General features: G+C 68.4%; 48 protein-coding genes, 3 tRNA genes and 1 pseudogene (1 of these 52 cut by a window edge). 27 read left to right on the forward strand and 25 right to left on the reverse strand.

Going from position 1 to position 56,743, the window contains the following annotated elements; translation table 11 throughout:
* On the forward strand, window positions 1-229 hold a 229-nt coding region (locus A9G05_RS03250), incomplete at its 5' end, for an OprD family outer membrane porin (protein WP_139131065.1).
* Window positions 230-370: 141 nt separating this feature from the next.
* Here the strand turns inward: A9G05_RS03250 and A9G05_RS03255 are convergent.
* From A9G05_RS03255 to hpaR, 3 genes are all read right to left on the reverse strand, one after another.
* Complete coding sequence (locus tag A9G05_RS03255) at window positions 371-1,006, reverse strand: response regulator transcription factor (protein WP_069559611.1); 636 nt, start codon at window positions 1,004-1,006, stop codon at window positions 371-373.
* On the reverse strand, window positions 1,003-2,256 hold the full coding sequence (locus A9G05_RS03260) for a sensor histidine kinase (protein WP_069559612.1): 1,254 nt from the start codon (window positions 2,254-2,256) through the stop codon (window positions 1,003-1,005). Before A9G05_RS03260 ends, A9G05_RS03255 begins: the two co-directional genes overlap by 4 nt.
* A 220-nt stretch (window positions 2,257-2,476) precedes the next feature.
* Window positions 2,477-2,899 carry a homoprotocatechuate degradation operon regulator HpaR gene (gene hpaR, locus A9G05_RS03265; protein WP_069559613.1) on the reverse strand — a complete coding sequence of 141 codons (423 nt, stop codon included), beginning with the start codon at window positions 2,897-2,899 and terminating at the stop codon, window positions 2,477-2,479.
* 273 nt (window positions 2,900-3,172) lie between these two features.
* Here hpaR and A9G05_RS03270 point away from each other — a divergent pair, with 273 nt between their 5' ends.
* The 11 genes from A9G05_RS03270 to A9G05_RS03320 all read left to right on the forward strand — a co-directional run bounded on the left by A9G05_RS03270 (window position 3,173) and on the right by A9G05_RS03320 (window position 13,115).
* Window positions 3,173-3,667, forward strand: a complete 495-nt coding sequence (locus A9G05_RS03270; RefSeq protein ID WP_069559614.1) for a heme-binding protein — start codon at window positions 3,173-3,175, stop codon at window positions 3,665-3,667.
* A 62-nt stretch (window positions 3,668-3,729) separates the two neighbouring features.
* Complete coding sequence (locus tag A9G05_RS03275; protein WP_069559615.1) at window positions 3,730-5,028, forward strand: FAD-binding oxidoreductase; 1,299 nt, start codon at window positions 3,730-3,732, stop codon at window positions 5,026-5,028.
* Between the two features lie 122 nt (window positions 5,029-5,150).
* The gene (locus A9G05_RS03280) at window positions 5,151-5,516 is read left to right on the forward strand and encodes a cupin domain-containing protein (protein WP_069559616.1); all 366 of its coding nucleotides are present in this window, start codon (window positions 5,151-5,153) and stop codon (window positions 5,514-5,516) included.
* Between the two features lie 74 nt (window positions 5,517-5,590).
* Window positions 5,591-6,301 (forward strand): helix-turn-helix transcriptional regulator, encoded by a 711-nt coding sequence (locus A9G05_RS03285; RefSeq protein ID WP_069559617.1) that lies wholly within the window; start codon window positions 5,591-5,593, stop codon window positions 6,299-6,301.
* A 57-nt stretch (window positions 6,302-6,358) separates the two neighbouring features.
* Window positions 6,359-7,180, forward strand: coding sequence for a molybdenum cofactor biosynthesis F family protein (locus A9G05_RS03290; RefSeq protein ID WP_069559618.1), 822 nt, complete (start codon window positions 6,359-6,361; stop codon window positions 7,178-7,180).
* The gene (locus tag A9G05_RS03295; protein WP_069559619.1) at window positions 7,173-7,967 is read left to right on the forward strand and encodes an SDR family NAD(P)-dependent oxidoreductase; all 795 of its coding nucleotides are present in this window, start codon (window positions 7,173-7,175) and stop codon (window positions 7,965-7,967) included. The genes A9G05_RS03290 and A9G05_RS03295 overlap by 8 nt, the downstream gene beginning before the upstream one ends.
* The gene (locus A9G05_RS03300; RefSeq protein WP_069559620.1) at window positions 7,964-8,728 is read left to right on the forward strand and encodes an SDR family oxidoreductase; all 765 of its coding nucleotides are present in this window, start codon (window positions 7,964-7,966) and stop codon (window positions 8,726-8,728) included. Before A9G05_RS03295 ends, A9G05_RS03300 begins: the two co-directional genes overlap by 4 nt.
* Before the next feature lie 142 nt (window positions 8,729-8,870).
* Window positions 8,871-9,851 (forward strand): LuxR C-terminal-related transcriptional regulator, encoded by a 981-nt coding sequence (locus tag A9G05_RS03305; protein ID WP_069559621.1) that lies wholly within the window; start codon window positions 8,871-8,873, stop codon window positions 9,849-9,851.
* An 87-nt stretch (window positions 9,852-9,938) separates the two neighbouring features.
* The gene (locus A9G05_RS03310; RefSeq protein ID WP_069559622.1) at window positions 9,939-10,808 is read left to right on the forward strand and encodes a transporter; all 870 of its coding nucleotides are present in this window, start codon (window positions 9,939-9,941) and stop codon (window positions 10,806-10,808) included.
* Entirely contained in the window at window positions 10,792-12,009 is a 1,218-nt protein-coding gene (locus A9G05_RS03315; RefSeq protein ID WP_069559623.1) for an MFS transporter, read from the forward strand. The genes A9G05_RS03310 and A9G05_RS03315 overlap by 17 nt, the downstream gene beginning before the upstream one ends.
* A complete protein-coding gene (locus tag A9G05_RS03320; protein WP_069559624.1) occupies window positions 12,006-13,115 on the forward strand; it encodes a class II histone deacetylase in 1,110 nt (369 codons plus the stop codon). Before A9G05_RS03315 ends, A9G05_RS03320 begins: the two co-directional genes overlap by 4 nt.
* 70 nt (window positions 13,116-13,185) lie before the next feature.
* Here A9G05_RS03320 and feaR read toward each other — a convergent pair whose 3' ends face one another.
* Both feaR and A9G05_RS03330 read right to left on the reverse strand, forming a co-directional pair.
* On the reverse strand, window positions 13,186-14,136 hold the full coding sequence (gene feaR / locus A9G05_RS03325) for a transcriptional regulator FeaR (protein WP_069559625.1): 951 nt from the start codon (window positions 14,134-14,136) through the stop codon (window positions 13,186-13,188).
* 237 nt (window positions 14,137-14,373) lie between these two features.
* A complete protein-coding gene (locus A9G05_RS03330) occupies window positions 14,374-14,562 on the reverse strand; it encodes a hypothetical protein (protein WP_069559626.1) in 189 nt (62 codons plus the stop codon).
* 133 nt (window positions 14,563-14,695) lie between these two features.
* Between A9G05_RS03330 and A9G05_RS03335 the strand changes: the two genes are divergently transcribed.
* Complete coding sequence (locus tag A9G05_RS03335) at window positions 14,696-15,658, forward strand: hypothetical protein (RefSeq protein WP_069559627.1); 963 nt, start codon at window positions 14,696-14,698, stop codon at window positions 15,656-15,658.
* 9 nt (window positions 15,659-15,667) lie between these two features.
* Here the strand turns inward: A9G05_RS03335 and A9G05_RS03340 are convergent, their stop codons facing one another.
* Together A9G05_RS03340 and A9G05_RS03345 are read right to left on the reverse strand one after the other, a co-directional pair.
* Entirely contained in the window at window positions 15,668-16,249 is a 582-nt protein-coding gene (locus A9G05_RS03340) for a DUF3156 family protein (RefSeq protein WP_069559628.1), read from the reverse strand.
* The gene (locus tag A9G05_RS03345; protein ID WP_044412191.1) at window positions 16,230-17,729 is read right to left on the reverse strand and encodes an APC family permease; all 1,500 of its coding nucleotides are present in this window, start codon (window positions 17,727-17,729) and stop codon (window positions 16,230-16,232) included. Before A9G05_RS03345 ends, A9G05_RS03340 begins: the two co-directional genes overlap by 20 nt.
* Window positions 17,730-18,126: 397 nt before the next feature.
* Between A9G05_RS03345 and A9G05_RS03350 the strand changes: the two genes are divergently transcribed.
* The 4 genes from A9G05_RS03350 (at window position 18,127) to dctM (ending at window position 22,764) form a co-directional block, all read left to right on the forward strand.
* The gene (locus tag A9G05_RS03350; RefSeq protein ID WP_069559629.1) at window positions 18,127-19,455 is read left to right on the forward strand and encodes a hypothetical protein; all 1,329 of its coding nucleotides are present in this window, start codon (window positions 18,127-18,129) and stop codon (window positions 19,453-19,455) included.
* A gap of 317 nt (window positions 19,456-19,772) precedes the next feature.
* Window positions 19,773-20,768 (forward strand): C4-dicarboxylate TRAP substrate-binding protein DctP, encoded by a 996-nt coding sequence (gene dctP, locus A9G05_RS03355; protein ID WP_069559630.1) that lies wholly within the window; start codon window positions 19,773-19,775, stop codon window positions 20,766-20,768.
* A gap of 68 nt (window positions 20,769-20,836) precedes the next feature.
* Entirely contained in the window at window positions 20,837-21,484 is a 648-nt protein-coding gene (locus tag A9G05_RS03360) for a TRAP transporter small permease (RefSeq protein ID WP_069559631.1), read from the forward strand.
* Complete coding sequence (gene dctM, locus A9G05_RS03365; RefSeq protein ID WP_069559632.1) at window positions 21,481-22,764, forward strand: C4-dicarboxylate TRAP transporter large permease protein DctM; 1,284 nt, start codon at window positions 21,481-21,483, stop codon at window positions 22,762-22,764. The genes A9G05_RS03360 and dctM overlap by 4 nt, the downstream gene beginning before the upstream one ends.
* Window positions 22,765-22,801: 37 nt before the next feature.
* On the opposite strand, the pseudogene A9G05_RS27975 reads toward dctM, so the two are convergent.
* Window positions 22,802-23,272: pseudogene (locus tag A9G05_RS27975) on the reverse strand (GNAT family N-acetyltransferase).
* Window positions 23,273-24,042: 770 nt separating this feature from the next.
* On the opposite strand from A9G05_RS27975, the gene A9G05_RS03375 reads away from it, so the two are divergent.
* A complete protein-coding gene (locus A9G05_RS03375) occupies window positions 24,043-25,539 on the forward strand; it encodes an aldehyde dehydrogenase family protein (RefSeq protein ID WP_069559633.1) in 1,497 nt (498 codons plus the stop codon).
* A 34-nt stretch (window positions 25,540-25,573) separates the two neighbouring features.
* On the opposite strand, the gene A9G05_RS03380 is transcribed toward A9G05_RS03375, so the two are convergent.
* The gene (locus A9G05_RS03380) at window positions 25,574-28,546 is read right to left on the reverse strand and encodes a WG repeat-containing protein (RefSeq protein ID WP_069559634.1); all 2,973 of its coding nucleotides are present in this window, start codon (window positions 28,544-28,546) and stop codon (window positions 25,574-25,576) included.
* Between the two features lie 265 nt (window positions 28,547-28,811).
* Here A9G05_RS03380 and A9G05_RS03385 point away from each other — a divergent pair, with 265 nt between their 5' ends.
* Window positions 28,812-30,875, forward strand: a complete 2,064-nt coding sequence (locus A9G05_RS03385) for a TerD family protein (RefSeq protein WP_069559635.1) — start codon at window positions 28,812-28,814, stop codon at window positions 30,873-30,875.
* Between the two features lie 115 nt (window positions 30,876-30,990).
* Here A9G05_RS03385 and A9G05_RS03390 read toward each other — a convergent pair whose 3' ends face one another.
* On the reverse strand, window positions 30,991-35,856 hold the full coding sequence (locus A9G05_RS03390) for an NAD-glutamate dehydrogenase (protein ID WP_069559636.1): 4,866 nt from the start codon (window positions 35,854-35,856) through the stop codon (window positions 30,991-30,993).
* 334 nt (window positions 35,857-36,190) lie between these two features.
* Here A9G05_RS03390 and A9G05_RS03395 point away from each other — a divergent pair, with 334 nt between their 5' ends.
* From A9G05_RS03395 to A9G05_RS03425, 7 genes are all read left to right on the forward strand, one after another.
* Window positions 36,191-36,937 carry a carbonic anhydrase gene (locus tag A9G05_RS03395; protein ID WP_069559637.1) on the forward strand — a complete coding sequence of 249 codons (747 nt, stop codon included), beginning with the start codon at window positions 36,191-36,193 and terminating at the stop codon, window positions 36,935-36,937.
* 152 nt (window positions 36,938-37,089) lie between these two features.
* On the forward strand, window positions 37,090-38,049 hold the full coding sequence (locus tag A9G05_RS03400; RefSeq protein ID WP_044412232.1) for a MoxR family ATPase: 960 nt from the start codon (window positions 37,090-37,092) through the stop codon (window positions 38,047-38,049).
* A gap of 4 nt (window positions 38,050-38,053) precedes the next feature.
* Window positions 38,054-38,986, forward strand: a complete 933-nt coding sequence (locus tag A9G05_RS03405) for a DUF58 domain-containing protein (protein ID WP_069559638.1) — start codon at window positions 38,054-38,056, stop codon at window positions 38,984-38,986.
* Window positions 38,983-39,477, forward strand: a complete 495-nt coding sequence (locus A9G05_RS03410) for a DUF4381 domain-containing protein (protein WP_069559639.1) — start codon at window positions 38,983-38,985, stop codon at window positions 39,475-39,477. Before A9G05_RS03405 ends, A9G05_RS03410 begins: the two co-directional genes overlap by 4 nt.
* Window positions 39,470-40,498: a VWA domain-containing protein gene (locus A9G05_RS03415; protein WP_069559640.1), complete on the forward strand. Its 1,029-nt coding sequence runs from the start codon at window positions 39,470-39,472 to the stop codon at window positions 40,496-40,498. Before A9G05_RS03410 ends, A9G05_RS03415 begins: the two co-directional genes overlap by 8 nt.
* Window positions 40,495-42,237 carry a VWA domain-containing protein gene (locus A9G05_RS03420; RefSeq protein WP_069559641.1) on the forward strand — a complete coding sequence of 581 codons (1,743 nt, stop codon included), beginning with the start codon at window positions 40,495-40,497 and terminating at the stop codon, window positions 42,235-42,237. Before A9G05_RS03415 ends, A9G05_RS03420 begins: the two co-directional genes overlap by 4 nt.
* Window positions 42,237-43,874 carry a BatD family protein gene (locus tag A9G05_RS03425; protein ID WP_069559642.1) on the forward strand — a complete coding sequence of 546 codons (1,638 nt, stop codon included), beginning with the start codon at window positions 42,237-42,239 and terminating at the stop codon, window positions 43,872-43,874. The genes A9G05_RS03420 and A9G05_RS03425 overlap by 1 nt, the downstream gene beginning before the upstream one ends.
* Before the next feature lie 11 nt (window positions 43,875-43,885).
* Here A9G05_RS03425 and A9G05_RS03430 read toward each other — a convergent pair whose 3' ends face one another.
* From A9G05_RS03430 to A9G05_RS03475, 10 genes are all read right to left on the reverse strand, one after another.
* Complete coding sequence (locus tag A9G05_RS03430; protein ID WP_069559643.1) at window positions 43,886-45,124, reverse strand: hypothetical protein; 1,239 nt, start codon at window positions 45,122-45,124, stop codon at window positions 43,886-43,888.
* A 65-nt stretch (window positions 45,125-45,189) separates the two neighbouring features.
* Window positions 45,190-45,639 carry a YcgN family cysteine cluster protein gene (locus tag A9G05_RS03435; protein WP_069559644.1) on the reverse strand — a complete coding sequence of 150 codons (450 nt, stop codon included), beginning with the start codon at window positions 45,637-45,639 and terminating at the stop codon, window positions 45,190-45,192.
* Window positions 45,640-46,538: 899 nt separating this feature from the next.
* Window positions 46,539-47,471 (reverse strand): D-2-hydroxyacid dehydrogenase, encoded by a 933-nt coding sequence (locus A9G05_RS03440; RefSeq protein WP_069559645.1) that lies wholly within the window; start codon window positions 47,469-47,471, stop codon window positions 46,539-46,541.
* Window positions 47,471-47,764, reverse strand: a complete 294-nt coding sequence (locus tag A9G05_RS03445) for a YcgL domain-containing protein (RefSeq protein ID WP_044412257.1) — start codon at window positions 47,762-47,764, stop codon at window positions 47,471-47,473. The genes A9G05_RS03440 and A9G05_RS03445 overlap by 1 nt, the downstream gene beginning before the upstream one ends.
* Window positions 47,764-48,891, reverse strand: coding sequence for a ribonuclease D (gene rnd, locus A9G05_RS03450; RefSeq protein ID WP_069559646.1), 1,128 nt, complete (start codon window positions 48,889-48,891; stop codon window positions 47,764-47,766). Before rnd ends, A9G05_RS03445 begins: the two co-directional genes overlap by 1 nt.
* Before the next feature lie 86 nt (window positions 48,892-48,977).
* Entirely contained in the window at window positions 48,978-49,832 is an 855-nt protein-coding gene (gene dapA / locus A9G05_RS03455) for a 4-hydroxy-tetrahydrodipicolinate synthase (RefSeq protein WP_069559647.1), read from the reverse strand.
* A gap of 324 nt (window positions 49,833-50,156) precedes the next feature.
* Window positions 50,157-51,596 carry a PLP-dependent aminotransferase family protein gene (locus A9G05_RS03460; protein WP_069559648.1) on the reverse strand — a complete coding sequence of 480 codons (1,440 nt, stop codon included), beginning with the start codon at window positions 51,594-51,596 and terminating at the stop codon, window positions 50,157-50,159.
* Between the two features lie 255 nt (window positions 51,597-51,851).
* The gene (locus A9G05_RS03465; RefSeq protein ID WP_069559649.1) at window positions 51,852-52,661 is read right to left on the reverse strand and encodes an OmpA family protein; all 810 of its coding nucleotides are present in this window, start codon (window positions 52,659-52,661) and stop codon (window positions 51,852-51,854) included.
* Window positions 52,658-52,987: a DUF4398 domain-containing protein gene (locus A9G05_RS03470; RefSeq protein WP_069559789.1), complete on the reverse strand. Its 330-nt coding sequence runs from the start codon at window positions 52,985-52,987 to the stop codon at window positions 52,658-52,660. The genes A9G05_RS03465 and A9G05_RS03470 overlap by 4 nt, the downstream gene beginning before the upstream one ends.
* Window positions 52,988-53,026: 39 nt before the next feature.
* Entirely contained in the window at window positions 53,027-53,848 is an 822-nt protein-coding gene (locus A9G05_RS03475) for an ABC transporter substrate-binding protein (protein ID WP_069559650.1), read from the reverse strand.
* Between the two features lie 116 nt (window positions 53,849-53,964).
* On the opposite strand from A9G05_RS03475, the gene A9G05_RS03480 reads away from it, so the two are divergent.
* The gene (locus A9G05_RS03480) at window positions 53,965-54,909 is read left to right on the forward strand and encodes an alpha/beta fold hydrolase (protein ID WP_069559651.1); all 945 of its coding nucleotides are present in this window, start codon (window positions 53,965-53,967) and stop codon (window positions 54,907-54,909) included.
* A gap of 89 nt (window positions 54,910-54,998) precedes the next feature.
* Here the strand turns inward: A9G05_RS03480 and A9G05_RS03485 are convergent.
* The 5 genes from A9G05_RS03485 to A9G05_RS03505 form a co-directional block, all read right to left on the reverse strand.
* Window positions 54,999-55,075, reverse strand: a tRNA-Arg gene (locus A9G05_RS03485).
* 71 nt (window positions 55,076-55,146) lie between these two features.
* Window positions 55,147-55,223 (reverse strand) — tRNA-Arg (locus A9G05_RS03490).
* Window positions 55,224-55,331: 108 nt separating this feature from the next.
* Window positions 55,332-55,422 (reverse strand) — tRNA-Ser (locus A9G05_RS03495).
* 60 nt (window positions 55,423-55,482) lie between these two features.
* Window positions 55,483-55,668, reverse strand: a complete 186-nt coding sequence (csrA, locus tag A9G05_RS03500; protein WP_007159101.1) for a carbon storage regulator CsrA — start codon at window positions 55,666-55,668, stop codon at window positions 55,483-55,485.
* A 181-nt stretch (window positions 55,669-55,849) separates the two neighbouring features.
* On the reverse strand, window positions 55,850-56,743 hold the 3' portion of the coding sequence (locus tag A9G05_RS03505; RefSeq protein WP_069559652.1) for an aspartate kinase. Its footprint extends 345 nt past the window's final position; only the last 894 of its 1,239 coding nucleotides appear in the window; the start codon falls outside the window, past its right edge; the stop codon is at window positions 55,850-55,852.

A 56,743-nucleotide genomic window follows, 5' to 3' on the forward strand; every position in this document is an offset into this window, starting at 1 on the left:
TCTGACCTTCATGACCCGCTACCTCTCCGGCGACAACGTCGACCTGGGCGCCGGCAAGCCGGATGGCAAGGAATGGGAACGCAACACCGACATCGCCTACGTGTTCCAGGACGGCCCGCTGAAGAACCTGGGTGTGAAATGGCGCAACGCCACCGTGCGCTCCACCAACTTCGGCAACGACATTGACGAGAACCGCCTGATCGTCAGCTACGTCATTCCGCTCTGGTAAGACGAGCCGCCAGCGTTGAAAACGCCGCCCTGAACCGGGCGGCGTTTTTCATGGGCCGATAACCAACGGCTCGGGACCAGGCGGATCATCGAGCTCAGCCTCGCTCGACCAGCCAAGCCTCTTCAAACCTTGGCCTCTCCCTCACCCCACCCTCAACACCCCCGTGTCGATCGCCAGGTGCACCAGCTCTGCCTGCGAGCCGATCTGCAGCTTGTTCTTCACCATCGACAGGTGGTTGGAGACCGTCTTCCCGCTGATGCACAGGTGCTCGGCGATGCGCCGTACCGGCATGCCCCGCGCCAGCATGGTGAAGATCTCCAGCTCGCGCTGGGTCATGCCCGACAGGCGCGGGTCGCCCGCCTCCCGGCTGGGGTGGCAGGCGAGCTGGGTGGCCAGGGGCTGCTCGATGTAGGCGTGCCCGGCGAGGATGCGCCGCACCGCCTCCACCAGCACCTCCGGCGAGGCGTTCTTGGTGAGGTAGCCCGAGGCACCGGCCTCCAGTGCCTGGCGGACCAGGGGCAACTCGTCGTGCATGCTGAAGAACAGCACCCGCAGCTGCGGCAGGCGCTGGCGCAGGCGGCGGGTGGTCTCCAGCCCGCTGATGCCCGGCAGGGTGAAGTCCATCACCACCAGGTGGGGAATGCTCTCCTGCACCGCCTGCAGGGCCTGCTCGCCGCTGGCCGCCTCGCTCACCTGCACCTCGGGCAGCAAGGCGCGGAGCAGGCTGGCGTAGCCCTGGCGCACCACTGAGTGGTCATCCACCAACAGAATCTTCATGGGCCCTCCAGGCCGTCCAGCGGCATGCTCACCCGCAACAGCCAGCCCCGGCCGGCGCGGGTGCGCAGGCGCAGGCGGCCGCCGAGGCAGCGGGCGCGCTCGGACATGGAGCGCAAGCCGATGCCGGGCTGCGGGGCGCGCTCGGCGCCCCGCCCGTTGTCCCCCACCAGCAGGCAAAGACGCTGCCCGCGTCGCGCCAGGCGCACACTCACTGCACTGGCGCCGGCATGCCGGGCGACGTTGGTCAGCGCCTCCTGCAGCAGGCGGTAGAGGTGCGCGCGCTCGCCCGGCGCGAGGGTCGGCAGTGACGTTCCCAGGTGCAGGCGCAGGGGAATGCCCTGGGCCTGCTGCCACTGCTCGGCGAGCAGGCGCAGGGCGTCGTCCAGGGCCAGGCGATCCAGGGCGGTCGGGTAGAGGTCACGCACCAGCGCGCGGAAGGCGGCCTGCATGCGCTGGCAGTTGCCCTCCAGGTCCTGCAGCACCGTGACGGTGCCCGGTGCCTGGCCGGACAGCGAGCGCAACAGCAGCAACTGTGCGCGGATGCCCACCAGGTATTGGCCGATGTCATCGTGCAGGGCCATCGCCAGGTGCTGGCGCTCGTGCTCCTGCAGGTCCAGCAGGGCCTGGGTGAGCGCGGCGTTCTCATCGCGTACCCGCTCCAGGGTGCCGACCATGCCGTTGAAGTGCCCCACCAGGCGCTGGGCCTCGCCCAGCGGGTGCCCCGCCAGGCGTACATCCAGGCGCCCTTCCGCCACCGCGTCGAAGGCCTGCTGCAGTTCCTCCAGCGCCTGCAGCCCACGGGCCAGGGCCCAGCGGATGGCGGCCAGGCTAAGCGCCAGGGCCAGGGCGAACAGCACCAGCAGTTGCAGCACACCGCTGCGTACCTCGTCGATGCCGTCACGGGGGTCGAGCAGCAACCAGGCCTGTTCGCCACCGGCCAGGGGCAGCGGATCGCCCACCGGCTCGGCCGCTGGGAAGGGCCAGCTCGGGGCGCTGCGGGTCAGGGGCGACGGGGCACTCATCGGCAGGCGCACGATCTGCAGGTGCCGCAGCCCGGCGGCGAGGGCCGAGTCGAGCACGTTCGGGTCCTGCTCGGCGGTCTGGCGCAGGTAATGGGCAGCGGCCCGCTCGGTGGCCAGTTCCTCGGCCAGGGACTGGGCGCCCTGGTGCACCAGCACCAGGCTGCAGAGCAGCGCCACGGCGGCGAAGCAGAGGCTGACCCAGAGCTGGATGCGCAGGGCGGTGCTCATGGCCGCGCCCGCTCCGGCTGGGCGCTGGGTGGCTGCGGGCCATGAACACGATCCAGGCCGATCAAGGTGATGATCAGCAGCAGGGGCAGCAGCAGGGCCTTAAGCACGCGCATGGCCGATCCTCGAGCGGATTTTCCGATGCACCCATGCTAGGCGGGGCCCCGTGCGCGCCGATTACTACCTTGGTACCGGTCGCGCTCCTACTTTGGTCAGCCGAGAGTCAGGGGCGGATGCCCTTGAGTTCCTGCAGTAGGGCCAGCAGCTCGGCGAGCTTCTCCGGCCCCAGGCGCTCCTGAATGCGCTGGTAGTTGCGCTCCATCTCCACGCTCATGGACTCGAAGCACTGCTCGCCCTTGGGCGCCAGGCTGACCAGCACGCGGCGCTGGTCCTGTTCCTGCTTGCGTCGGCGCACCATGCCGTCGCGCTCCAGGCGCAGCAGCACGCCACTCATGCTTGGCTTGAGGATGCAGGCCAGCCGCGCGAGGCGGTGGCTCTCTATCTCGCCGTTCTGGCGCAGGATGCGGATCACCCGCCACTGCTGCTCGGTGAGGCCGTGGAGGTTGAGTTGCGGACGGAAGAAGCGCATGGCGGCTTCGCGGGCCTGGAGCAGGCTGAGGGTCAGGGATGTGCGGGTGTTGGACATGGGTCTGGCGGGCCGAAAAATGTTCACAGTTTAACGATCAAGGCTTGAGGCGTCACGGCGCACAGGCGACCTTGCGCTCGGTCGTCAGCCGTTCGAGCAGGTAGAGGCGGCGCCGGCGATGCCTCATTAGGCCGGGGCACGGGATGCCCATCATGCCGCTGCCTGCCACGGGCGCTTGTTCCTGCCTGCCGCCCTGCCGGCTGCACGATCGGGCATTGCCGCCACTCATTAACCTATTCATGATCGAGCACCGTCCAGCCCGGAGTCGCCGCCATGCCCGCCCTGCTACACCAGCAGACCCACCTCGGCCTCGCCCTCGCCATGCGGGCCCTGCACGCCACCCTGGAAGCCGCCGAACACCACGGCGTGCGCGTCAGCATCGCCGTGGTGGACGCCTCCGGCCTGCCGATCCACACCGCGCACATGGACGGAGCGCCCCAGCCCAGCCGCGACATCGCCCTGCACAAGGCCATCACCGCCGCCGGCTTCGGTGTCGCCACCAGCGCCTGGGACCAACGCCTGGCCGCCTGCTCCCCCGGTGTGCGCCAGGGCCTGCCGCTGCAGCCGAACCTGGCGCTGTTCGGCGGCGGCGAGCCGTTCCTGCATGACGGCAGGGTGATCGGCGCCATCGGTGTTTCCGGCGCCTCCGAGGCCATCGACGCGGCCTGCGCCCAGGCCGCGTCCCAGAGCGTTGCCCGGCACGTGTCAAACCTGGACAAGAACCCCGGCACTGAGGAACAAGACGCCATCCCCCGCAGCGGCTCCTAATATCCGTCGTCAGGCACGGGCCCCTCGGCGTCCGACGTCCCTCCATCGTCCAGGCTGCAGTCATGATCAACATCGAGACACCCACCTACTACACGGCCACCAAGAAGTACGACCTCAGCTTCCCCACCCTCCAGCAGGACCTGGAAGCGGACGTCGTCGTGATCGGCGGAGGTTTCTCCGGCATCAACACCGCCCTGGAACTGGCGGAAAAGGGCATCACCAACATCGTGGTGCTGGAGGCCCGCTACCTGGGCTTCGGCGGGACCGGCCGCAACGGCGGGCAGATCATGGCCGGCATAGGCCACGACCTGGAAAAGATCCGCCACGACGTAGGCGAGGACGGCCTGCGGCAGATCTTCGAGATCAGCGACATGGGCGCCGACATCATCAAGGGCCGCATCGCCCAGTACGGCATCGACGCCGACTTCTGCCACGGCTACGGCTACATGGGCTTCAACGCCCGCCAGGAAAAGACCCTGCGGGCCTGGGAGAAGGAGTTCAAATCCCTCGGCTCGCCCCACGAGATCCGCTTCCTCGGCGGCTCGGAGGTGAAGCAGATCATCGGCTCCGACGCCTACAGCAGCGCCCTGCTGCACATGGGCGGCGGCCACGTGCATTCGCTCAACCTGCTGCTGGGCGAGGCCAAGGCGCTGGCCAGCCACGGCGTGAAGATCTTCGAATACAGCCCGGCGCTGGAGGTGACCTACGGCGAGCGCATCACCGTGCGCACCGGCCAGGGCTCGGTGAAGGCCAGCAAGCTGCTGTGGGCCTGCGACAGCTTCCTCAACAAGCTGGAGCCCGAGCTGCACCGCACCACCATCAACACCTACGCCTTCCAGATGATGACCGAGCCGCTGTCCGACGAGCTCATTCAGCGCATCAGTCCGATCCGCGGGGCGTACAGCGATATCCGCCCGGTCATCGACTACTACCGCGTGACCAACGAGAACCGCCTGCTGTTCGGCGCGGCCACCCCCTTCGTCGAGCACATCCCACGCGACCTGAAGGCCTGGAACCGCAACCTCATGCTGAAGATCTTCCCCTACCTCAAGGACGTGAAGATCGACCTCGCCTGGGGCGGCCCCATGGCCTGCAGCGCCAACCTGTTCCCGCAGATCGGCACCCTGCCCGGCCGGCCCAACGCCTTCTTCGTGCAAGGCTACTCCGGCTTCGGCGTCACCCCCAGCCACATCATCTGCAAGGTGCTGGCCGAGGGCATGAGCGAAGGCTCGGCGCGCTATGACCTGATCAGCTCGGTGCGGCGCATCAACATCGTCGGCAAGGACCAGTTGCGCCCGCTGCTGCTCACCGCCGGCAAGTCCTGGCACCAGGTGTCCGGCTTCTGGACCGGCCGCCGCTGACAGTGATCGACGCGACTGAGCGTCGGAAGCGGTGCAGCGGAAAAGCAAATACCGTCATTCCCGCGAACGCGGAACCCACTAAACGACCATCACCTTTTTCAACACCCGCAGGAGCAACTGCCATGTCCCTCACCCCCATCAAGAACGGAATCACCCTGGCTGAACTGGATGCCTGGGGCACCGTCGCCGACCTGGGTTCGGAAATCCTCGAAGGCGAGGTCAAGGCCTTCGGCAGGATGACTGCCGGCGCCCCCACCGACCCGGTCAGTGCCGCCTATTTCGGCACCACCGGAGGCAAGTTCCGCATGGTCTACCCCTTCAACGAGCAGGCCACGGTGGTCACCGGCGAGGTGATCCTCACTGACGAATCCACCGGCCAGACCACCCGCTTCAAGGCCGGCGACAGCTGGTTCGTCGCCAAGGGCACCCCGGTGCTCTGGGAAGTGCCCGGCGACGGCTTCGTCAAGCACTACTATGCCGTGGCCTGAACCACCCGGCCTGCCCCACGGGGCAGGCCTGCGGCCCTCGCCCGCGAGCGGCCGCCCAGCGCGAGGAACCCGCCATGACCGCCCCCCGCGACCCCGCCGGTTTCGCCCGGCACTGCCTGAACACCTTCACCCACTTCGTCCCCGCCTCCGTCGCCGCCTTCTACCGCATCGACGACCAGTTGCAGGCCCATGACTTCCACCTGCTGCACATGCAGCCGGGCATGCACACCGATTACCTCAATCACTACCGCCACCTCGACCCGCTGCAACCGCAGACCTGCCAGGCCATCGGCCTGCCCGTGGTGCCGCTGCGCACCGGCCAGGCCCACCGAAGCGACGCGGACAACCGCCAGTACCTCAGCTTCCTGCGCCAGCACCGGGTGATCGACGTGGTGGAAGTGATCGCCCGCGCCGGCAACCGCCCCATCGCCGGCCTCTCCCTGCTGCGCCATGAAGGCCTCCCCGCCTTCGAACCCACCGAACTGGCCAGCCTCGGCGCCCTCCACGGCCTGATGCAGGCCGGCGCTGAACACCTCGCCCCCCTCCCCCCCACCCTGCCCGAACTCACCCCCCGTGAACGGGAGATCGCCCTGCTCCTGCGCGACGGCCTCGGCAACAAGGCCCTCGCCCGCCACCTCGACCTCGGCCTGCCCACGGTCAAAACGCACCTGCTCAACCTGTTCCGCAAAGTGGGCGCGCGTAACCGGACGGAGCTGGTGGGGATGTTGTTTCTTAACCAGTCCCCAATCAAAGCCTCTGACAGACAACCTCAACCATCCGGTTGATACCCGCCCCGCCCGCCAGCGCGGACCATGGAGGCTCCATTGAACAAGGAGCTTCCCATGACCGCATCAACCGACTGGATCACCGTAGGCGCGCTGGCCGAGGGCTTTGCCCCGGGGGCGTTCATCCTGCCCAACCTGGCGGACCTGGATGGCCGCCGCTTCGAGCTGGTGTTCGAGAATGGCTGGCGCATCGCCCACGTCTTCGCCGAGGGCCAGCTGGACTGGGCGCTGGCCGACGGCAGCGCCAGCGGGCGCTCGCCCTACCGCGCCACGTCGGTGCGGCCGGGGCTGTACCTGGTGGACTTCATCAAGCACGAGAACGGCCAGGCCTGGTCGGTGAGCCTGGTGCTGGACACCCTCAGCCAGTCCTTCACCGCGGTGCTCGGCCAGTTGCCCCAGCGCGAGGCCACCGAGCAGGGCCTGTACCGCCGGGCGCTGGAGGGGCGCGACCTCACCGACGTGTCCGTGCAGTTCCTCCACGGCACCCTGGACCGCCCCTGGGAGCCGGGCGCCTGCCCCCACGCACCGACCGCCGAGCTGGTGGGCCTGCGCAACCGCTACCGCTACAGCCCCACCGAGGTCTACGAGCACATCTACCTCAACGAGCAGTTCTACACCTGGCAATGCCTGGCCGGCGTCGAGCAGGGCCTGTGCGACACCGACCGCTGCCACTACTACCGCATCACCGATGAGCTCTACCTATTCGTCTGGCGGGAGAAGATCGTCCCCACCCTGGGGCTGGTGATGATCGACCTGAAGGCCCACCGCAGCGACGGCAAGATCTTCGGCTACGCCGATGCCGACTTCGCCGCCCTCTCCAACTTCCCGGTGAGCTCCCACTGCGACGTGCTCAACCGCACGGAGTACGGCGATGCGTGAGCGCACCGTCCTCATCACCGGGGCCGGCACCGGCATCGGCGAGGCCTGCGCCCGGCGCCTGGCCGAGGACGGCGCCCAACTAGTGCTGGTGGGGCGTCGCCGTGAGCCGCTGGAGCGGGTCGCTGCCGCCACCGGCGGCCTGGTGCTGGTGGGCGATGCCGCCAACAGTGCGGACTGGGCGGGCTTCGTCGAGCGCGTGAGGGCGCGCTTCGGCGGGCTCGATGCGCTGATCGCCTGCGCCGGCGGCCACGGCCTGGGCAGCGCGATCCAGACCGACGACGAGGCCTGGAACGGCGCCCTACACAGCAACCTCGGCAGTGCCTTCCAGAGCGCCCGAGCCTGCCTGCCGCTGCTGCTGGAGCGGCGCGGCAGCATCGTCCTGCTCGGCTCCATCGCCTCCCTCGCCGCCGGCCCCGAGGTGTGCGGCTACACCACCGCCAAGCACGCCCTGCTGGGCCTGACCCGCTCGCTCGCGCGGGACTACGGCCCCCACGGCGTGCGGGTGAACTGCGTGTGCCCGGGCTGGGTGCGCACGCCCATGGCCGATGCCGAGATGCAGCCGCTGATGGCGCATTACGGCGAGGACCTGGACAGCGCCTACGCCCGCGTCACGGCGGACGTGCCGCTGCGCCGGCCGGCCTGGCCGGAAGAGATCGCCGCGCTGTGCCGCTTCCTGGTCAGCGACGAGGCCTCGATCATCACCGGCGCGACCCTGGTGGCCGATGGCGGCGCCACGGTGGTGGACGTCCCCACCCTGGCCTTCGAGCGCCTGGGCGGTGCGCCATGAGCGGCGCCTTCAGCGGCCAGACGGTGCTGGTCACCGGCGGCGCACAGGGCATCGGCCTGGCCATCGTCGAGGCGTTCTCGGCAGCCGGGGCGGAGGTGCTGATCGTCGACCTCCAGGCCGCACCGGCCGAGGCCGTGGCCGCCCGGTTGCGGAGCCAGGGCCGGGCCGCCCGTGCCTACGCGGTGGACCTGGCCGAGCGCCGCGCCATCGAGGCGCTGATGGCCGGGCTGGAGCGCCTGGACGTGGTGGTGCACAACGCCGCCTACTTCCCCCTCACGCCTCTGGAGCAACTGGACGAAGCCCGGCTGGCGCGCACCCTGGCGGTCAACCTCGGTGCGCTGTTCTGGCTCGCCCAGGGCGCTCTGCCGCTGCTGCGCCGGGCCGGGGGCGGCAGCCTGCTGGTGACCTCCTCGGTCACCGGCCCGCGCGTCGCCTACCCGGGGCTGACCCACTACGCCGCGTCCAAAGCCGGGGTCAACGGCTTCATCCGCAACGCAGCCCTGGAACTGGCCGGCGACCGGGTGCGGGTGAACGGCGTGGAGCCGGGGATGATCCGCACCCCGGCTATGGCCAACCTGGGGGATGCCGGCCATGCCGAGGCCATCGCCCGCAGCGTGCCCCTCGGGCGCCTGGGGGAGCCGGCCGACATTGCCGGCGCCATGCTGTTCCTGGCCTCCGAGCAGGCCGCCTACATCACCGGCCAGACGCTGGTGGTGGACGGCGGCGCCACCCTGCCGGAAGCCCCCGGCGCGTTCGTCTGAACACCCCCACCATCCTGCATTTGCAGGATGGTGGGGCCTGCCGGCGCTGGAGATACTCGCGCCATGGCCCTGCCCCGTCGTCCCGACACCGGCCGCCCACTGATGACTACAAAAACAACAAAGTCGCAGCGAGGTGCTTTGCATGTCCGCACTCACCGATATCCAGATCACGCCCCAGCAGATCGGCGCCTACAACGCCCTGCTGCTGGACCTCACCCGCCTGGCCCAGGAACGCGCCATGCAGCGCTTCCACGCCGGCGTGCTGGCCCGCCTGCGCCAGTTGATCGACTTCGACAAGGCCTGGTGGGGCCGTGCCGCCCTGATCGACGGCCTGCCCTGCGAGCACAGCACCCAGCTCTACAACCTGCCCAGCCACTACCTGGCGGACTGGCAATCCATCCGCGACCAGGACCCGACCGTGCAGCGTGCCCACGCCGACCCGGGCCACTCGGTGGTCATCGACACCCAGTCCGACGCCAGCTCCCCCGGGCTGCGCTGGCTGGGCCAACGCCACGGCTTCCGCGAACTGCTCTGCGGGGTGCACATGGACCCGCAGAGCCGCCTCAGCGTGCACCTGGCGCTCTACCGCCGCGAGGGCGCAGCCCCGTTCAATGCCCAGGAGCGCTTCCTCTTCGACCTGTGCATGCCCCATCTGGTGGCCGCCGAAGGGCTGAACCAGTTGCGCAGCCTGGTCACTCACCGGGAAAGCCTTGAAGGCCCCACCGCCACGGCGCTGGCAGTGTGCGACCGGCACGGCCTGCTGCACTTCGTCGAGCCCGGCTTCGTCGACCTGCTGCTGCGCGAGTGGCCCCAGTGGAACGGCCCCCAACTGCCGGACGAGGTGAAGCCCGAGGGCTTCAGCGGGCGCAACCTGTACCTGCAGTCCAAGCAGGTCGGCGACCTGTTCCTGGTCAGCGCCCGTCGTGCCCCGGCCATGGCCTGCCTGAGCGCCCGCGAGGCGGAGATCGCCCAGCGCTTCGGCAGCGGCCGCACCTACAAGGAAATCGCCCGTGAACTGGGCGTGGCGCCCAACACCGTGCGCCATCACATCCGCAGCATCTACGACAAGCTCGGCGTGAACGGCAAGGCCGGCATCAGCCAGTTGCTGCACCAAACGGGCTGACGCCCGCTCCCCCTCACAGCAAGCCCCGCCTGCCGGCCCGCCCGGCGGGATGGGGACCCTTTTGCCCACAGCCCCGAGGACCGCCCCATGCTCACCCGCCGTACTCCGCTCCTGCTCGCCCTCGCGCCCCTGGCGCTGACCGCCCCGGCCCACGCCGCCGACCTCAACGCGCGGGACTTCGTCTCCGCCCCGGTCGGCACCGTGCTCGGCGTCGGCTACCTGCCCATGACCCGCGCCAGCGAATTCCACGGCCCCGGCTCCAGCGGCAAGGCCGACCTGGCGGTGAACGCCTTCGCCTGGCGCCAACTGCTATTCACCGACCTCTGCGGCACGCTGTGCACGCCGCAGTTCATCGTCTCCTACGCCGACATCGACATCCGCACGCCGGGCAGCACCAGCCGCAGTTCGGAACGCGGCCTGGGCGACCCGCAGGTGGGCGGCACGCTGTTCTTCATCAACGACCCGCAGCGCCGCACCTACAGCGGCCTGCTGACCATGCTCAGCGTGCCCCTGGGCGAGTACCACGGGCGCAACCCCGATGCCTCCCCCGGCGCCAACCGCTGGGCGCTGCACCTCAACTACAACTACACCCAGGGCATCGGCGAACGCTGGATGCTCGAAGCCAACCTGGAAACCCAGCTCTACGGCAAGAACGACGACTACTTCGGCCAGGACCTGGAGCAGAAGCCGCTCTTCCGCCTGCAGGCCTTCGCCTCCTACGACTTCACTCCCAGCACCTATGGCGCCCTGCGCCTGATCCACGCCGACGGCGGCGAACTGGAACTCAACGGCCGGACCCTGGACGACACCCACCAGCGCTACAGCCAGGTGGGCTTCGAAGTGGGCCACTGGCTGGACCGGCAGAACCAGGTGCTGCTGGGAGTGACCCGCAACGTCGCCACCACCAACGCCTTCGAGCAGAGCAACGTGCTGCTGCGCTATGTCCACGTCTTCTGAGGGGCCCGCCATGACCACCCAAGCATCGGCGGGGCTGCCCCGCGAGCGTCTCTGCGCCATCGTGCTGTTCGCCGCCGTGGTGCCCCTGGTGCTGATGGCCGCACCCGCCATCGCCACCCAGTTGGCCCACCAGCTCGGCCTGGGCGCCGCCACCATCGGCCAACTGTTCTCCATCGAGCTGGCGGCCATGAGCCTGGCCACCCTGCCCGCCTACCTCTGGCAGACACGCCTGGACTGGCGCTGGGTGGCACGGGTCGCGGCCCTGCTGTTCATCGCCGCCAACCTGGTCTCGGCCTTCATCACCGACAAGACCTACCTGCCCCTGCTGATGGGCCTGCGCTTCACCAGCGCCCTGGCCGGCGGCACGCTGATGGTGCTGTGCATCGCCAGCGCGGTGGCCAGCGACCAGCGTGACCGGGTCTATGGCTTCTGGCTGATCGGCCAACTGGTGCTGGGCGCAGTGGGACTGTGGGTGCTGCCGCTGCTGTTCGCGCACGTCGGCCTGGCCGCGCTGTACCTCGGGCTGGCCGGAATGATGCTGCTGTGCCTGCCGCTCACCCGCGCCTTCCCGGCCGGGATGAAGGCGCCGGAGGCCCGCGTGGAGGCCGTCGCCAGCCCCTCGCGCCTGCGCGCCTGGTGCGGGCTGTTCGCGGTGCTGGCCTTCTACATCGGCCTGAGCGGAGTGTGGACCTTCATCGGCGCCCTGGCCGAACGGGCCGGCGTCGACCCGGACACCACCCGCACCCTGCTGGCAGTGGCTTCGCTGCTGGGCGTCGCCGGCTCCACCACCGTCACCCTGATCGGCGGGCGCTGGCCACGGGGGCTGCCGCTGGTGCTGGGCTATGCCGCCATGGCAGCGTCGGTGCTGCTCCTGCTGGGGCTGCCCGGCACCCTGCGCTTCGCGGTGGCGGCGCTGCTGTTCAAATACACCTGGACCTTCGTCCTGCCGCTGATCCTGGCCTGCCTGGCCGACCTGGACCGCAGCGGCCGGCTGATGAACAGCGTCAACCTGGTCATCGGCGGCGGCCTGGCCCTGGGCCCCGCTGTCGCCGGGCCGCTGCTGGAAAGCCCGCTGGGCTACAGCGGCATGCTGGCGGTCAGCGTCGGCTGCCTGCTGCTGTCGTTCCTCTCCCTGCACCTGGCGCGTCGCCCCACCGGCGCCACGCTCACCCCCCTCGATCCCACTGGAGCCACCTCATGAGTCGCCGTACCGCCTTTCTTTCCGATGAACACTGCTTCTGGCACAGCGCCGGGATGCGCGCGCTGACCCTGCCGGTGGGCGGCTGGGTGCAGCCGCCAGCCGCCGCCGGATTCGCCGAATCCCCCGAGACCAAGCGCCGGCTGAAGAATCTGGTGGAGGTGTCCGGGCTTGCCGAGCACCTGCAGATGGGCAGCGCCGCGCCTGCCACCGAGGCGGACCTGCTGCGCATCCACCCGGCGCATTACCTGGAGCGCTTCCGCCAGTTGAGCGATGCCGGTGGCGGCGAGCTGGGCCCGGAAGCCCCGGTGGGCCCGGGCAGCTACGGCATCGCCCTGCGCTCGGCGGGGCTGGCCATCGAGGCGGTGGACCGGGTGCTGCGGGGCGAGGCGGACAACGCCTACGCCCTCTCCCGCCCGCCGGGCCACCACTGCCTGGCGGACCAGGCCATGGGCTTCTGCCTGCTGGCCAACATCCCCATCGCCATCGAGGCGGCGCGGGCGCGCCACGGCATCGAGCGGGTGGCGGTGGTGGACTGGGACGTGCACCACGGCAACGGCACCCAGTCCATCTACGAGGCCCGCAGCGATGTGCTGACCCTCTCCCTGCACCAGGAGAACTGCTTCCCGCCCGGCTACGGCGGCGTGGAGGACCGCGGCATCGGCGACGGGCTGGGCTTCAACCTGAACATCCCGCTGCCGGCCGGCAGCGGGCACGACGCCTACCTGCATGCCATGCGCCGCATCGTGGTGCCGGCGCTGACACGCTTCCGCCCGCAACTGATCGTGGTGGCCTGCGGCTACGACGCCAACGCAGTGGACCCGCTGGCGCGCATGCAACTGCACAGCGACTCCTTCCGGCAGATGACCGCCCTGCTGCTGGAGGCGGCGGATCAGCTCTGCGACGGACGCCTGGTGCTGGTCCACGAAGGGGGGTATGCGGAAGCCTACGTGCCCTTCTGCGGGCTGGCGGCCATCGAGACGCTGGCGGGGGTGAGGACGGCGGTGGAGGACCCGCTGCTGGAATTCATCGGCCTGCAGCAACCGGGTGCGGCCTTCGCCGCGTTCCTTGAGCAACAGGTGGAGGCACTGGCCACACGCCTGGCCTGATCACCACTTGCAAACGAAAGCGCCGGACGGTCCTCGTGTCCGTCCGGCGCTGTGCGTTCCAGGGGGCGGCTCAGCGACCGCCGGCCCCCATGAGAGCGCTCGCACGGTACTCCTTCGGCGAACGCTCGAAGTGCTTCTTGAACGAGCGGCTGAAGTGCGCCGAGTCGGTGAAGCCCCATTTGTAGGCGATGGCGGTGATGGACTCGCTGCGCAGGGTCGGGTTGGCCAGGTCGGCGGCACTGCGCTGCAGGCGCGAACGCTGGATGTAGCGGCAGACGCTGTCGCCCTGCTCCTCGAACAGTCGGTAGAGGTGGCGCACGGAAATGTTCAGGCGATTGGCCAACCCCAGCGGGGTGAGGTTGGGTTGGGACAGGGAATCGTCGATCAGCTTCTGCACATGGCTGCGCAGGCTGGCGCCGTGCAGGGGCTCGCTGCTCGGCAGCTCTTCGTCGGACTGGGCCATGGCCGGCGCCAGCAGCGAGATGAAGGCGCTCTGCATGGCCTCGCGCTCACCCGCCTCGCCCGGCCCCTCGCCCTCGCGGCAGAGCTGGTCCATCAGCAGGTGCAACATCTTCCCGCTGGAACAGCCGGAGGGGATCTTGCCGAAGGTGCGCTGCTTCACCACCTGCTCCACCTCGCGGCGCGGCAGGGACAGCGAGCAATGCTCGATCAGGCCGAAGGGGGTGATCTCGCAGGAGCCGACCGAATCCATCAGCAGCATCTCGCCGGGGGCAAGGTGGATGGCCACGCCGTCCTGGCTGATCTGCGAATGCCCGCTGCGCTGGCTCACCAGGAAGCAGTGCTGGTCGTTGTCGTGGTCGGCCTTGTTCGACGAGCGGGCAATGAGCCCGGCATTGGTGCGCAGGTGCGCCATCGTGAGGCCGGAATGATCACGCAGCGAGATGTCGCCGATGAACAGCGAGCGGTTGAAGGCGATCTGGGTTTCGAACTTCCCGCAGATGGCTTGCAGCGCGGATTTCCAGCCATCCAGACCGTCTTGGGCGGCGAGAGCGGCGTTCATAGGCACCTCCATTGGGGTGGCTGTCTTGTTGTTGTCGGCGAATAGTTAACATGTTATCGATGAAGGCGCAACAGCGGCTCAACGCCACGTCCTGTGCAGGTTTGGTGCCAATCAGAAACAGCCTGGCCAGCCCCTCGGCAAACGCCCTGTGCAGAGCCTTCCGGCCCCGCATCAGCCCTCTGAATGAAAAAGCCCCGGCGCGATGGCCGGGGCTTTTTCTGGTTCGCGTTGGCAGCCTCAGCGGGCCAGTACCGCGAGGCCGATCACCAGCAGCACGATCCCGCCGGCGATCAACAGTGCCGGCACCCCCGAGCGGGTCTTGCGCGGGGCGCGGCCCTGGCGGTTGCCGGGTACGGCCTGCCCTCCCCGGCCCTTCGAACGGGCGCTGCCGACGGGCCTGCCGCCCTTGAGCTTGTGCGATGCCATGACTCACTCCTTGTTGAATGCACGAACGCCACGACCCTAGCACCCACCCGGCGTCCACTCCAGCCAACCATTTGCCGCCACCGCCGGGGCCGGCATAATCGCCGCTCTTGCCTCCAGCCAGGGAACCGCTCGGATGCCCAGCAAAGCCCCCATCACCCGCGCCTACTGCGTCCAGTTGGACGAGGTGCTGTCCATCGCCGAAGCCCGGCGGGCGTACTTCTCCCTGCCGGAGCCGCGCAGCCGCTTCGACTTCCTCTGCTCCAACCCGGCCTGCCGCGCGCGGGGCACCAAGGTGACGGCGGCCAACTACGACAAGCAGCCGAACGAGACCTACAAGGCCGCCCACTTCCGCGAGAACCCCCACTCGCCCCACGCCCCCGACTGCGAGTGGATGCGCACCGAGGAGGAGGACGCCGACGGCCGCCTGCCCGGCGAGAGCGAAGCCGAGGCCCGGCTGCGCCAGGCGCGGCGCAAGCTGCACGACTACATCGACGTGTTCGAGCCCCTGGCCGAGCGCCCCGCGACCGGCCAGGAGCCCGCTGCAACCGCCAAACCCGCACCGAGCCCCGCCCCTGCCAAGCCGCAGGAAGACGCCGGCACGCCCCGCCAGCGCGCCTCCGCCAACCAGCGCACCAGCAGCCTGGAGCGCCTGGTGGAGTGCTACCGGCAGGCACGGCTGGAGCTGTCCGACGAGGACTTCAAGGCCATGCGCCTGCGGGTGGTGGGTGAAGGCGAGATGCCCCTCGCCGCTTACTTCAAGGCCATCCGCTACGCCCGGCTGGGTAACGCCAACCGCGTGCTGCAGGGCGGTGCCTTGCTGGTGGACCGCTACGGCAGCGGCTTCAAGCTGAAGTTCTACGACCGCATCGACAACAAGCCGGTGTTCCTCTACATCGCCAAGGAGCAGATGGACGCCTACCGCTTCCGGGGCTACCTCGACAGCCTGCTGCGGGAAGAGGTGGACTACTTCCGTGTGTTCGCCATGGGCGAGCTGGCACTGTCCCCCAGCGGCAAGAGCATCGATCTGAAGGTGGCGGACCTGCGCCAACTGGTGCTGATCCCCGGCATGAAGAAGGCATCCACCGCCCAGACCTGAGCCCCGCCCTCAATGGCGCGCCAGCAGCCGCGCCAGCGCCTGCAACGCATCCAGCAGCAGGGCCCGCTGCGACCCGTCGAGGCGGATGTAGCGACGGAAGGCGGGCATGCGGTTGACCACCTCGCTGGCGCCCATGTGCTCCAGGCGCACCTGCCAGGTGCTGCCCGTGCGTTCCAGCTCCAGACGCTTGAAGTCCAGCGGCATCAACGCCGCCCTCAGCGCCGGGTCGCTTTCCAGCGCCTGCACCAGCGCCTCCAGCATCTCGCCCTGGCCCGCCATGCGGCGGATGGCCAGCCCCTCGCGACGTACCAGCCCGGTGTGGCGCAGCGCCAACCGCGCCGGGCCCTCCTCGCGGGACGGCACGCAGAGGGAGAACTCCACCAGCACCAGGTGCATCAACAGCTCGGACTGGGTGCGTTCGCGGGCCTCGAACGACACACCTTCCGCCGTCACGAAGCGCGCCAGGCCGGGGCCCAGCGGCTCGCAGTGCAGCCCGGCCAGGTCACGCCGCAGGTGGGCCAGGGTCACCCCCGGGCGGTAGCCCGAGGGTGCACGGTTCCAGCCCAGCCGGTCAGACAGCCTTTGCAACATGGCCCGGGAACTCCGCAGGGTGAATGCCCGGCTCGTGGCTGAACTCCTTCGCCAGGATCTCCTCCACCGGCACCGGGCGGAACGGGTTCACCCGCTGCACCACCAGGGTCCAGAACAGCGCGTAGGCGGCGGTCAGGCTGAGCATCACGGCAAAAGGCACGTAGACGTCGCTGCGGCTCATGCCCGGCGGGGCGATGAACCACAGGCCGATGAGGATGCCGACGCTGGAGACGATCTGCGGCAGCGGGAAGAACGGCGAGCGGTAGGCACGCGGCAGGTCCGGCCGGCGCAGGCGCAGCAGCACCACCGAGATCGTCACCAGCAGGTAGGCCGTGCCCCAGGCACAGACCGCCGCGAGGATCAGCGGCACGATGTTGTCGGCGTTGCCACCCAGGTAGGCCGCGTGGGCGCAGGGAATCAGCATCGCCACGGCAATGCACAGCACCGGGGTCTTGAAGCGCGGATGCAGGTAGGCGAAGACCTTCGGCAGCGCGCCGTCCACCGCCATGCCATAGAGAATGCGCGGCACGCCAGCCATCAGGGTGTTGATGGTGGCCGCCCCGGCGAAGAGGAAGCCGATGCCCAGCCAGATCGGCCCGATATCGCCCATCACCTGCTGGGCGAACTGCGGGATGGCCATCGGCGTATCCAGCAGGTGCACCCCGGTGGCCTCATCCAGCAGCACGTTCTCCACCTGGCGTTTCATCGCCGCGCCGTAGATGAACATGCACGAGGCCACGCCACACAGGCCCAGGGCCATGGCACGGGGCATGGTGCGGGCGGAGTTGCGCAGGTCCGGCGCCAGCGGGGTGACGAACTCGCAGCCGACGAACATGAACATCGCCATGCCCACCAGGGACAGCACGGTGACCACATCGGTGCCCACCAGGGAGGCGCCGAACCAGCCGTCCAGCTCGACCGCCGGCGCGGCCAGCACCCCGAGCACGCCGAACACCATCAGCGTGGTCCACATGCCGAAGGTGAGGATCACCTCGGCCTTGCCGAACACGCTGACACCAAAGGCATTGAGGATGCCGAACACCACCACGAAGCCCACGCCCAAAAGCCAGGAACCACCCGCCGACTCGGCCAGGGTGTTGAGGTGCTCGAAGTTCACCAGCGCCATCACCCCCGAGAGGATGGTTTCGGCGGTGCCGGCGAACACGTGGACGATCAGGTAGGCCGCGATGGTGCCGGTGATGGCGAAGAAGCGCCCCATGCCGCAGGAGATGTAGTCGTACACCGAGCCGGTGGTGGGAATCATCGACGCAGCTTCGGCGAAGGTGGTGGACTGCGCCAGCATCATCACCAGGGCGATCAGCATGGCGATGGCGAAGGCGCTGCCGCCGATGCCGAAGCCCATGGTGGCGGTGAGGATGACCGGGCTGGCCATGATCAGGCCGATGGTACTGGCCAGGGCCGTCGGGAAGCCGACCGAGCCTCGGCTCAGGTGCACGCTGAGCTGTTCATTGAGCGACATGGTGGGTGGACCTCGGAGTCTGTTGTTCTGATTTGTCGTGACACCGGCCTGGCCAGAGCATGAAGGCAACCCCTGTTCCCCTATCAGCCATTCGGCGCATCGCCAGGCCCGTCTGTCGCCCCCACCGGGCTGCGCAAAACCGGCGCACCGGTGCAGGGTCCGGGTCACTTTGCCCCCCGCCCCGCGCCAGCGTCTTGCCCCAGCCTGCCGCCCCTCTTGTAGCTGGCTGACATCCGCCAGGCCGCGTCCGGCGCGGTCAAGCGCCTGGCAGGGACGGACAAGACGGCCCAACCCCATCAGCGCACAAATGCCCCCGCCGTCGCACCGCGCCACGGCATGCCAACCCACCACGGGGCCGACGCCCCGGACGCACAACACCACGCTAGGGAGACACACCATGGGGCACCCGATCCGACTGCACAGGCTGGCACAGGCCATTGTCCTGGGCGCGGCCCTGCTCGCCGCCAGCCAGGGCGCGCGCGCCTACGAGTTCTACGCCGATGAGGACACCCACCTGAATGCCGACCTGCTGGCCGTGTACGGCATGATGAACAGCCGCAAGAACTACGACGGCACCTCCGGCGGCTCCACCTGGCGTGAGGGCTTCATCAAGTACGGCGTCAGCGGCACCCAGGGCCTGGCCGGCAACGGCACCCTCTACGGCGCCCTCAACTGGGTCAGCTCGGCCACCTGGGGCGACGGCGACCCGGCCGGCAACACCCTCGGCCGCGAGCGCACCACCAGGATCGAAGACGCCAACCTGGGCTGGCGCTCCGCCGACCGGGTGCCGGTGCTGGGCGAGGACGGCATCGACGTCTCCTTCGGCCGCCAGGTGGTCAAGCTGGGCACCGGCTTCCTCATCAACGACGACGGCCCCAACCTCGGCCAGGGCCCGGCCGACGGCGCCCTCGACCGCGGCGGCGCCTACTACATCGCCGCCCGCCACGCCTTCGACCGCACTGCCGTGCTGCGCCTGGGTGGCCAGGACGGCCTGTACGGCAGCGTGCTCTGGCTGAAGTCCGACAACCGCGCCCAGGCCGAGACCGAACTGGCCGCCGGCACCCTCGACTACACCGGCAAGGCCGGCACCCTGGGGCTGACCTGGATACATGGCCTCGACGTCACCGATCAGTGGGCCAGCGACTTCCAGAAGCAGCGCGAAGGCATGGACATCTACAGCCTGCGCGGCGAAGGCGACGCCGGCATCGAGAACGCCAGCTTCGGCTTCGAATACGCCTGGCAGGACAAGGACGCCGGCCGCGAAACCGCCTGGTACACCGAGGCCGGCTACACCTTCGCCGACGTCGCCTGGGCGCCCAAGCTCACCTACCGCTACAGCCGCTATTCCCAGGACTGGGACTCGATGTTCAACGGCTTCTCCAGCGGCTACGGCACCTGGTTCCAGGGTGAAGTGGCCTCCAACTACGCCGGCCCGTTCAACCGCAACACCGGCATCCACCATGTCGGCCTGACAGCCAAGCCGTTGGAGAACCTCACCCTCGGCGTCCTGTATTTCGACTTCAACACCCTGGACCGCCACGAGCAGCTCAACCTCGACGGCCACGAGCTGGACCTGTACCTGGAATGGGCGGTCAACGACCACCTGCTGATCAGCCCCCTGGTCGGCCTCTACCGCCCCGACCGTGACGAGACCAGCGGCGGCAATCAGGTCGGCGGCAGCGGCACCAACGTCTACAGCCAACTGACCCTGGCCGTGATGTTCTGAAGAAACGGCGCGGAGTGCGCCAGCCGCTCCGCGCCCGCACATGGCGGAAATCCGCCAGCCAAAACACCCACTATTGGCGGATTTCCGCCACGCAACATTCACCCCACCCCGGGAGCCCAGCAACGGCGCACCCTCCAGCCCCGCCACCCCCTGGCACAACACTTGCTCCCTCTGAGGCCGCGAGCCAACAAGAACGACAGTCAAGCCGCGCCCTTTGCACCACCCCCAAACCCGGGATGGCGCCTAGACTCTCTTGTTGTCTCCAACGGATTGATGGAACGGACGTTCCACCTCAGAACAACAAGAGGATGTATCTGATGTTCAAACCTGCTCTGAAAGCCCTCGCCTGTGCGCTCGCACTGGGCGCCGCCGGTCTGGCCCATGCGGCCGACCCCATCATCATCAAGTTCTCCCACGTCGTCGCCGAGCACACGCCCAAGGGCCAGGGTGCACTGCTGTTCAAGAAACTCGCGGAAGAGCGTCTGGCCGGCAAGGTGAAGGTCGAGGTCTATCCCAACTCGTCGCTGTTCGGCGACGGCAAGGAAATGGAAGCGCTGCTGCTGGGCGACGTGCAGATGATCGCCCCGTCCCTGGCCAAGTTCGAGCAGTACACCAAGCAGGTGCAACTGTTCGACCTGCCCTTCCTGTTCAACGACATCCAGGCCGTGGACCGCTTCCAGCACAGCCCCGAAGGGCAGAAGCTGCTCAAGTCCATGGAGAGCAAGAACATCACCGGCCTCGGCTACTGGCACAACGGCATGAAGCAGCTCTCGGCCAACAAGCCGCTGCGCGAGCCCAAGGACGCCCGCGGCCTGAAGTTCCGCGTGCAGGCCTCCGCCGTGCTGGAAGAGCAGTTCAAGGCCGTGCGCGCCAACCCGCGCAAGATGAGCTTCGCCGAGGTCTACCAGGGCCTGCAGACCGGCGTGGTGAATGGCGCCGAGAACCCCTGGTCGAACATCTACTCGCAGAAGATGCACGAGGTGCAGAAGTACATCACTGAGTCCAACCACGGCGTGCTGGACTACATGCTGATCACCAACACCCAGTTCTGGAACGGCCTGCCGGCTGATGTCCGCAGCGAGCTGGAGAAGATCACCGTCGAAGTCACCGAAGAGGTGAACAAGCAGGCCGAAGCCCTCAACCAGGGTGACAAGCAGCGCATCATCGACGCCAAGACCAGCGAAATCATCGAACTCACCCCCGAGCAGCGCAACGCATGGCGCGACGCCATGAAGCCGGTGTGGAAGAAGTTCGAAGGCGAGATCGGCCCCGACCTGATCAAAGCCGCCGAAGCCGCCAACCAGGCCCAGTAACACCCGCACGGACGATGGCCCACCGGGTCATCGTCCGTCGTCTGCTCCAGCCATCGGGAGATGCATCCATGAACGCCCTGCGGCGCGTCTGGGACCACTTCGAGGAAGCCTTCATCGCCTTCCTCCTGGCGGCCATGACGCTGGTGACCTTCGTCTACGTCATCCTCAACAACCTCTACACCCTCTTCTACAACCTGGCGGACCGTTGGGAGTCGGCCAGTGAAACCCTGTTCGGCATCGGCGACTCCATCCTCGCCATGGCCCAGGCCATGACCTGGAGCAACTCGCTGACCAAGGCCCTGTTCGCCTGGCTGATCTTCTTCGGCCTCGCCTACGGCGTGCGCACCGCCGGCCACATCGGCGTGGATGCGGTGGTCAAGCTGTTCCCCCGTCCGGCCCAGCGCATCATCGGCGTCATCGCCTGCCTGTGCTGCCTCGGCTACGCCGGGCTGATGGCCACCGCCAGCTTCGAATGGGTGCAGACCCTGTTCACCGCCGGCATCGGCGCCGAAGACCTCGGCCACTACGGCATCCAGCAATGGCACATCGGCCTGATCCTGCCCCTGGGCTTCGCCCTGGTGTTCATCCGCTTTGCCGAAGTCCTCGTGCGCATCCTGCAGGGCCGCCAGACCGGCCTCGGCCTCGCGGATGAAGCCGCCGAAGCGGTCAAGCTCTCCGAGCACGACGACAGCCCGCACAAGGAAGACTCGAAATGACCGTCCTGTTCCTCTTCCTCCTGCTGTTCCTGCTCATGTTCATGGGCGTGCCCATCGGCGTGTCCCTGGGCCTGGCCGGCTCCGTGACCATCATGCTGTTCAGCCCGGACTCGGTGCGTTCGCTGGCCATCAAGCTGTTCGAAACCTCCGAGCACTACACCCTGCTGGCAATCCCGTTCTTCCTGCTGGCTGGCGCCTTCATGACCACCGGCGGCGTCGCACGTCGACTGATCGACTTCGCCAACGCCTGCGTCGGCCACATCCGTGGCGGCCTGGCCATCGCCGCCGTCATGGCCTGCATGCTGTTCGCCGCGCTCTCCGGCTCCAGCCCCGCCACCGTCGCCGCCGTGGGCTCCATCGCCATTGCCGGCATGGTGCGCTCGGGCTACCCGCAGTCGTTCGGCGCCGGCATCGTCTGCAACGCCGGCACCCTGGGCATTCTCATCCCGCCGTCGATCGTCATGGTGGTCTACGCCGCCGCCACCGAAACCTCGGTGGGCAAGCTGTTCATGGCCGGCGTGGTGCCCGGCCTGCTGCTCGGCGTGGCGCTGATGCTGGCCATCTACATCGTCGCGGTGAAAAAGAACCTCCCCGCCCTGCCCCGCGCCAGCTTCCGCGAATGGCTGACCGCCGCTCGCCGTGCCGTCTGGGGCCTGCTGCTGATGGTGATCATCCTCGGCGGCATCTACTCGGGCATGTTCACCCCCACCGAGGCGGCCGCCGTCGCGGCGGTGTACTCGGCCTTCATCGCGCTGTTCGTCTACAAGGACATGACCTTCCGCGAAGTGCCGAAGGTGCTGCTGGAGTCGGGCAAGCTGTCGATCATGCTGATGTTCATCATCGCCAACGCCATGCTCTTCGCCCACGTGCTGACCACCGAACAACTGCCGCAACAGATCACCGCCTGGGTGATCGATGCCGGCCTCACGCCGGTGACCTTCCTGCTGGTGGTGAACATCGTGCTGCTGATCGCCGGGGCGTTCATGGAACCGTCGGCGATCATCCTGATCCTCGCGCCCATCCTGTTCCCCATCGCCGTGAAGCTGGGCATCGATCCGATCCACCTCGGCATCATCATGGTGGTGAACCTGGAGATCGGCCTGGTGACGCCGCCGGTGGGGCTCAACCTGTTCGTCACCTCCGCGGTGACCGGCATGCCGCTGACCCAGACCATCCGCGCCGCCATGCCCTGGCTGATGCTGCTGTTGCTGTTCCTCATCCTGGTGACCTACGTCCCCTGGATCTCCCTGGCACTGCCCAACTGGATCGGCATGAACTGATCCCCGAGAAAGCCCGGCCCTGCCGGGCTTTCTGCGTTCAGGGCGCGCGTTCTTCCAGTGCCAGCACCATCGGCTGGCACACCAGGCCACGCTGCTCGAACACCTCGCCCGTGCAGGTGAAACCGAAGCGCCGGTAAACCTCCACCGAGGTCAGCGAGGCATTCACCGTCAGCCCCTCGGCCAGCACCGCAGGGACCACGGCCTGCACCAGCGCCCGACCGACGCCCTACCCCTGGCAGCCCGGGTCGACGAACAGCATCGACAGGTGCCGCTGCTCACGCAGCTCCACCACCCCGACCACCCGCCCCGCGTGCTCGGCCACCCACAACCGGTTGCCCCCGGCCTGCCGCGCCGCGAACGCCTCGGGCTGCGCCAGCGCCTCGAAATTGGCCACCCCTTCCGCCCCCAGGGTCGCGGCCACCCGGCCACGGAACGCCGCCAGGCACACCGCACTCGCGGCCGGCAAATCATCGGAACGGGCAACACGCACGAGGGCCATGGTCATCATCCTTGGGGCTATCAGTCCGGCCCACCAACCTACGCGGCGCCTCACGTCGCTTCAAGCAAGCTCCGGCACAGCGAGCTCAAAGCGCATGCTGTGGTCGTAACTGGCTCAGAGGGTCAGGCAGCGAAACTCGCCCCTTCAGGAGGCCGAGCGGAATCGTCGTGAAACGCAGCGAAGCGAAGTAACAGCCGAAGGCTGGCCCGAAGGGCGAGCGAAGCGAGTCAAGGGGTTGAGCGACATGGATGTCGCGAGAGCGCTGCCGGGCCAGGGATGGCCCGTCAGCGCGGGCCCCTGGAGCGACGATGGAGGGAGGGAACCCGACGCAGTCGGGCTGGATGCAGGGGCAAGTTTTTTGGTTCCTTTTCACCGGGCTGGCGATCCAGCGACTGGAAAAGGGACTCGCTCGGGAGAGCGAAACGGGAAACATCACCAGAACGCGGTGATCTGCTTGGCCACGAACTGACCGGCAACGCGGCACTGGTAAATGAAAAAAAGCCGCCGGTGACCAACACGGCGGCACAAAAACAAAAAACGGAGCGCTGATGAAGTAAAGCCTGCCGCCCACGAGCGGCAGGCTCACTATCGCCCAGCCGCCATGGGCTGGCTTGACCCTGCGTGCCAACACCGTTGCCGCTGGGTGACGGGGCGCCGCCCCTGCACGCTGGGTCATGTGCGCCTGGCAGGCAGAGTCAAGCCGGGCCGCAGCGGGGTTCGTAAGCTGGGGAACGCCCTTTCCGGGCCTTCCCTGAACTGCCTCGAACCCGGAGCCGCCCGTGAGCCACGCACTGATTCCCACCCTGCCCGCCGTCGACGCCTTCGTCGCCCGCCACCATGCCTCGTTCATCGACGGCGCCCAGCAGCAACCCGCCCAGGGCAGCCTGCGGCCGATCCACAACCCCGCCAGCGGCGAGGTGCTGGCACAGACCGTCCAGGCCGACCTGGACCAGGTGGATGCCGCCGTGCAGTCCGCCCGCGCTGCCTTCCGTTCGGGCGCCTGGAGCCGCCTGGCGCCGGCCGAGCGCGAGCGGGTACTGCTGCGCTTCGCCGATCTGGTGGAAGCCCACGGCGAGGAACTGGCCCAACTGGAAACCCTCAACCAGGGCAAGTCCATCCACCTGGCGCGCGCGGTGGAAGTGGGCGCCTCGGTGAACTACATGCGCTACATGGCCGGCTGGGCCACCAAGATCGAAGGCCAGACCCTCGACGTGTCCATCCCGGTGCCCGCCGGTGCGCGCTTCAACGCCTACACCCGCCGCGAACCGGCCGGGGTGGTGGCCGGCATCGTGCCGTGGAACTTCCCGATGATGATCGCCCTGTGGAAGGTGGTGCCGGCGCTGGCCTGCGGCTGCACCATCATCATCAAGCCGGCGGACGAGACCCCGCTGACCGCCCTGCGTCTGGCCGAACTGGCGCTCCAGGCCGGGGTGCCGGCCGGGGTGTTCAACGTGCTGGTGGGCGGGGCCGACGCCGGGGCCGCCCTGGTGGCCCACCCGCTGGTGAACAAGGTGTCCTTCACCGGCTCCACCGCCGTCGGCCGCAAGGTCGGCCACGCGGCGCTGGACAACCTGACCCGCTTCACCCTCGAACTGGGCGGCAAGAACCCCATGCTGGTGCTGCCCGATGCCGACATCGACCAGGCCGTGGCCGGCGCCATCGGCGGCGGCCTGCTCAACCAGGGGCAGGTGTGCGCGGCAGCCTCGCGCCTGTACGTGCATGCCAGCCGCTACGACGCCTTCGTCGAGGCGCTCTGCGCCGGCGTCGCCGGCATGAAGGTCGGCCCCGGTCTGGACCCGGAGGCGCAGATCAACGCACTGGTCTCGCGCCGCCACCAGCAGCACGTCCTGCATCACCTGGGCCTGGCGCGGGAACAGGGCGCGCGGGTCTGCATCGGCGGCGGCCAGCCGGACCTGCCGGGCTTCTTCGTCGAGCCCACCGTGCTGGCCAACGTCAGCCAGTCCATGACCCCGGCCCGTGAGGAAATCTTCGGCCCGGTGCTGTCGGTGCTGCCCTGGACCGATCTGGACCAGGCCGTGGAGATGGTCAACGACAGCCCCTACGGCCTGGCCGCGAGCCTCTGGAGCAACGACCTGGGCCGGGTGATGGACCTCATCCCGCGCATCGAGGCCGGCACCGTCTGGGTCAACAACCACGTCCCGGTGGACCCCAACCTGCCCTTCGGCGGCTACAAGCACTCCGGCATCGGCCGCGAGTTCGGCCGCGCCGCCATCGAAGGCTTCACCGAGCTGAAGTCGGTGTGCATCACCTACTGATGCACACGGGCCGCCCTCCCGGGCGGCCCATACCTCACCCCCGCAGCCAGAGGAGCCAGCCCAGCAGCCAGCGCCAGGCGGCCGGCGCCTCCGCCGGCAACGCGCCACTGGCCTCGGCATGGCGCAGCGCCCAGGCACGGGCCTGGCGACCATCCCGCAGCGGGCTCCCGCGTCGGCGATAGACCTCCACCGCCAGCAAGCCAATGGCAGGCAGATGGCCCGCCTCGGCGGCCTGCAACAGGTGGTATTCGGCGGCCGCCCAATCGAGGGGCTCGCTGAGCAGTTCCAGCTCGCCACAGAACCCGTGCAAGGCGGTGATCACCGCCGCGTCACCGGCGTCGCCGGGGTGCTCCAGGTAATTCCAGGCGTGCTGCCGGGCCTCCAGCCACAGGCGCTCGGCGGCGGCTTGGTCGTCTTCGGCCGAGGCCTGCTCGGCCAGCAGCTCCACCAGCGCCCGGGTGGCAGCGCCATGGCCGGCGGCGGCGGCGATGCGCCAGTGCTCGCGGGCGGCGTCCAGGTCCACCGGCGTGCCCTGCCCCTCGCGGTGGCAGCGCCCCAGCAGGTAGCGCCCCTCGTGGTGCAGCGCCTGGGTCACGCTGGTCACCGCCACCAGGTAATCGGCCGCTGCCAGGGCCCGCGCGCCGTCCACCGGGCCCGCAGCCGGGTCCAGCCACAGGCGCGCCTCCAGGGCCGCCGCCTCGAAGCCTTCGTCCAGCTCGTGCTCCGACGCCCGCACCCGCGCCACCCAGTCACAGGCGGTCAGCAGGGCGTCGTCTCCGCCCGTGCCTTGCAGCACCAGGCGCGCAAGCTGCAACCAGGCGCCCGCGCTCGGCGTGCCCGTGCCGCCATCCAGCGCACAGGCCCGGCGTGCCCAGGCGTAGGCCTCGGTCGGGGAAGCGGCCAGGCGCGACAAGGCCAACGCAGCCTGCAGATCGCCGGCCCGGTAGCGCGCCTGCCAGGCCGCCTGGGCACTCTGCCGGGGCTGGCCGGGGCAGACGAAACAGGACTGTGCCTGCCCCGCCTCCCAGGCCTCGGCCGGTACGTCCTGCCCACGGCTCCAGGCATCCAGCAGTTGTTCGCGGGTGTCATCGTCCAGCCGTGGCAGCCAGAACGATTGCCCCGCCAGGGCGCTGAAGCAGCCCTCCAGCGCAGGTTCGCCCGTTTCCCGCCACAGGCGCAGGCCCAAGCTGAAGCCCTCGGGGCCGTCGAGGCGTTCGAAGGTCAGCAGCAGCGACTGGTCCGGCAGCTCCAGCACCTCGACCCCGGCGTGCCAGCCGGGCAGCGCGGGCTCGCCACGGGCCAGGCTCCAGAGCTGCTGACGGTCCTGCTCATCGGTGCGCTTAAGCCAGCGCTGGTTGCCGTTGCCCAGGGTTTCCACCCGCCCCGGCGACGGCGGCATCCACTGCCGTTCGCGTTCATCGATCACCGCGCACCCCTGCTGATCGCGCACACGGATCAGCAGCCGCGGCGCGTCGGGCTCGCCACCGCCCTCGGCGATCCACGCCGCCAGGCTGCCGTCCGGTTCCGGCGCATTGCGCCAGGGGTCGGCCGGCAACGGCGCGGCCCCCTTGCCGAGCCCCAGCGGTTCGATCTCCGTGTAGCGCGGGGCCACACGCCAGTCGCCCAGCGCCGGCAGCAGGCCGTGCAGGCCGTTGCGGGTCACCCGGTAAATGCCCTCGGCCTGCAGGGGGTGCCGGTAGGGCTCGTAGCAGTCCACCTCGTCCCATTCGCAGGGCACCGCCTCGCGGCCGTCGATGCCGACCCAGCCCTGGCGGCCGTCCCGCCACACGCGCCAGCCGCGATGGTCGTGTTCCTTCCGCCACTCCACCTGGTCGTAACGGCAGGCCAGGCGCTCCTGGCCCTGCTCGTCCAGCAGGCCCCAGCGGCCGTCCGCCATCACCCAGGCCAGGCCCGGGGCATCGAAGGCGAGCGTGCCACCGAAGGGCCGTGTGTCCTGGTAGCGGGGCGGTGCCCGCCACTGACCGTCGAGGTCGAGGAAGCCATAGTGCGCCCCCTCCCGGGCCCGCAGCAGGTCTTCGGTTTCCCGGCGCAGTTCGGGAAAGCGCGGCGTCAGCCGCCACTGGCCGCTGGGAATGTGCATCAGCCCCAGCAGGCCGCCCTGGCTGGCCACCATGTGGTCGTCGCAGGCGCTGTCCACCACCGCGTCGAATTGCGGGGCCAGCAGCAGCTCCACCGACGGTTCGATCTGCAGCACACCCCACAGCGTGCCCTGGCGTACCCAGACGCGGATGAAGCTGTGGCGGTCCGGCAGGATGGCGTCCCAGCGCGGTGCCTCGTGCCAGGTACCGTCCGCCTGGCTGACCAGGCCCCAGCGACCGCCCTGGGCGTGGGCCCGGTAGCGGTGCTCCCACCAGGGATCATGTTCAACGGGCTCGCGGGGCGGCACCTCGGGGAAGGGGTGCTCCAGCGCGGCGAACCCACCCAACAGCCCCAGCGCTTCGAACCAGGGGTGACGCAGGGTGCCGAAGCCGAACCCACGGTGCCACTCGCCCAGTTCCTCGAAATCCATCACGCCGGTGAGGCGGTGCAGGTCCGCCGAGCCATCGACCAGGGCCTGGAGCCGGTCATCGGCATTCCAGCGCCAGAAGCCGCTGCGCGAGGGAGCGTTGCGGTCGAACGGCCCGGAAACGGCATCCAGGTCGCCCTGCAGCCAGGCCAGGTCCTGGTCCTCGGCTGCCGTCCGCAACCATGCCTCCACCGCCGCCAGGCACAGGCCCAGGGCGGGCACGCGGTAGAACTGCGGGTGCGCCTGCAGCCACTCGCTCAGCCGCTGCCAGTTGGCCAGGGCCTGTTCCAGCGGGACCCGCAGGCCAATGGCCGGCACCTGGTAACCCGCCGTGGCCGAGGTGACGGCCGGCACCTCGCGGGCACCGCCCAGCAGCACCAGCCACAACGCCGGGACCTCGCCACAGAAGGCCAGGCAGCGCGGCGGCGCGTCGTCCTGCCCGAGGTGCAACCAGGCGCCCGAGGCCGCCTCCCATGCCATGCCCTGCTCCATGCCGTCATCCCGCCCCCGAGGGCCTGCGAAAAAATGCGCAATGATGGCGCGGCCCGGGCAGCGCCACCAGAGCGGCGCCCCTGGAAATGCGAAGGCGTCGAAGCTTCGCGACTTCGACGGTTTTCCTGCCGACCGAAGCCGCACTATCATCGCGCCGTGGCTATGGGCGTCCTTCCTTCTACCTCTGAAACTAGGGTGCCCGCTTTCCACACCGCCCACCGCCTGGTGGGCTTTTTCATTTCCAGGAGCTGATGTGAACGGACTCTTCCTGCGGCGCAGCCGTCGTTTCGTACTGGAGCCCGGGGCCGGCGGTGCCAGCCCGAGGGACGTGGTGATGGTGCAGCAGGAGGTGGAGAACCTCGGTTTCGTGCTCGACGAGCCCCTGGTGGAGCGGCTGGCCACCCAGTCCACGGCACAACTGGCCGAGGTGCTGGTCGAGCTGCGCACCACCCTGGCCGCGCTCACCGGTGCCCACCGGCAGTACCGGCCCCTGTTCCCCGAGTTCCCCCGCAGCGTGCGCCAGGTGCCCGAGTACGCGCTGTATCAGCGCGCGCTGCACCACTACCTGACCCTGCTTCGCGAACACCCGGCCACGCCGGACGCCCCCGTGCCGTTGCTGCACGGCCGCGCGCCCCGGCTGATCCGCCTGGGCAGCGTGGCCGAGCGCGAGGCGATCTTCACCCGCCTGGCTGCCTCCAGCAGCTCGCTGTCGGTGGAGGACCGGGACGACCTGCGCACCTTCGTCAGCGTCTATGGCGAGGGGGTGATGCGGCTGCTGCCGGCAAGCATCCCGTTCAAGGAAAACCTCGCGCTGATCACCGCGCTGCTGCTGCGCCATGGACCGTTCGATGGCGCCGAGGCCTTCGCCAGGGCCCAACTGCGCACCGCCACCGATGTGCTGCGCGTGGCCGTGTGCCTGTGCGAGGGCGATGCCTCACTGGCCCAGGCCTGCCGCTTCAAGGGCCTTGCGCGGCGCGAGCGGCGCCTGCTGCTGGAGCTGTTGGAAGCCTGCCCGGCGCCGGTGGAAGACATGCTGCGCTGGAAGGAGCGCTGGAAGCGCCTGGGCGAAGCCCTGCACCCCGGCCAGTGGCGCGAGCGCTTCCCCCAGGCCTGGGACGCCTTCCAGGTGCTGCGTGAAGACCGCCCCTTCGAAGGGTTCAACAGCCGCGTCGAACAGGCCCTGGCGGCGGGCCACAGCGCCGACGCCACCCGCCTGCTGCGCACCCGTCCCGGTGAGCTGGCCCGTCGGCTGGACCACCTGCTGCGCAGCGGTGACCAACCCGAGGACGTCCTCGCCACCTTCGCCCGCGTGGCCGAGCAGGTGTCCACCGCTGTGCTGCTGCAGGCCCTGGCGCATTTCCAGCACCGCGGCCAGGCCGCACTGCGCACCTTTTTCCCCAAGGGCGATGCCGCCCGCGCCTGGTGCACGCCGGAGCAACGCCCGGCGCTGCCGGGCACGCTGCGCACCCAGGTCATCGCTCACCTGCGCGCGGCCCTGGTGGCGCGCTTCGCCACACGCCCGCCGCTGGGTCGCTGCTACCTGGACCCACGGCTGGCGGAGCTGAAGGTGCCGCTGGCCCAGCGCTCGGCCGCCAAGGCACTGCGCACCCTGGTGCGCGGCAGCCGCCTGCCGCTGCCGGACACCCGCTTCATCCGCCTGTTCCTCTGGTGGACCAACGGCCGCGAGCGCACCGACATCGACCTCTCGGCGGCGTTCTTCGATGGCGGCTTCGGCTACCGCGACCTGGTGTCCTACTACAACCTGCGCCACTACGGCGGGCACCACAGCGGCGACATCGTCGACGCCCCGAACGGCGCGGCGGAATTCATCGACCTGGACCTGGAGCTGCTGCGCAAACGCGGCATCCGCTTCGTGGTCACCTGCATCAACAGCTACACCCGCCAGCCCTATTGCGACCTGCCGGAGTGCTTCGCCGGCTGGATGGCCCGTGACCAGGTGAACTCCGGGGAGCCCTTCGAGGCACGCACCGTGGAAGACCGCCTGGACCTGGCCAGCGACCAGCAGACCTGCCTGCCCTTCATCCTCGACCTGGAGGCACGGCAGGTGATCTGGACCGACATCGGCCTGGGCGGCTACCCGCGCTGGAACAACGTGGCCAACAACCTCAGCGGCATCGCCCTGATGCTCCGGGCCATGAGCGACCTGGCCACGCCGGATCTCCACACCCTGTTCGAGCTGCACGCCGAGGCCCGTGGCAGCGAGGTGGACGACCCCGCCGAGGCCGACCTGCGCTTCGGACCCGACGGCGACATCGACCCGCTGGACCTCGACCGCATTCGCGCCGAGTTCCTCTGAGGCACGCCTCGGCAGGCTGGTGTGGCAGTGCCTGCCGCGCAACGGGCAGGCAGCCGAAAAAAAGCCCCGCACACAGGCGGGGCTGAGAGCACAACAACTCAGGGTCGACCGGGCATCAGGGGATGTTCACCCCGTGCTGGCCGCTCAGGGCCAGGTCCATCAGCTCACGGTTGGCCACGGCGTACATCGCGTAGTCCGTGCCGGTGGCGGCGCGCAGTTCGGTGAGCATCACCTTCCAGCGCTCCACCAGCGGGCGGTGCTGTTCCAGCCAGAGCGCGACACGCTCGTCCATGTCCGCCGGGGCATCGGCCATCTGCAGCACGGAAATGGTGATCGCCCGCTGCTGACCGTCGAGGTCGTCGCGGAAGGCTTCGCGGGCCAGCGCCTGCCAGTTGTTCTCCACCGGCAGGCCGGTGATCTGCTGCAGGTACCAGGACAGGTCTAGCGCGCCGCCGATGGCGAAGTAGGCGGCGGCCACTTCGGCGGCATCCTTGCCGGTGACGTCGGCGGCTTCGATGATCGGCAGCAGCGTGTACAGGTGGCTGGTGCCGGCGACGACGCGGGCCAGTTCCTCCGGTGCGCCGGCTTCGACGTAGGCCTGGTAGCGGGCCAGCCACTGCTCGCGGGCGGGGCCTTCCAGCAGTTCGTCCAGGCGGCCGGCCAGTTCGGCGACGCGGGGGCCGAAGTGGCCGACGTCACGGGCGGCGTTCTGGTCTTCGCGGCGGCTGCGCAGGAACCAGCGGGTGGCACGGCGGCCGAGGCGCATCAGCTCGTCCATCAGGGTCAGTTGCAGTTCGGCGGGCACCTTGTAGTCCAGGGCCTCGATCTGCTTCCACCAGTGCGCCAGGCGGAACACGTCGCGCACCACCACGTAGGCGCCGGCGACGTTGGCGGCGCTCATGCCGGTGGACTCCTTCAGGCGCTGCACGAAGGTGATGCCCATGTGGTTGACCAGGTCGTTGGCGATCTGGGTGCTGATGATCTCGCGCTTCAGGCGATGGCGGCGCATGGCCTCGCCGTACTTCTCGGCCAGCAGCGGCGGGAAGGCGGTCTCCATCTCGCGGGCGAGGTAGTCGTCGTCCGGCACCAGGGATTTGAGCAGCGATTCCTTGAGGTCGATCTTGCTGTAGGAGATCAGCACCGACAGCTCGGGACGGGTCAGACCCTGGCCGTTGGCGAGGCGCTCGTTGAGTTCCTCGTCGCTGGGCAGGAACTCCAGGGCACGGTCCAGCTTGCCGGCGGCTTCGAGAGCGGCGATCAGGCGCTTGTACTCGCTGATGCGCTCGCGGGCGCGGCGCTGGGCCAGGGAGAGGGCCTGGGTCTGCTTGTAGTTGTTGCCGAGCACCAGGTTGGAGACGGCGTCGGTCATCTTCGCCAGCAGGGTGTTGCGCTGCTTGCCGGTCATGTCGCCGGCCGCGACGATCTCACCCAGCAGGATCTTGATGTTCACCTCGTGGTCGGAGCAGTCCACGCCACCGGCGTTGTCGATGAAGTCGGTGTTGCTGGCACCGCCGGTGAGGCCGAATTCCACGCGGCCGAGCTGGGTCATGCCCAGGTTGCCGCCCTCGCCCACCACCTTGGCGCGCAGTTCGCGGCCGTCCACGCGCAGGGCGTCGTTGGCCTTGTCGCCGACGTCGGCGTGGCTTTCCTTGCTGGACTTGACGTAGGTGCCGATACCGCCGTTCCAGATCAGGTCCACCGGGGCCTTGAGCAGGGCGTTGAGCAGCTCGGTGGGGGTCAGCTTGTCGGCCTGGATGTCGAAGCGCTCCTTCATCTGCGGGCTGATGGCGATGCTCTTGGCGCTGCGCAGGAAGATGCCGCCGCCTTCGGAGATCAGCTTGGTGTCGTAATCGGCCCAGGAGGAACGCGGCAGGTCGAACATGCGCTTGCGCTCGACGAAGCTGCTGGCGGCGTCCGGGTTGGGGTCGATGAAGATGTGCATGTGGTTGAAGGCGGCCACCAACTGCAGCTTGTCCGACAGCAGCAGGCCGTTGCCGAACACGTCGCCGGCCATGTCGCCGATGCCGATGACGGTGATGTTGTCCTTCTGCACGTCGATGCCGTGCTCGCGGAAGTGCCGCTGCACCGAGACCCAGCCACCCTTGGCGGTGATACCCATGCCCTTGTGGTCGTAGCCGGCAGAGCCGCCGGAGGCGAAGGCGTCGCCCAGCCAGAAGCCGTATTCCTGGGCGATGCCGTTGGCGATGTCGGAGAAGGTCGCGGTGCCCTTGTCGGCCGCCACCACCAGGTAGGGGTCATCGGCGTCGTGGCGCACCACGTTGGCCGGCGGCACCACCTGGCCGTCCTTGAGGTTGTCGGTGATGTCCAGCAGGCCGCTGATGAAGATGCGGTAGCAGGCGATGGCCTCGGCCTGGATCTCGTCACGGCTGCCGCCCACCGGCAGACGCCGGGGGATGAAGCCACCCTTGGCACCCATGGGCACGATGACGGCGTTCTTCACCTGCTGCGCCTTGACCAGGCCCAGCACTTCGGTACGGAAGTCTTCCTCGCGGTCGGACCAGCGCAGGCCGCCGCGGGCGACGTCGCCGAAGCGCAGGTGCACGCCTTCGACGCGCGGGCAGTAGACGAAGATCTCGAACTTGGGCACCGGACGCGGGATGTCGGGGATCAGCCGCGGGCTCAGCTTGAAGCTGAAGTAGCCCTTGTTCTGGCCGTTGGCGTCGGGCTGGTAGAAGTTGGTGCGCAGGGTCGCCTTGATCAGGTCGAGGTAGCGCCGCAGGATGCGGTCCTCGTTGAGCACGGCGACGTTGTCCAGCTCGCCGAGGATGGCCTGTTCGAGCTTCTGCTGCTTGTCTTCCAGGTCCTCGGTGGAGAGCTTGCGGGCCAGGTAGAAGCGGGTCTTGAACAACCGCACCAGTTCCTTGGCGATGTTGGTGTGGTTGAGCAGGGTGCTGGCGATGTAGGACAGGTCGAAGCCCAGGCGGATCTGCTTCAGGTAGCGGGCATAGGCGCGCAGCAGGGCCACGTCGCGCCAGGGCATGGAGGCGGTCAGCACCAGGCGGTTGAAGGCGTCGTTCTCGGCGTCGCCGCCGACGATGTGGACGAAGGCGTCCTGCAGGGTGTCGTTGAGTTCCTGGATGTCCACCTCGACGCCGGCAGCGGCGGTGAAGGCGAAGTCATGGACCCAGAATTCACGGCCGTCCTGGCGGGTCAGGCGGTAGGGAAACTCGCCCAGCACGCGCAGGCCGAGGTTCTCCAGGATCGGCAGCACGTCGGACAGCGGCAGCGGCGTGTCGGCGTGGTAGAGCTTGCAGTGCAGCAACTGCTCGCCCTGGGTCAGCGGCTGGTAGAAGCTCATCACAAGTGGGCGCTGCTCGGACAGGCTGTACAGGTGCTGCATGTCGACCACCGCCGAGTGCGCTGCAAAGCGCTCGCGGTAGCCGGCGGGGAAGCCTTTCGGGAAGTCGGCCAGCACGCGGGTGCCCTTGGCCTCGCCGAAGGTTTCGTTGATCAGGCTGGCGTAGTCGTCCTTCCAGGAACGGCAAGCCTGGATGACTTCCTTCTCCAGGCGCACGGGATCGACCACGGCCTTGTTCTTCGGGTCCAGGCGCAGGATGAACTGCACGCGGGCCAGCACGGACTCGGAGAAGAAGGTCCAGAACTCGCAGTCGGTCGCCTGCAGGCGATCCATGAGGATCTGCTGGATCTTCACCCGGCTCTCGGTGGAGTAGACGTCACGCGGGACGTAGGCCAGGGCGTAGGCGAAGCGGCCGTAGGGGTCGCGGCGCAGGAACAGGCGGATCTTGTTGCGCTCCTGAATCTGCACGATGGCCATGGCGGTGGCGAACAGGTCGTCCACCGGGGTCTGGAACAGGTCGTCGCGGGGCAGCACTTCCAGCACCTGGCCCAGTTCCTTGCCCAGGTGGGCGCGGGGGTCGAAGCCGGAGCGACGCTGGATCTCGGCGACCTTGTCGCGGATGTAGGGAATGCGGGTGACGCTATCGGCGTACACGCCGGAGGTGTACAGGCCCATGAAGCGGCATTCCTTGACCACCCGGCCCCTGGCGTCCAGTTCGCGGATGGAGACGAAGTCCGGGTAGGCGGGGCGGTGCACGCGGCTCGGCTCGGCGGCCTTGGCGAAGGACAGCAGCACCGGGCCGCGCAGGTAGTCGACGGCTTCCTGCTCGACATGCAGGTCGGCCTTGGTCAGGCCGGCGCGGCGCAGGCGCGAAACGCCCAGCAGGGACTTCTCGTCATACACCAGGTGGCCGCCGGCCTCACCCTGGTCGACCACGGTGAACTCCTCGTAGCCGAGGAAGGTGAAGTTGTTGTCCACCAGCCAGTTCATGAAGACCTTCACCTCGGCCAGTTCGGCCGGGTCCACCTTCAGCTTGGCCTTGTCCAGCCAGGCCAGCAGTTCGCGGGCCTTGGCGGTCATGGGTTTGAAGTCGGCGACGGCGACACGCACCTCACCCAGCACGTCTTCCAGCGCCTTCTCCAGCACCTTGAGAGCAGCGGGGGCGGCAACCCGGTCGATCTCCAGGAACATCAGCGATTCCTGCTGCACGTCCTTGCCCTGGGTGCCCTTGGGCAGCACTTCCTGCAGCGCGCCCTTCTTGTCGCGGCGCACGCTGAGCACGCTGTTCTGCAGGGTGTGGATGTTGTAGCCGCGGCGGTTCAGCTCCATGCGCACCGAGTCCACCAGGAAGGGGATGTCCGGGTGCAGCACTTCGACGGCGGTGTGGGTGGACTGCCAGCCGTGCTTCTCGTAGTCCGGGTTGAACGCGCGGATCTGGGGCTTGGCGGGATCGAAGCGTTCCAGCAGGCGCCACGACGACAGGGTGCAGCCCACCAGGTCGGACAGGCGCCGCTGGGTGAGTTCGTCGAGGGCGATGATGCCGAAGAACTGATCGGCGAACAGGGTTACTTGTGGCAAGACCTGCTCGCTGACGTGCTGCGCCAGTGCCACCTGCAGTTGATGCTGGAAGTCGGCTTTGCTGGCCGCGGTGAAGAACGCCATGGTTGTGCTCCGCTTGGCTCTGTTGTTGGGGGTTAAGCGTAGAACGCTTATCGCGCGGTGATGGATCAGGAGGAGATTCAGGCAGTGTGACGGGCCGGAACCGCTTGGGACCGGGCAGTCACCCTCGCGGACAGATTAAGGGCGGCACCCGGTGCGACGCTTTTAGTCCTGCGACATATTCGGTCAATCTCGGACAGCCGCCTTCAGCAAGCCGACACAGCTCACGGAAGGAGGACGACATGAGTGCTTCAGTGACGCCTACAGCGCACCCACAGCGACAGGACCGGTGTGCCCCCTACACTCACCACTCCCCTTTCTCACCGGAGCACCCACCATGTGCACCTGCCACGACCCCCACACCCCTGACCGCCCGGAGCGCCGGCACTTCCTGCGCCTGGCCGGGATGACCGCCGCTGCCGTCGCCGCCGTGCCCCTGCTGAGCCACACCGCTCTGGCCGCCGACCCGACTGCGGCACCGCCCAAGCCGCAGAACCGCCTGGCCCCCGACGCGGCGCTGGACCGGCTGAGGCAGGGCAACCAGCGCTACGTGGAAGGCCTGACCCGCCGCCACGACTTCCTCACCGAGCGCGAGGCGCTGGTGTCGGCCCAGAACCCCTACGCGGCGGTGCTGAGCTGTGCCGATTCGCGCATCGCTCCGGAGTACGCCTTCGACACCGCGCGGGGCGACCTCTTCGCCGTGCGTGTGGCCGGCAACATCGTCAATGACGATGGCCTGGCCAGCCTGGAATACGGCGTGGCCGTACTTGGCATCCCGCTGCTGATGGTGCTCGGTCACGAGGGCTGCGGCGCCGTGGAAGCCGGCCTCAAGGTGGCCCGCGACGGTGCCCGCTACCCCGGCCACATCCAGGCCCTGGCGGCGGCCATCGCGCCGTCGGCGAAGGCGGTGCTCAAGCAGGAGGGCAACGCCCTGGACAACGCCATCGCGCAGAACGTGCGGGACAACCTCAAGCAGCTCACCGAGCGCTCCACGCTGCTGCGCGACGCCGTCGCCGAAGGCCGCCTGAAGGTGGTGGGCGGTGTCTACCGGCTGGCCAGCGGCAAGGTCGAGTTGATCGCCTGAGCCCTGACGGGCCGGGCGCACAGCGCTCGGCCCGTCACGATTTCGACGCGCGCTCGCGTACTCGCCTAGGCCGCCGACCTCTGCTTGGATTAAAGTACCCCGCCTTCTCCGAGGGCCCAGGCTGCCCCCGTCCACCCCGAGCGAGCCCGACGATGGAACACCGCGATGCACTGGTCGCCCTGCGACAGTACCTTTCCACCCAGATTCTCGGTCAGGAAAAACTCATCGATCGGCTGCTGATCGCGCTGCTCGCGGACGGCCACCTGCTGGTGGAAGGCGCGCCGGGCCTGGCCAAGACCAAGGCCATCAAGGACCTTGCCGAAGGCGTGGAGGCCGAGTTCCACCGCATCCAGTTCACCCCCGACCTGCTGCCTGCGGACATCACCGGCACCGAGATCTACCGCCCGGAGACCGGCAGCTTCGTGTTCCAGCAGGGACCGATCTTCCACAACCTGGTGCTGGCCGACGAGATCAACCGCGCGCCGGCCAAGGTGCAATCCGCACTGCTGGAAGCCATGGCCGAGCGCCAGGTGTCCATCGGCCGCTCCACCTATGACCTGCCGCCACTGTTCCTGGTGATGGCGACCCAGAACCCCATCGAGCAGGAAGGCACCTACCCGCTGCCCGAGGCCCAGCTCGACCGCTTCCTGATGCACGTGAAGATCGGCTTCCCCGAGGCCTCGGTGGAACGCAAGATCCTCCAGCAGGCCCGTGGCGTCGCCCTCAACGGCGAGACCCGCCCCGAGCACCAGGTCAGCCAGCAGGCGATCTTCGCCGCACGCAAGGAAATCCTCGGCCTGTACATGGCCGACGCTGTGGAGGAGTACCTGGTGCAACTGGTGATGGCCACACGCACCCCGGCCAAGTTCGACGCCGAGCTGGCCGAGTGGCTGGCCTACGGTTCCAGCCCGCGCGGCTCCATCGCCCTGGACCGTTGCGCGCGGGCCCACGCCTGGATGGCCGGGCGCGACTTCGTCAGCCCCGAGGACATCCAGGCGGTGCTCTTCGACGCGCTGCGCCATCGCCTGATCCTCACCTTCGAGGCCGAGGCCGCGGGGATCGACCAGGACCGCGTGCTGCAACGCATCCTCGACGTGGTCGCCGTCGCCTGACGCCATGACCAGCCCGGCAGCCGTCCCCGGCGTGCAGGTCAGCCTCGCCGAGCTGATCGAGATCCGCCACCGCGTGCGCGAGGTGCAACTGTTCTCCACGCCCTCGCGGCGCAGCCCGCTGATCGGCCTGCACCACTCCAAGCTGCGCGGGCGCGGGGTCGACTTCGACCAGGTGCGCGTCTACCAGCCGGGCGATGACGTGCGCACCATCGACTGGCGCGTCACCGCGCGCACCCAGGAGCCCCACACCAAGCTGTTCCACGAGGAGCGCGAGCGCCCGGTGTTCATCGTCGTCGAGCAGAGCCAGCGGCTGTTCTTCGGCTCCGGGCGGATGTTCAAGTCGGTGCTCGCCGCCCACGCCGCCAGCCTCATCGGCTGGGCCGCCCTGGGCCACAACGACCGCATCGGTGGGCTGGTCTTCAGCGATGCCGAGCACCACGAGATCAAGCCCCGGCGCAGCAAGCAGAGCCTGCTGCAACTGCTCAACCGCCTGGTGCGCGCCAACCAGGGTCTGGGCACCGCCCAGGCGACGCCCCGCGAAGGGTTCAGCCTGGCCCTGCGCCGCGCCCGCGAGGTGCTGCGCCCCGGCAGCCTGGTGGTGATCCTCTGCGACGAGCGCACCCTCTCGGACACTGCCGAACAGCAACTGGCACTGCTGGCCCGGCACACCGACCTGATCCTGCTGCCGCTGTCCGACCCCCTCGACCACGCACTGCCGGCCGCCGGGCTGCTGCGCTTCAGCGAGCTGGGGGCCCAATTGGAGCTGGATACCCACAACCCCGAGCTGCGCCAGGCCTACCGCGAACAGGGCGAGGCCCGCCGTGCCCGCTGGCAGCGCCTGGCTCTGCGCCTGGGGGTGCTGCTGCTGCCGCTGTCCACCCAGGAAGAGATGGTCGACCAGTTGCGCGACCACCTGCAGCGTGGGGCGCGGCGATGAACCCGCTGGACCAGCTCGAACCCCTGATCGCCCCCGCGCCCGTGCCGTTCTGGCCCCCGGCGCCGGGCTGGTGGCTGCTCGCCGTGCTGCTGCCGCTGCTGGCCTGGAGCGCCTGGCGCCTGGCCCGGCGGCTGTCGCGGCAGCGCCAGGAGGCCGAGCAGGCCCAGCCCCTGGACCCGATGCGCGAGGCCGCGCTGCAGGAGCTGGCACAACTGGCCAAACCCTACGACGGCGCCCATGCCGGCCCCTGGCTGCAGCAACTCAATGCGCTGCTCAAGCGCCTGTGCCGGCAGCGCTACCCCGACGCCCAGGTGCTGACCCTGAACGGCCGCGCCTGGCTGGCCTACCTGGACAACCGCTGCCCCGCCGCCGGCCTGACCCGCTGGATGGTGCTGGTGGAGGGCGCCTACCGCCCGCAGTGCAAACTCGACGACAAGGCCATCGCCGGCCTGCACCAGGCCGTCGAAACCTGGATACGCAAGCATGTTTGAGCTGGCCTGGCCCTGGATCTTCCTGCTGGCGCCGCTGCCCTGGCTGCTGCGGGTGCTGCTGCCGCCGGCCGACAGCGGCGAGGCGGCGCTGAAGGTCAGCTTCCTCGGCGAATTGGAGGCCCTCGCCGGGCGCCGCGCCCGAGCCAACCTGCCGGCCTGGCGCCAGCAGGCCCCCTTCGCCCTGCTCTGGCTGCTGCTGCTGTGCGCCGCCGCGCGCCCCGAGTGGGTCGGCGAGCCACAGCCGCTGCCGGCCAGCGGCCGCGACCTGCTGGTGGCGGTGGATGTGTCCGGCTCCATGGACTACGCCGACATGCGCCTGGACGGCAAGCCGGTCAGCCGTCTGGCGCTGGTGCAGCACCTGATGGGCGAGTTCATCGACGGCCGGGTGGGCGACCGCATCGGCCTGATCCTCTTCGGCAGTCAGGCCTACCTGCAGGCACCGCTGACCTTCGACCGGAAGACCGTGCACGTGTGGCTGGACGAGGCGCTGATCGGCATCGCCGGCAAGAACACCGCCATCGGCGACGCCATCGGCCTGGCGGTGAAGCGCCTGCGCCAGCGCCCGGCCAACAGCCGCGTGCTGGTGCTGGTGACCGACGGCGCCAACACCGGCGGCCAGATCGAGCCCTTGACCGCCGCACGCCTGGCCGCCGAGGAGGGCGTGAAGATCTACACCATCGGCATCGGCGCCGACCCCGAGCAGAGCGGCATACCCGGTCTGTTCGGCCTCAACCCGGCACTGGACCTGGACGAGCCCACCCTGCGGCAGATCGCCGAGCAGACCGGCGGCCAGTACTTCCGCGCCCGCTCCAGCCAGGAGCTGACCGAGATCGAACTGGCACTGGACACCCTCGAACCGGTGAGCCAACTGCCCAGCCAGGCACGCCCGGCCCTGGCGCTGTACTGCTGGCCGCTGGGGCTTGCGCTGCTGCTGAGCCTGGCGCTGATCGCCCGTGAGCTCTGGCCCGACCTGCCCCAGCAGGGGTTGGCCTGGGCCCGCAGCCGCTGGAGGCGCTCATGAGCGAACTCTGGCCCCACTGGTCGCGCCCGCTGTGGCTGCTGCTGTTGCCTCTGCTGCTGTGGCTGCTCTGGCAACTGCTGCACCGTGAACGCCGCACCGGCCGCTGGCAGCAGTTGCTGCCGCTGCACTTCCAGCCCTGGCTGCTGGGTGGCGGGCGCCAGCGCGGCAGCCGGCTGCCGTGGATCGCCCTCGGCCTGGCCTGGCTGCTGGGCCTGCTGGCGTTGCTCGGCCCCAGTTGGCAGCGGGTGGAGCAAAGCACCCAGAAACGCGCTGACCCGCTGGTGGTGATTCTCGAACTGACCCCCTCGATGCTCGCCGGCGACGTGCCGCCCAGCCGCCTGGAGCACGCCAAGCGCAAGCTGCGCGACCTGCTGGACGCCCGCCGCGACGCGCAGACGGCCATCGTCGTCTACGCCGGCAGCGCCCACAGCCTGGTGCCGCTGTCGGACGACCTGATGACCGCCGGCAACCTGCTGGACGCCCTCAAGCCGGCGATCATGCCCGAGCCCGGCCAGCGCGCCGACCTGGCGGTGCAGAAGGCCCTGGCGCTGCTGGAGCAGGGGGCCCGCGGCCAGGGCCGGCTGCTGCTGATCACCAATGGCCTCAGCGAGGCCGAGCGCACTGGCATCCGCAAGGCCCTCGGCTCGCGCAGTGACCGCTTGTCGATCCTCGGCATCGGCACCGCCCAGGGCGCGCCCATCGCCCAGGACAACGGCGGCTTCCTCAAGGACGCCCAGGGCGCCATCCTCCTGCCGCGCCTGGACGCACCGGGGCTCAAGCGCTTCGCCGGCGACCTGGGCGGCAAGTACGCCACCGCCCGGGTGGATGAGCGCGACCTGCGCAACCTGGGCCTGCTCGGCGGGGCCACCACCCTGCGTGACAGCGGCGAGACCACCCGCCTGGAAGCCTGGGCCGACCAGGGCCACTGGCTGCTGCTGCCGCTGCTGCTGATCGCCGCCTGCGCCGGCCGCCGGGGCTGGATCTTCTGCCTGCCGCTGTTCTTCGTGCTGCCCCGCCCTGCCCTGGCCTTCGAGCTGGACGACCTGTGGCTGCGCGCCGACCAGCAGGGCCAGCGCCTGCTGGAAGCGCAGCAACCGGCAGAGGCCGCACAGCGCTTCCAGGACCGCGCCTGGCAGGGCTACGCCCTCTACCAGGCCGGCCAGTACGGCGAGGCTGCCGAGCGCTTCGCCGCCGGCGACAGCGCCGCCGATCACTACAACCGAGGCAATGCCCTGGCCAAGGCCGAGCAACTGGAAGCCGCGCTGGATGCCTACGATTCAGCCCTGGAGCGTCAGCCCGACCTGCAGCCGGCGCTGAAGAACAAGGCCCTGGTGGAGGCGCTGCTGAAGCAGCGCCAGGCCCAGGCCGAGCAGCCCCAACCCACCTCGCCGCCACAGCAGCAACAGGCCGGCCAGGACGATGCCGCCCAGGATGCGCCCAAGGGCACGCCCCAGCCGGCGGAGCAGGACGCCCAGCCCGACTCCGGCCAGGACCCGGAGGCCGCAGAGGCCGAGCAGAAGAACGGCCAGGGCGCCGGCGGCCAGGACCAGCAAGCGGCCAGCGCCCAGCCCGCCGAGCCGGACAGCGAGCCACATGCGCTGGACAGCGAGCACGAGCCCCTGGGCGACGAACGCCGCCAGTCCCTGGAACAGTGGCTGCGACAGATTCCCGACGACCCCGCCGAACTGCTGCGCCGCAAGTTCTGGTACGAACAGCAACGCCGCCAGGAAAACCAATAATGAAGCGCCTGACCTGCGCCCTGATCCTCCTCCTGCTGGCCAGCCTGGCCCACGCCGCCGGCTTCACCGCCAGCGTCGACCGCACCCGCCTCAGCGAAGGCGAGACAGTGGAGCTGGTGCTGGAGTCCTCCGATCCGACGCTGTTCGGCAAGCCGGACCTGTCGCCGCTGGAGTCGCTGTTCGACGTGCTCGGCACCCGCCAGATCAACCGCCTGAGCACCCTCAACGGGCAGAGCAACCGTGCCACCCGCTGGATCGTCACCCTGCAGCCGAAGCAGACCGGCTATGTGGTCATCCCGCCGCTGAAGCTGGGCGAGGCCGAGACCCAGCCGATCCCGCTGCACATCCAGAAGAACGACCCCAACGCGGACTCCGGCAAGCTGGCACCGGTGTTCATCGACGCCAGCCTGGACCAGGAAAGCGTCTACGTGCAGGCCCAGGCCATCCTCACCCTGCGCATCTACCACTCGGTCTCGCTGTACGACGACAGCAGCCTGACGCCGCTGCAGATGGCCGATGCGCGCATCGAGCAACTGGGTGAGCCGCGCACCTACGAGAAGGAGATCAACGGCGTGCGCCATGGGGTCATCGAGTTGCGCTACGCGATCTTCCCGCAGAAGAGCGGCCAACTGATGATCCCCTCCCAGGTGTTCAGCGCGACCCTGGCCGAACGCAGCAGCCAGGACGCCTACCAGCCCTTCGGGCCGCGCCCGGGCCGCCTGACGCGGGTCAGCTCGCCACAGATCCCCCTGGCGGTGAAGCCGCGCCCGGCGGACTACCCGGCCGATGCGCCGTGGCTGCCGGCGCGCAACCTGACCCTGGTGGAGGCCTGGAGCCCGGAGCCGGACAAGACGCAGGTCGGCGATTCCCTGACCCGCAGCCTGATGGTGAAGACCGAAGGGCTCTCCAGCGCGCAGATCCCGGCGCTGCCGGCCACCAGCGCCAATGACCTGCGCCGCTACCCGGACCAGCCTCAGTTGGCCAATGAGGTGGGCGAGCGCGGAGTGACCGGCAGCCGCGAGGAGCGCGAGGCGCTGGTGCCCACGGCGGCCGGGCGCATCGAGCTGCCGGCGGTGGACGTGGTGTGGTGGAACACCCGGGACGACCGCCTGGAGCACAGCCGCCTGCCGGCCCGCACCCTGGAGGTGGCGGTGAACCCGGCGATGGAGCCGGAGGCCCCGGTGGAAACACCCGGTGCCGACCAGCCGGCCCCGGCCGGCCCGCCGCTGTGGCCCTGGCAACTGGCGACGCTGATCCTGGCGCTGACCACCCTGCTGGGCTTCGGCCTGTGGTGGCACGCCCGCCGCCAGCCGGCGATCCTGCCGACGGTGCAGACCGGGCCGAGCCCGCGCACGCTGCTGGACGACCTCAAGCGCGCCTGCCAGGCCAACGACCCGCAGGCGACCCGCCAGGCGCTGGACGCCTGGGCGCGCCAGCAGCCGGAAACCCTGGCGGAGATGGCGGCGCGCTTCGTGCCGCTGTCGGATGCGATGGACGGTCTGAACGGCGCGCTCTACAGCGAGAGCGGCCAGCACTGGCAGGGCGAGGACCTGTGGAAGGCGATCCGCGCGCTGCCGGCGCGCCAGGTGCAGCAGCAGACCACGGCCAGCGCGCTGCCGCCGCTGTACCCGCACTGATGCGCTGAGGGCTATCGGGCGGCCTTGTCGTCCAGCAGCGGCGTGTCGAGGGTTCTGGAGGGGCCGCCGAGGACGTTCTCGGCGATGCCGACGAAGTCGGCCGTGGCGACCTTGTCCAGGCGCATCAGCCCGCGCACCACGTCATCGAGGGAGTGAGCGCCCTTGCTGCTCTTGCGAATCTCTTCGTCGAGGTCCTGCAGCAGCAGCACGGCGCGGGCGGTGGTCGGCCCGGTGGAATGCTCACCGCGCAGGTTGTTGACCTTGCGGCTCCAGCGCTTCAGGTGGGCGCGCACCTTGTGGTAACGGTCCTCACTGAGCCCGCCGGCGCGGCGCATCAGTTCGATGGCGTAGTACTCGGCGATGCCTTCGCTGATCCAGTCGCTGCGCTCGGTGTCCTGGATGCGGGTGAACACATGCACCAGTTCGTGCACCAGGGAGCTGGTGCCGTTCTCGCTGACCAGCGGGCGGTCGGCGTGCATGAAGAAGGAGTTGGGCCCGGACAGCCCGCCGCGCCACATGGGGTCGCCGGCGCCGACGATCAACAGCTTGCCGGGGTCGCGGGGGAACACTGCCTGGGCGTGGGGCCAGACGAAGGTCAGCAGGGTGAGGATGTCCATCCGCCGCATGCCCTCGCCCACCGGGGCGCTGATGGTGACGTCGGTGTTGCCCAGTTCGGTGCGGCGACTGCCGAGCTTACCGGCGATGATCCAGCCGGTGGGGCGGTCGAACACGCGCTCGGCGTTGTCGACGCGGAAGCGGTTCTTGCCGACGCGGGTCCAGCCGGTTTCCACGGAGGTCCAGCCCTTGGGCAGTTCGAACTGGATGCGCGCGGCCAGGTCGGTGCCTTCCACCACGTCGGCCCGGGCCGGGGGCACCAGGTCGTCGCCGCGCAGCAGGGCCCAGTCGGGGGTCATCCGCGCATCGAAGGTGCCGTTGCCGCGGTCATGGGTGATGCGCACGCGGTAGCTGAGGGTGGCCTTGCCCGGTGCGGGTTGCCAGGTGCCTCGGCCGGCGCCTTCCTGCTGCCATTGGCCGTCGGCCTTGAAGTCGCTGTAGTAGCCCTTGTCGCCCAGGTCGAAACTGAGGCTGCGGACCTTCTCGCCCTCCTCTACCACCAGTTGGACTTCGGCCTGGTCGCTGTCGGGCAGGAAGCGAACCCTGTAGTCGAGGTCGGTGCGCTTGGCCGCCAGCAGCGGGGCACTGAACAGCAGGGCGGTGGCGGACAGCAGCAGGGTGGCGCGGTGGGACATGGCGGGCTTCCTCGTGGCGATTTCCCTATGACGCGGCGAACGGCGATTCGATCCCTTGGGGTGCGCTAGCCGGCGCGGAAGATCATGTAGTCCTCCCAGTCGTCCTCGGCCACCTTGGTCTCGCTGACCATGCGCCCGGACTGGGAGATGCCGGCGTTGTGCACGGCCTCGGGGTCGCCGCAGACCAGCGGGTGCCAGGGCGGCAGGTCCTTGCCCTCGGCCACCAGGCGGTAGCCGCAGGTGGGCGGCAGCCAGCGGAACTCGTCGGCCTGGGCCGGGGTGAGCTGGATGCAGTCGGGCACGAAGTCGCGGCGCTTGGGGTAGTTGGTGCAGCGGCAGGTGTTGAGGTCGAGCAGCTTGCAGGCGATGCGGGTGTAGTACACCGCGCCGTCGTCTTCGTCCTCGAGCTTCTGCAGGCAGCACAGGCCGCAGCCGTCACACAGGGACTCCCACTCCTCCTGATCGAGTTGAGCGAGGGTCTTGCGCTTCCAGAAGGGTTCGACTTTGGCGGCCATGGCGATCTGACTGGGTGAAGGGGCGCGGTAGTCTAGTCGCGCCGACGGTGCCGGCCAAGCACCGCCGACCCAGGAGCGACCGGTAGCGCGGTGTAAGGAAAATCGTTCGCAACATCTCCCAGCACGCCGCCCCGGTGGTGGATCGGTGGAATGCGGCCCGCCCGATACACCTGCCTGACGTAGCCCGGGCTTCAGCCCGGGAACGGAGCCCGCCATGGGGTTGATGGCCTCCCCCTCCGCGTGGGTCGATGAAGCGCGACCCACCCTACAAGAGCCATGGCAGGGATTCCGTAGGATGCGGTGAGCTGTGCGAACCGCATCGAATCCGGATCGCCCGGCGATGATGGGCTTCGCACAGCGAAGCCCATCCTACGTTCCGATGGTTCCCCCCACATGAGCCATGGCAAGGCTCCGTAGGATGCGGTGAGCTGTGCGAACCGCATCGAATACGGGACGCCTAGGCAATGATGGGCTTCGCACAGCTCAGCCCATCCTACGTTCCGGTGGATTCCCCTCACATGAGCCGTGGCATGGCTCCGTAGGATGCGGTGAGCTGTGCGAACCGCATCGAATCCGGATCGCCCGGCGATGATGGGCTTCGCACAGCTCAGCCCATCCTACGTTCCGGTGGATTACCCCCACGCGAGCCATGGCAAGGCTCCGTAGGATGCGGTGAGCTGTGCGAACCGCATCGAATACGGGACGCCCGGCAATGATGGGCTTCGCACAGCTCAGCCCATCCTACATTCCGGTGGATTACCCCCACGCGAGCCATGGCAAGGCTCCGTAGGATGCGGTGAGCTGTGCGAACCGCATCGAATACGGGACGCCTAGGCAATGATGGGCTTCGCACAGCTCAGCCCATCCTACGTTCCGGTGGATTATCCCCACGCTTGGGGTCAATAGCCGCGCTGGAAATCCACTTCGCCGCGGAGCGGTTGGCCTTGCCGGAAGCGGGTGAGGTTGTCGGTGAACAGCCTGACCAGCGGCTCGGCCAAGGTGGGGGCGGAGCTGTGGCCGGTGAGCAGCAGGCGCGGGGCGCGCCAGAAGGGGTGCTCGGCCGGCAGCGGTTCCTGGCGGCAGACGTCGATGACGGCGCCGGCCAGTTCGTTGGCTTCGAGGGCCGCGACAAGGTCGTGATCCACCACCGCAACGCCACGCCCGGCGTTGATGAAGAGCGCGGTGGGCTGCATGCGCTGGAACAGCGCACGGTTGTAGAGGTCATGGGTGGCGGGGGTGTCCGGCAGCAGGTTGACCACGCAGTCGGCCCAGCCGATCTGGTCGGGCAGGGCCTCAAGGCCGGCGACCTCGGCAAAGGGCTCCAGCGGACGCGGCTGGCGGGCGATGCCGCGCAGCTCGACACCGAAGGGGGCGAGGAAGCGCCCGAGGCTGCTGCCGATGTCCCCGGCGCCCACCACCAGCACCCGTCGCCCGGCGAGGCTGCGCGGCAACCGGCCATCCCAGCGGCCTTCTACCTGGCTGGCCAGGCGCGCCAGCAGCGCGCGCTCGTGGGCCAGCAGGTAGGTCAGCACGTATTCGGCCATCACCTGGCCGAAGATGCCGACGGCGCGGGTGAGGCGGTACTGGCGCGGCAGGCCCTCGGCCAGCAGCGGGGTGATGCCGGCCCAGGTGGACTGCGCCCATTCGGGCCGGATCCCCTGGCGCAACAGCTCGGCGAGGCGATCCGGGCTGCCCAGCCACACCGGGCAGCCGGCGGCCAGGCGGGCCAGTTCGTCAGGCGAATCTGCAGCCAACAGTTCCAGTTCGGGGGCGAGCTCGCTCAGCAGTTCGGCGTGGCGGGCATGGTTGGAGTCGGCGAGGAGGACGCGCATCAGACCGGGTCGTTCATGCGCAGGAGCTCTTCGGGCAGGTGCTCGATGTACTCCTCTTCACCCGGCGGCATCTGCAGGTGGTAGCCCTGCTTCTCGATGTTCTCCAGCACCTTGTGGATGTCCTCGCGGGCCAACTGGCGCTCGGGGCTGAGGACCAGGTCGAAGGTGTGCCGGGGGGCGCCGAAGGCGGCCAGCAATCCTTCGGGCACGCGGCTTAGGGCTTCGGCCTTGTCGACGTAGAGGTACATCTCGTTCTTGCGGGGGCTCTTGTAGATCGAGCAGATGCGTTTCATCAGGCGGTCTCTCCGGCCAGGACGTCCAGCAGGGCCTGGCCCATCAGTTCGCGGCGCCAGCCACGCAGGCCTTCGGGCAGTTGGTAGGGGCCGTTGGGGAAGCCGCTCTTGATGAGGGCTTCGAGGTGTTTCTTGCGCAGCATCAGCTCGGGGGCGATGCCCAGGCGCTCGGCCTGGGCCTGGCCGACGGCGCGCAGCTTCTTGAGCAGGCCGTTGACTTCGGCGGGCAGCGGCTCGGGCAGTGCCTCGGGCCATTCGGCGGGCGGCAGTTCGGCCGCTTCGCGGATCAGCTTGAGCAGGGTGTTGCCGTCCTGGCGGACGGTGCGCGGGTGCATGTCTTCGATGCGCGAGAGGGCGACCAGGTTGTCCGGCTGGAAACGCGCCATGGGCCACAGGGCGTGCTCGCGGATGATGCGATTGCGCGGCTGGTCGCGGCGGCGGGCCTCGGCCTCGCGCCAGGCGTAGAGGGCGCGGAGCACGGCCAGTTGCTGGCGGGACAGTTTCCAGCCGAGCTTGGACTCGCGGTACAGCGTCTGGGGGTCGGTCTCGCGACGCAGGTTGGCCACCAGTTCGGCGCCGTCTTCGAGAACCCAGGCGCGCTTGGTGGCGTCGAGACGCTGGTCGAGGATGCGGTAGATCTCGGCCAGGTGCACGGCGTCCTCGGCGGCGTAGCGCTCCTGCATCTCGGTGAGCGGGCGCTGCAGCCAGTCGGAGCGGGTCTCTTCCTTGGGCAGGTCGATGCCAAGCACGGCGTTCACCAGGCGCGAGTAGCCCATGGAGTAGCCGATGCCGAGGTAGCCGGCGGCGAGCTGGGTGTCGAGCAGCGGTTGCGGCAGGCTGCCGGTGAGCCGCAGGAAGACTTCGAGGTCTTCGCCACAGGCATGCAGCACCTTGGTCACGGCGGGGTCTTCGAGCAGGGCGGCGAAGGGGCGCCAGTCCTGGATCAGCAGGGGGTCGATGAGCCAGGCCGTCTCGCCGTCACCGACCTGGACCAGGCCGGCCTTGGGGTAGAAGGTGTCGACACGCATGAACTCGGTGTCCAGCGCGACGAAACTCAGTCGGCGCCAGCGTTCGCAGTGGGAGGCCAGTTCGGCGTCGTCGCGAATCCAGTGAAAATCGATGGCCACAAGGCTCTCCTCGGTTCAGAGGCGCGAAGTATATATCGCAACCCCGGCGCCGCCCCACCCGGCCCGGCGGGCGGGCGGCAGCCGGCTCAGACGAGCAGGCTGCGCAGGCGCTCCACCAAGGCCGGCGAACTGGGCTGCATGGGCTCGCGCAGCTCATCGCGGATCAGCCCGCGCTGGGCCAGCAGGCTCTTCACCGGTGCTGGGTTGGGCTCGGCGAAAGCCAGTTCGATCAGGGGTTGCAGGCTGTGCGCGAGGGCCCGGGCACGGGCCAGGTCGCCCCGCTGCACGCAGGCGGCCATCTCGACGAAACGCTCGGTGTGGTGGTGGGCGGAGGCGGCGATGGCGCCACTGCCGCCCAGGCAGAGGGTGGTGAACACCTGGTTGTCTTCGCCGGCCAGCACGGCCAGTTGCCCGTCGGCGATCAGCGCCTGGGTCTTGCCGGTGTCGCCGCCGCAATCCTTGAGGGCGACGATGCGGGGATGGCGGGCGAGCTGGCGCAGGGTGTCGAGGGCCAGGGTGGCGCCGGTGCGGTAGGGGATGTCGTAGAGGATTACCGGCAGCCGGGAGGCGTCGGCGATGCGGCTGAACCAGTTGAGCAGGCCGGCCTGGGAGGGGCGGATGTAGTAAGGCGCCGGGACCAGCACGCCGCCGATGGGACGCGGCTGGATGGCGTCGAGCATGCCCAATACGTCGTTGAGGTTGTTGCCGGCCAGGCCCATCACCAGGCGTTCGCCGGGCACGACCTCAAGCAGGGCATCCAGCACGGCTAGGCGCTCGTCGCGGCTGAGGGCGGCGGCTTCGCCGGTGCTGCCGCAGGCGACCAGGCCGGCTGCTCCGGCATCCAGCAGGTGCCGGGCGAGGCGTTGCAGGGCGGGCAGGTCGAGTTCGCCGTCGGCGAAGGGGGTCACCAGGGCGACCCAGATTCCAGAAAACGCGGGCATTGCTTCACTCCTTCAGGCTGACCGTCTGTCGTCGCCGTCGGAGGGGTACAGGGATGCGGGAGTGAGAGAGGGTTCGACCTTCGCGCCTGCTGTCCTGTCAGCCCATCTGACGGGACAGCGCGCCCCGGTCAAATGAGCGGCTGTTTCTTGACCTTGCTCGCAGCGACGCCAAACGCAAGCGCCGGCAGGGCCGGTACGAAAGCGCGGGAGAAGGCGTGGGCGGGCATGGTCGGGCTCAGGTTGCAGATTGCGAGGGGCTGGATACTGCGGGGAACGCTGGAGGGCTGTCAACGCCAATGAGCGTCCGCCCTCCTCCGCCTGGTCTCAGTAGCTGCCGCCGGCTTCCTGGCAGAGCTGCTTGGCGAGCATGCCGAGGGTCATGATGGCGCGCTCGGCTTCGCGGTTCCACGGGATGCCGCAGTTCAGGCGCACGCAGTGGTTGAACTGCTCGGTGTTACTGAAGATCAGCCCCGGGGCGATGCTGATGCCCTGCTGCAGCGCGCGGACATGCAGGTCCTTGGTGTTGACCTTGGCCGGCAGGCTGATCCAGAGGATGAAGCCGCCGTTGGGCCGGGTCATCTGGGTGCCTTCGGGGAAGTACTGCTGCACCCCCAGTTGGAAGGCGGTGAGGTTCTTGCGGTACTCCTGACGGATGTAGCGCAGGTGCCGGTCGTAGCCGCCGTTCTCAAGGTAGGCGGCAACGCCCATCTGGGTGACGCTGCAGGCGGAGTGAGTGGTGAAGGTCTGCAGGCGCTGGATTTCGTCCTGATACTTGCCGGCGACGATCCAGCCGATCCGCACGCCGGGCGAGAGGGTCTTGGAGAAGCTGGAGCAGTAGATCACCCGGCCGTCACGGTCACTGGCCTTGAGGGATTTGGAAGGCCCCTGCTCGAACATGAGCTCGCCGTAGATGTCGTCCTCGACGATCTGGATGTCGAAGTCCGATGCCAGGCGCAGCAGTTGCCTCTGCCGTTCTTCGGGCACGGTGCCGCCCAGCGGGTTGCTGAGGCGCGAGGTGAGCACCAGGGCCTTGATGGGCCATTGGTTGGCGGCCAGTTGCAGGGCTTCGAGGCTGATGCCGGTGGTGGGGTCGCTGGGGATCTCGATGACCTTGAGCCCGAGTAGGTCCGCCAGTTGCAGCAGGCCGTAGTAGGTCGGCGACTCGGTGGCGATCAGGTCGCCGGGGCGGGTCAGCACCCGCAGGCTCATCTGGATGGCGTCGACGCAGCCGTGGGTGATGACCACTTCGGACGGGTCGACCACCACGCCGGCATCGCGCATGCGGATCGCCACCTGGCGACGCAGTGGCTCGAAACCGGGGCTGAACATGTAGCTGAAGGCGCGCGGGCTGTGGAAGCGGGTGACCTTGGCCAGCTGCTGGTGCAGGGCGCGCACGGGGAGGTAGTCCACATGGGGCACGGCGGCGCCGAGGGGGAACACGCCCTCGCGACGGGATTCGGTGAGCACCTGGTTGATGATGCTGGCGCGGGTGACCAGGCCGGGGCGTTCGACCCGGGCGATGTCGGGGGTCGAGGCGGTGAGCGCAGGGGTCTGGTGGACGTAGAAGCCGGACTGCGGCCGCGCGCGGATCAGGCCCTGGTCTTCGAGGTTGGCGTATGCCTGCAGCACGGTGGCGTGGCTGACGTTTAGCTGGGCGCTGAGCTTGCGCACCGAGGGCACCCGTTCGCCGGGCTGGTACACGCCACGCCTGATGTCTTCGGCCAGTTGCTGGGCGATGCGTTGGTAAAGCAGCAGATTGGTCATGGCGGCGGCACCTGTCTCACTGGACCGTAACAGTACCGAAGCAAAACGGGATTGCACCGGTACAGTCCGCAAAATTGTGGACCATACAGTGAAAATTGCCAGGGACTGTACCGCCACAGTGACCGGTGGTGGCGCTTCGTTGCGCAAGTGCCCCGTTGCAAACCCGCGCTGTATGGGGGCGAGCCGTGGCGAGCAGGCATGAAAAACCCCGGCGCCGTGAGGTCACCGGGGTTCCAATGGTGGCGCAGAGGGCGATCAGCGGGCTTCGCCGAGGTTGCCCTTTTCGTCGGAGATGACGATCTCGACGCGGCGGTTCTGCGCGCGGCCGCTGTTGGAGGCGTTCTCCGCGATGGGGAAGGCTTCGCCATAGGCCTTCACCTCGATGCGCTTGGCGTCGACCCCGAGGTCGGTGAGCACGTCAGCCACGGACTGGGCGCGGTCACGGGACAGGGCGAGGTTCTCTTCGCGGGTACCGCTGCTGTCGGTGTAGCCCTCGATGCGCACGGTGCGGCGCGGGTTGATCTGCAGGAACTGCACAAGCTTGAGCACGGTGCGGTTGGCACTGCCCTTGAGCTCGGAGCGGCCGGTGTCGAACAGCACGTCGCCCAGGGTCATCACCAGGCCGCGATCAGTCTCGGTAGCGGCAAGGGCGACCATCTGCTCTTCGAGCCAGTTGCCCTTCTGCTGCGCGCTGAGCAGCTTGGCTTCACGCAGGGATTGCTGCAGACGCTCACGCTCGCCCTGCAGGCGCGCGGCCCGCTCCTGGTCACGGGCCAGTTCGCTGTGCTGGGCGGCGATCTGGCTGTAGCGCTGGCTGAGGAAGGCGTAGTGCTCGACGTCAGCGTCGTTGCCCCAGTAGGTGGCGAGGCGCTCGGCGCGGGCCAGGGATTCCCCAGCGCGGATCACGTCCTTGGGCGCACTGGCCAGTACCTGGGGGTCTTCCTTCACCTGCTGGAAGCGGTTGCGGGCTTCATCCAGGCTCTGCTCGGCCTGGCGCGAGGAGGCACAGCCAGCGAGCAGCAGGAGCGCGGCAACGAGGCCGCTCATGGCGATACGCGGGGTCATTCCAGGTCCCCCAGTTGCTTGCGCAGGCGGTTGATGCGGGTGGTCAGGTCGCTGAGCTGGGCCTTGCTCTTCTGGGTCAGCACCAGGGATTCGGCGAGGCGGGCGTCCAGTTCGGCCTGCTCGGCAAAGAAACGCGCACGCTTGTAATCCTGCTCGCCCATGTTCTTCTGGGCGCGGGCCAGCTTCTCTTCAGCCAGTTTCATCTCCGGGACCTGGTCGGCGCTCGCACCGACGGCGCGGGCCTGGGCCACGGCCTGCTCGGAGAGGCGCATCTGCTCGACGGGGGCGGGATCGTTGGCGCAGCCGGAGAGGGCAAGAAGTGCCAGGCCGGCGGCCAGTATGCGGTGTTCGATCACTGGGGGTTCCTACGGTTTCGGGGCCGTGGCGGGCTGTAGCTGCTGGGTCCGCCACCGCTCGAGATTGCGTTGCAGCAGGGCCTGCGGCACCCCTGCGGCGACCAATTCTGTCATCTTTTTCGCCAGTTGTCCGCGCAGCCAGGGATCGTTGCAGGCGGAGTTGTAAGAGAGCGTGAGGTGTAGCCCTTCGCTGGCGATGGGCGGTTCCAGCACCTCCAGGTCATGGGTGATGCCGAGGGTCTCCGCCAGGGCGACGCCGGGATAATGCTCGTAGAGAACGAACTCGGTGCGTTCCAGCAGCAGTTTCTGGAAGGCCTGGGTGACGCTGGGGACTTCTTCGAGGGAAAGATTGTCGCGGGCGAACTGATCGAAATCCTGGCCGAAGCTGTTGTTGACCAGGGTGCCACCGATGCGCCCCCTGAGGTCATCACGTCCCTGGAAGGGGAACGCGCGACCGTGCTTGACCCAGACCACGCTGGGGGTTTCGAGGAAGGCGGGATGGATGTAGTCCATCGTCTCCAGCCGCGGCAGGGTGAGGAAGGCGCCGGCGATGAGATCGATCCGGCCGGTGCGCACTTCATCCTGCGCACGGGACCAGGGACCGGTGTAAAGGACGTCGATCTTCACGCCGATCTCATCACCGATGCGGTGCAGCAGATCGGCATTGGCACCAATCAACAGCTTGGGATTGTGCGGGTCGCGCCAGAGGTAAGGCGGGTACTCGGGGTTGCCCGTCGCCACCAGGTGCTCACACTTCTTGGCCGCCAGGGCGAGGGTAGGAACCAGCAGGCTGGCGATCAGCAACGGAGCGAGGAAGAGACGTCTGTACATCATGGGGTCCCAGTACTGGAGCTTGGTTGGGAAGACGCCGGCCGTGGCGCTGCACGACCATGACGCCGTGCTAGCTTAGGCCATTTGAAATCGTTTTTTGTCATAAGGAAGCCTTGATGAAGAAACTGCTTGCAGGACTTGTGACGGTGCTGGCAGCGGTGGCGGCCACGCTTTATTTCTATCCCCCTGCGCTGATGGCCAGTGCACGGCTGGTGGAAACCCATCTGGCTGGCCTGGACAGCCAGACGCTGACGGTAGGCGAGCTGGATTTCGCCTACTACGGCGGCGGCCCGCAGTTGGGCGAGACCATCGTCATGGTCCACGGCTTCGGGGCAGACAAGGACAACTGGCTGCGCATGGCCCGGCATTTCAGCAGCCGCTACCAGGTGGTGGTGCCCGATCTACCGGGCTTCGGCGAAAGCAGCCGGCCAGAAGGCAGCTATGACGTCGGTACCCAGGCCGAGCGGCTGGCGGACTTCATCCAGGCGTTGGAAGTGGGCAAGGTCCATCTGGTCGGCAACTCCATGGGCGGCCACATCGTGGCGCTGTATGCGGCGCGCTACCCGGAACGGGTGCGCTCACTGGCACTCTTCGACAATGCAGGCATCACCGCGCCGCACAAGAGCGAACTGTTCAACCTTCTTGAACAGGGCCAGCCCAACCCGCTGGTGGTCACCAGGACTGCCGACTACGACAGGCTGATGGACTTCGTCTTCGTCGATCCGCCGATCCTACCGGCGCCGCTCAAGCGCTATCTGGCAGACAGGGCCATCGCCAACCAGGCCCGCTATGAAGCGATCTTCCAGCAACTGGTGAAGCGCTATATCCCCCTGGAGCCGGAACTGCCAAAGATCCAGGCCCCTACCCTGCTGCTCTGGGGCGACAAGGACCGCGTACTGGACGTATCGAGCCTTGACGTAATGAAGCCACTGATCCCGCACGCCAGCACGGTGATCATGAAGGACTGCGGACACGCGCCGATGATCGAGCGCCCCGCCGAGACGGCTCGCCACTACCAGTCCTTCCTCGACGGTCTCGCCACTGGCACGGCAGCACCGTGACCACTTGCCCGTACAAAGCGACGCGATTGCCAGAGAGATAAAAAGACGGAAAAAGAAAAAGGCCTGCATTTCTGCAGGCCTTTCTTGTATGGCGCACTCGAGAGGATTCGAACCTCTGACCGCCCGGTTCGTAGCCGGGTACTCTATCCAGCTGAGCTACGAGTGCGTTGTGGTGTTTTTAGACCAGATCACCGCTGGTTTCTTCAAACATCCGACGCTAAATCGGCTGATTGAAAATGGCGCACTCGAGAGGATTCGAACCTCTGACCGCCCGGTTCGTAGCCGGGTACTCTATCCAGCTGAGCTACGAGTGCGTTGTGGGCGCGCATTATAGAGACTTCAAAACCACCGTCAACTGATTTTTTCGATACTTTTCAATAACTTATCGAACTAACCGCTGACATCTCTACAACACTGAATAATGGCGGAGAAGGGGGGATTCGAACCCCCGACACCCTTTTGAGGTGTACTCCCTTAGCAGGGGAGCGCCTTCGGCCACTCGGCCACCTCTCCGCAACACGGGGCGCATGATAACCATGTTTTCCCCGTTTGCAAAGAAAAAAAGTAGAAAAATTAGTGGTTTGGTTCCTGGTCTTTCTCTTTCTGGATGCGCTGGTAAATTTCCTCACGGTGCACGGCTACCTCTTTCGGGGCGTTGACGCCAATGCGCACCTGATTACCTTTCACGCCTAATACGGTGACGGTGACTTCATCACCGACCATCAGGGTCTCTCCGACCCGGCGAGTCAGAATCAGCATTCCTTTCTCCTCACGGATGTGTTTCAGGGACAGTCTGCAAAAAAGAAATGGCGTCGGCCCCCCATGAATTTCAAGGGGCGTCCACCCAAGTATTGACCAGCGACGGCAAAAGGAAAGTTCCACCACCGCAGACCAAAAACGACGAAAGGCGCGGTGTGAGCCGCGCCTTTCGTTATAAGGCTCACTCGCTCTGTCGAGCAGGTGCATCCAGTTCGAAGGCAGTGTGCAGAGCACGGACGGCCAGCTCGAGGTACTTCTCCTCGATGACGACGGAGACCTTGATCTCGGAGGTCGAGATCATCTGGATGTTGATACTTTCCTTGGCCAGGGCTTCGAACATGCGGCTGGCGACGCCCGCGTGGGAGCGCATACCGACACCGACGATGGAAACCTTGGCGATGTTGGTGTTGCCGCCGACTTCACGGGCGCCGATCTCGGCAGCGGTCTTCTCCAGCACGGCCAGGGCGTTCTGGTAGTCATTGTTGTGCACGGTGAAGGTGAAGTCGGTGGTGTTATCGTGCGCGACGTTCTGCACGATCATGTCCACTTCGATGTTGGCCGCACTCACCGGGCCGAGGATCTTGAAGGCCACGCCGGGGATGTCCGGCACCCCACGGATGGTCAGCTTGGCTTCGTCGCGGTTGAAGGCGATGCCGGAAATGATCGGCTGTTCCATGGATTCCTCTTCATCAAGGGTAATGAGGGTGCCCGGACCCTCCTGGAAGCTGTGCAGCACGCGCAGCGGAACGTTGTACTTGCCGGCAAACTCCACCGAGCGGATCTGCAGCACCTTGGAGCCGAGGCTGGCCATTTCCAGCATTTCCTCGAAGGTGATCTTGTCCAGGCGACGGGCCTGGGGGACAACGCGCGGGTCGGTGGTGTAGACGCCATCTACATCGGTGTAGATCTGGCACTCGTCCGCCCTCAGGGCAGCCGCCAGGGCTACGCCGGTGGTGTCGGAGCCACCACGGCCGAGGGTGGTGATGTTGCCGTGCTCGTCCACGCCCTGGAAACCGGCCACCACCACGACGTGACCGGACTTGAGGTCAGCGCGGATCTTCTGGTCGTCGATCTG

The sequence above is a fragment of the Pseudomonas sp. ENNP23 genome (assembly GCF_001728945.1).
Taxonomy (GTDB): Bacteria; Pseudomonadota; Gammaproteobacteria; order Pseudomonadales; family Pseudomonadaceae; genus Metapseudomonas; species Metapseudomonas otitidis.

Bases quoted from the DNA above. Each gene is read 5' to 3' on its own strand.
- A9G05_RS03275 (WP_069559615.1), top strand. From the start codon at position 3,730: ATGATCAACATCGAGACACCCACCTACTACACGGCCACCAAGAAGTAC.
- A9G05_RS03260 (WP_069559612.1), bottom strand. From the start codon at position 2,256: ATGAGCACCGCCCTGCGCATCCAGCTCTGGGTCAGCCTCTGCTTCGCC.
- A9G05_RS03395 (WP_069559637.1), top strand. From the start codon at position 36,191: ATGTGCACCTGCCACGACCCCCACACCCCTGACCGCCCGGAGCGCCGG.
- A9G05_RS03410 (WP_069559639.1), top strand. From the start codon at position 38,983: ATGAACCCGCTGGACCAGCTCGAACCCCTGATCGCCCCCGCGCCCGTG.
- A9G05_RS03280 (WP_069559616.1), top strand. From the start codon at position 5,151: ATGTCCCTCACCCCCATCAAGAACGGAATCACCCTGGCTGAACTGGAT.
- csrA (WP_007159101.1), bottom strand. From the start codon at position 55,668: ATGCTGATTCTGACTCGCCGGGTCGGAGAGACCCTGATGGTCGGTGAT.
- A9G05_RS03345 (WP_044412191.1), bottom strand. From the start codon at position 17,729: ATGTCGCTCAATGAACAGCTCAGCGTGCACCTGAGCCGAGGCTCGGTC.
- A9G05_RS03255 (WP_069559611.1), bottom strand. From the start codon at position 1,006: ATGAAGATTCTGTTGGTGGATGACCACTCAGTGGTGCGCCAGGGCTAC.
- A9G05_RS03405 (WP_069559638.1), top strand. From the start codon at position 38,054: ATGACCAGCCCGGCAGCCGTCCCCGGCGTGCAGGTCAGCCTCGCCGAG.
- A9G05_RS03425 (WP_069559642.1), top strand. From the start codon at position 42,237: ATGAAGCGCCTGACCTGCGCCCTGATCCTCCTCCTGCTGGCCAGCCTG.
- A9G05_RS03285 (WP_069559617.1), top strand. From the start codon at position 5,591: ATGACCGCCCCCCGCGACCCCGCCGGTTTCGCCCGGCACTGCCTGAAC.
- A9G05_RS03390 (WP_069559636.1), bottom strand. From the start codon at position 35,856: ATGGCGTTCTTCACCGCGGCCAGCAAAGCCGACTTCCAGCATCAACTG.
- feaR (WP_069559625.1), bottom strand. From the start codon at position 14,136: ATGAACGCCGCTCTCGCCGCCCAAGACGGTCTGGATGGCTGGAAATCC.
- A9G05_RS03350 (WP_069559629.1), top strand. From the start codon at position 18,127: ATGGGGCACCCGATCCGACTGCACAGGCTGGCACAGGCCATTGTCCTG.
- A9G05_RS03380 (WP_069559634.1), bottom strand. From the start codon at position 28,546: ATGGCATGGGAGGCGGCCTCGGGCGCCTGGTTGCACCTCGGGCAGGAC.
- A9G05_RS03360 (WP_069559631.1), top strand. From the start codon at position 20,837: ATGAACGCCCTGCGGCGCGTCTGGGACCACTTCGAGGAAGCCTTCATC.
- A9G05_RS03430 (WP_069559643.1), bottom strand. From the start codon at position 45,124: ATGTCCCACCGCGCCACCCTGCTGCTGTCCGCCACCGCCCTGCTGTTC.
- dctM (WP_069559632.1), top strand. From the start codon at position 21,481: ATGACCGTCCTGTTCCTCTTCCTCCTGCTGTTCCTGCTCATGTTCATG.
- hpaR (WP_069559613.1), bottom strand. From the start codon at position 2,899: ATGTCCAACACCCGCACATCCCTGACCCTCAGCCTGCTCCAGGCCCGC.
- A9G05_RS03295 (WP_069559619.1), top strand. From the start codon at position 7,173: ATGCGTGAGCGCACCGTCCTCATCACCGGGGCCGGCACCGGCATCGGC.
- A9G05_RS03270 (WP_069559614.1), top strand. From the start codon at position 3,173: ATGCCCGCCCTGCTACACCAGCAGACCCACCTCGGCCTCGCCCTCGCC.
- A9G05_RS03445 (WP_044412257.1), bottom strand. From the start codon at position 47,764: ATGAAACGCATCTGCTCGATCTACAAGAGCCCCCGCAAGAACGAGATG.
- A9G05_RS03315 (WP_069559623.1), top strand. From the start codon at position 10,792: ATGTCCACGTCTTCTGAGGGGCCCGCCATGACCACCCAAGCATCGGCG.
- A9G05_RS03335 (WP_069559627.1), top strand. From the start codon at position 14,696: ATGCCCAGCAAAGCCCCCATCACCCGCGCCTACTGCGTCCAGTTGGAC.
- dctP (WP_069559630.1), top strand. From the start codon at position 19,773: ATGTTCAAACCTGCTCTGAAAGCCCTCGCCTGTGCGCTCGCACTGGGC.
- A9G05_RS03435 (WP_069559644.1), bottom strand. From the start codon at position 45,639: ATGGCCGCCAAAGTCGAACCCTTCTGGAAGCGCAAGACCCTCGCTCAA.
- A9G05_RS03415 (WP_069559640.1), top strand. From the start codon at position 39,470: ATGTTTGAGCTGGCCTGGCCCTGGATCTTCCTGCTGGCGCCGCTGCCC.
- A9G05_RS03310 (WP_069559622.1), top strand. From the start codon at position 9,939: ATGCTCACCCGCCGTACTCCGCTCCTGCTCGCCCTCGCGCCCCTGGCG.
- A9G05_RS03305 (WP_069559621.1), top strand. From the start codon at position 8,871: ATGTCCGCACTCACCGATATCCAGATCACGCCCCAGCAGATCGGCGCC.
- A9G05_RS03420 (WP_069559641.1), top strand. From the start codon at position 40,495: ATGAGCGAACTCTGGCCCCACTGGTCGCGCCCGCTGTGGCTGCTGCTG.
- A9G05_RS03290 (WP_069559618.1), top strand. From the start codon at position 6,359: ATGACCGCATCAACCGACTGGATCACCGTAGGCGCGCTGGCCGAGGGC.
- A9G05_RS03465 (WP_069559649.1), bottom strand. From the start codon at position 52,661: ATGACCCCGCGTATCGCCATGAGCGGCCTCGTTGCCGCGCTCCTGCTG.
- A9G05_RS03400 (WP_044412232.1), top strand. From the start codon at position 37,090: ATGGAACACCGCGATGCACTGGTCGCCCTGCGACAGTACCTTTCCACC.
- A9G05_RS03440 (WP_069559645.1), bottom strand. From the start codon at position 47,471: ATGCGCGTCCTCCTCGCCGACTCCAACCATGCCCGCCACGCCGAACTG.
- A9G05_RS03460 (WP_069559648.1), bottom strand. From the start codon at position 51,596: ATGACCAATCTGCTGCTTTACCAACGCATCGCCCAGCAACTGGCCGAA.
- A9G05_RS03480 (WP_069559651.1), top strand. From the start codon at position 53,965: ATGAAGAAACTGCTTGCAGGACTTGTGACGGTGCTGGCAGCGGTGGCG.
- A9G05_RS03300 (WP_069559620.1), top strand. From the start codon at position 7,964: ATGAGCGGCGCCTTCAGCGGCCAGACGGTGCTGGTCACCGGCGGCGCA.
- A9G05_RS03330 (WP_069559626.1), bottom strand. From the start codon at position 14,562: ATGGCATCGCACAAGCTCAAGGGCGGCAGGCCCGTCGGCAGCGCCCGT.
- dapA (WP_069559647.1), bottom strand. From the start codon at position 49,832: ATGCCCGCGTTTTCTGGAATCTGGGTCGCCCTGGTGACCCCCTTCGCC.
- A9G05_RS03340 (WP_069559628.1), bottom strand. From the start codon at position 16,249: ATGTTGCAAAGGCTGTCTGACCGGCTGGGCTGGAACCGTGCACCCTCG.
- A9G05_RS03320 (WP_069559624.1), top strand. From the start codon at position 12,006: ATGAGTCGCCGTACCGCCTTTCTTTCCGATGAACACTGCTTCTGGCAC.
- A9G05_RS03475 (WP_069559650.1), bottom strand. From the start codon at position 53,848: ATGTACAGACGTCTCTTCCTCGCTCCGTTGCTGATCGCCAGCCTGCTG.